This window comes from Marinibacterium sp. SX1, assembly GCF_050389775.1.
In the GTDB taxonomy this organism is placed as follows: Bacteria; Pseudomonadota; Alphaproteobacteria; order Rhodobacterales; family Rhodobacteraceae; genus Marinibacterium.
Map to the genome: position 1 here is coordinate 57672 of NZ_CP177146.1, position 57671 is coordinate 115342.

The window sequence follows — 57671 nt, forward strand, 5'->3', positions numbered from 1 at the left end:
CGGGCGGCGGGCTGGGCGCCTTGGGCGACCTGGGCTGCCACCTGGTCAGCCAGATGGTCGCGCTGATGGGCCCGGTGGCCGAGTTGACCGCCATGACCCAGATCGCCGTGGCGCAAAGGCCCTCGGCTGACGGGCCGAAAGCGGTGGAAAACGAAGACAGCGCCATGGCGCTGATCCGCTTCGAGAGCGGCGCGCAGGGGTCCTTTGCCACGTCGCGCGTGGCACGCGGGCGCAAGTGCCGGCTGCAATGGGAAGTGCATGGCTCGGACGGCACCATCGTATTCGACCAGGAAAACATGAACGAGCTTTGGGTGCATTGCACCGGCGAGCCGGGCTTTACGCGCCACCTGACCGGCCCCGACCAGCCCGATTTCGCGGCCTTCTGCCCGGCGCCGGGCCACAATTTCGGCTTCAACGAACAGAAGGTCATCGAGGCCCGCGATCTTTGCGCGGCCATCGCCGGCGGCCCCAACCCCGGCCCGGATTTCGCCGCCGGGCTGGCCATCGAACGCATCATCCACGCCATGGCGGCCTCGGACGGCCGCCCCGTGACATTGGGATCGCCATCCCGGGGAGCACAGACATGAAGGATCTCGACGTCATCACCATCGGCCGCGCGGGCGTGGACCTCTACGGCGCCCAGGTCGGCGGCCGGCTCGAAGACATGGGGTCTTTTGACAAGTATATCGGCGGCTCGCCCACCAATATCGCCTGCGGCACCGCCCGGCTGGGCCTGAAGACCGCGCTGATCAGCCGCGTGGGCGACGAACACATGGGCCGCTTCATCCTTGAACAGCTGGCCCGCGAAGGGGTCTGCACCGAAGGCGTCAAGACCGACCCCGACCGGCTGACCGCGCTGGTCATCCTGGGCATCCGCGACAGCGAGCAATTCCCGCTGATCTTCTACCGCGAAAACTGCGCCGACATGGCGCTGTGCGAAGACGATATCGACGAGGGTTTCATCACGCGCGCCCGGGCCGTTGTGGTCACCGGCACGCATCTGAGCCATCCCCGCACCGAAGCCGCCGTGCTCAAGGCGCTGACCATTGCGCGCAAGCACGGGATACGCACGGCGCTGGATATCGACTATCGCCCCAACCTGTGGGGCGTGGCCGGGCATGGCGACGGCGAAAGCCGGTTTGTCGAAAGCGCGGCGGTGACGGACAAGCTGTTGTCGACGCTGCACCTTTTCGACCTGATCGTGGGCACCGAAGAAGAATTCCACATCGCCGGAGGCGCGACCGACACCATCACCGCCCTGGCCCGCGTGCGCGATCATTCCGCCGCCACGCTGGTCTGCAAGCGCGGCGCATTGGGGGCCGTGGCCTTTACCGGCGAGGTGCCCGGAGACCTGGACCAGGGCCAGACCGGCCAGGGTTTCCCGATCGAGGTCTTCAACGTGCTGGGCGCGGGTGACGGGTTTTTCTCGGGCCTGCTGAAAGGCTGGATGGAAGATGCCGACTGGCCCACCGCCCTGAAATACGCCAATGCCTGCGGAGCCTTTGCCGTGTCGCGCCATGGCTGCACGCCGGCCTATCCCTCGCTGGCCGAGCTGGACTTCTTCCTGCGGCGCGGGGTCACCCGCCCCGATCTGCGCAACGATGCCGAGCTGGAACAGATCCATTGGTCGACCACCCGGCATACGCGGACAACGGGCGATTGGGCGGCGATGCGCGTCTTTGCCTTTGATCACCGGATGCAGCTCGAAGAGATGCCCGGCTATACCCCCGCCAAGGGCGGCGCGTTCAAGGAACTTTGCCTCGACGCGGCCCTGCGGGTGAAAGGCGACGGGGCGGGTTATGGCATCCTGTGCGACAACCGGATCGGGCGCAGCGCGCTCCACCGGGCCAGCGGCACCGGCCTGTGGATCGGCCGGCCGACGGAATGGCCCGGCTCGCGCCCGCTGACGCTGGAACCCGAGCTGGGCAGCGATTGCGGCGGGCTGGTGCAATGGGCGCGCGAGGACGTGATCAAGGTGCTCTGCTTCTGCCATCCCGATGACGCGCCCGATCTGCGCGCGGCGCAGGAGGCCACGGTCAAACGGCTCTTCGAGGCGGGGCGGCGCAACAACCTCGAAATGCTGCTCGAGGTCATCCCCTCCAAGGTCGGGCCGACCGACGATGACACCACCGCGACGCTGATCCGCCAGTTCTATGCCGCCGGCATCCATCCCGACTGGTGGAAGCTGGAACCGCTGAAGACCCATGACGCCTGGGCCAAGGCCGTGGCCGCCATCGAGGACAACGACCGCCATACCCGGGGCATTGTCGTGCTGGGCCTGGACGCGCCCGAGGCGCAGCTGGCCGAAAGCTTTGCCGTCGCCGCGCGGTTCGACCTTGTGCGGGGCTTTGCCGTCGGGCGGACGATCTTCGGCGATGCCGCCCGGGCCTGGATGAAGGACGAGATCGACGACGCGACCGCCGTGGCGCGGATGGCCGAACGCTATGACCGGCTCTGCCGGGTCTGGGACGCGGCGCGGGCCGGGGTGAACCGGCCGGTGATGGGAGAAGAGGCATGAGTGACACGATCCGGCTGACCGCTGCGCAGGCCATGGTGAAATGGCTGGCCGCCCAGATGACCGAAGAGGGCGAGCGGTACATCGAGGGCATCTGGGGCATCTTCGGCCATGGCAACGTGGCGGGCCTGGGCGAGGCGCTGGAAAAGGCGCGCCAGGATTTCCCGACCTGGCGCGGCCAGAACGAACAGACCATGGCCCATGCCGCCATCGCCTATGCCAAGGCGAAAAAGCGGACGCGGGCGATGGCCGTGACCTCGTCGATCGGGCCGGGGGCGACCAACATGGTGACCGCCGCGGCGCTGGCCCATGTGAACAGGCTGCCGATCCTGCTGATCCCGGGGGATGTCTTTGCCAACCGGCGGCCCGATCCGGTGCTGCAGCAGGTCGAGGATTTCGGGGATGGGACCGTGTCGGCCAACGATTGCTTCCGGCCCGTCTCGCGGTATTTCGATCGGATCACCCGGCCCGAACAGCTGCTGACCGCCTTGCCGCGCGCGCTGGCGACGATGACCGATCCGGCGACCTGCGGGCCGGTGACCCTGTCCTTCTGCCAGGATGTGCAGGCCGAGGCCTATGACTGGCCGGTGGAATTTTTCAAGGCGCGCACCTGGCGCATCCGTCGCCCGGCGCCGGACATGCGCGATGTCGAGGAAGTGGTCGAACTGATCCGCAAGGCCGAACGCCCGGTGATCGTGGCCGGCGGCGGGGTGATCTATGCGCAGGCCGAGGAAGAGCTGGCCGAGTTCGCCAGCCGCCACGGCATCCCCGTGATCGAGACGCAGGCGGGCAAGTCGGCGCTGGCGCAGGACCATCCGATGAATTTCGGCGCCGCGGGCGTCGACGGGTCGGCGGCGGCCAATGCGCTGGCGCAGGAGGCCGACCTGGTCATCGGCATCGGCACCCGGTTCCAGGATTTCACGACCGGCTCTTGGGCGCTCTTCGCGCACCCCTCGCGGCGGCTGGTGTCGATCAACGTCGCCACCTATGACGCCGTGAAACACGGCGCGATCCCGGTGACGGGCGATGCCCTGGTCGTGCTCAACGTGCTGACGCAGTACCTCGACGAGCACCGCGCCGATGCCTTCGACCCGCAGGCGCGCGAGGCCTGGCTGGCGGCGGTGACCGACCATTGCCGCGACCGGGGTCGTGCGCCGGGCGAGCGCGTGCTGGATGCCGAGGTGATCGGCGCCGTGCAACGCGCCGCGCCCGAGGCGATTGCCATGTGTGCCGCCGGGACCATGCCGGGCGCGCTGAAACTGCTGTGGCAGCCGAGCCAGGGCGGATATCACATGGAATACGGCTTTTCCTGCATGGGGTATGAAATCGCCGGGGCCATGGGGCTGAAACTGGCTGAACCGGCGCGCGAGGTCATCTGTTTCGTCGGTGACGGGTCCTACATGATGGCCAATTCGGAACTGGCCACCGCCGTCATGCGCCGGGTGCCCTTTACGATCGTTCTGACCGACAACCGGGGCTATGGCTGCATCAACCGGCTGCAACAGGGCACCGGCGGGGTGCCGTTCAACAACCTTTACGCCGATTGCAACGTCGAGGCGCAGCCACAGATCGACTACGTGGCCCATGCGGCCTCGATGGGCGCGCATGCCGTCAAGGCCGTCGGCATCGCGGACCTGGAGGCACAGATCGCGCAGGCCCGGGGCCGCGACATTCCCACGGTGATCGTCATCGACACCGACCCTTCCGAAGGGCCGGGCTTTGGCGAGGCCGGGCATTGGTGGGACGTGGCCGTGCCCGAAACCGGCGCCACGGCGAAACTGGCCGAGGCCTATGCCGCCTATCTCGACAACAAGACACGCCAGCGGCTCGTGAACTGAGCGCGGAAGGACCCGACATGATCCAATTCGGCACCAACCCGATTGCCTGGGCCAATGACGACGACCACAGCCTGGGCGCCGACATCCCCACCGCCCGCATCCTCGAAGAGGCCAGCCGGCTGATCGGCTTCGACGGCATCGAAAACGGCCACCGCTGGCCTGCCGATCCCGAGGACCTGCGCTTGTTGATGGAGGAATACGGGCTAAGCTTCATCTCGGGCTGGCATTCGCTGAACCTGCTGGCCCAGTCGGTCGAGGACGAAAAGCGCGCGATCCAGCCGCATCTGGACCGGCTGAAACACAACGGCTGCACCGTCTGCATCGCCTGCGAGACGTCGAATTCGGTGCAGGGGCTGGACCGGCCCCTGGCCGAACGTCCGGTGCTGGACGCCGCCGGCATGGCCGATTTCGGTGCCAGGGTCGAAGAGATCGCGGCCTATTGCGCGGGCCAGGGCATCACGCTGGTCTATCACCACCACATGGGCACCGTGGTCGAAAGCCCCGGGGATATTGATGCCTTCATGGCGGCGACGGGGCCTGAAACCATGCTGCTCTTTGATGCCGGCCATTGTTACTTCGGCGGCGGCGATCCCGAGGCGGTGCTGCGCAGGCACATCAGACGGGTCCGGCATTTCCATGCCAAGAATGTCCGCCCGGCCGTTCGCGACAGGGTCGCGGCCGAGGGCATGTCCTTCATGGACGGCGTGCGCGCCGGGGTCTTCACCGTGCCGGGCGACCAGGATGGCGCCGTCGATTTCGAACCGCTGCTGCGGGTGCTGGCCGATCACGGCTATGACGGCTGGATCGTGATCGAGGCCGAACAGGACCCCGACCAGCGCAACCCGCTGCTTTACCAGACGCTGGGGCTGCACACGCTCAAGCGCATTGCCCGCGATTGCGGCCTGACAGGCTGAGGATACCCCATGCCCGATCTTCTCAAACGTCCCTTCGGCACCCATGGCAAGGTGCATCAGATCACCCCCGAAAGTGCCGGCTGGCGCTATGTGGGCTTTGACCTGCACCGGTTGCGCGCGGGCGACAGCGTGGGCGAGGCCACGGGCGACACCGAGGTCATCCTCGTCATGGTCGAGGGCAAGGCCCGCCTGACCGGCGCGGGCCGGGATTGGGGCGACCTGGGCGAGCGCATGTGCGTCTTCGACAAGACCCCGCCCCATTGCCTCTACCTGCCGAACGGCAGCGAATGGACGGCGGAGGCCACGACCGATTGCACCATCGCGGTTTGCAAGGCACCGGGCAGATCCGGCCACGCGCCGCGCCTGATCGGGCCCGACGGCATCACGCTGACCCAGCGCGGCGAAGGCAGCAACACGCGGTTCATCAACAACATCGCCATGGAAAACGAGGATTACGCCGACAGCCTGCTGGTGACCGAGGTCTTCACCCCGGCGGGAAACTGGTCCTCCTATCCGTCTCATCGTCACGACGAGGATGATTACCCCCGCATCACCTATCTGGAGGAAACCTATTACCATCGCCTGAATCCCGCTGATGGTTTTGGCATCCAGCGGGTCTATACCGACGATCTTCAGCTGAACGAAACCATGGCCGTGCATGACCACGACGTGGTCTGCGTGCCGCGCGGCCATCACCCCTGCGGCGCGCCGCATGGGTTCGAGATGTATTACCTCAACGTGATGGCCGGCCCGCTGCGCAAATGGCGCTTTGTCGCCGCGCCGCCCGTCGAACACCTGATGTAGGGGACCAGGCCGTGACCCAACCTTTCCAACTGGCAGCCTGCGCCGAGATGCTCTGGCCCGACCGGCCGATCGACTGGCGCGCCGCGCGGCTGACCGAACGCGGGCTTGGCGTGGGGCTGTGGAACTGGCCCGACCACGATCTGGACCGGCTCGAAGCCGTGCGCGCCGATTACACGATCATGAACGGCTATCTCGAAGGCCGGCTGGCCGATGACGAGGGCGCGGCGATGCTGCTGGCCTCAGCCCGCGAGACCGCGCAGGTCGGCAAGCGGCTGGGGGTGCGGCGGCTGAACCTGCATGGCACCGGTCTGGGCGAGGGCGGCATCCCGATCCGGCAATGCGAGGTGGTGACGGGCGAGATGTGGCTGAAAGCCCGCGACACGCTGCACCGGATCTGCGACCTGGCCGAGGAGGAAGGTGTTGTTTTCACGTTGGAAAACCTCAACCTTATGGATCACCCGGGCTGCCCCTTCGGATCGACGGCCGATGTGCTGGCGCTGGTCTCGTCGGTCGACCGGCCCGGGCTGCGCATCAATCTCGATCTCTATCATACCCAGATCGGCGAAGGTGACCTGCTGCGCTGGTGCGAACGGTGCCTGCCCTGGATCGGCGAGATCCAGGTGGCCGACAATCCCGGCCGGTTCGAACCGGGCACGGGCGAGATCAACTATCCCGGCGTGGCGCAGGCGCTGGCCCGTATGGGCTATCGCGGGCCGGTCGGGATGGAGGCCTTTGCCCAGGGCGACAGCGACGCGGCGGTCGACGCCTTCGTGGCGGCCTTCACGCTCTGACCCCCCGCGCGGCCAGCGCCCGGGCCGCCCGTGCCTCAAAGGCGGTTGCGCCCTGGCGCCGGGCGATGGCCCGGGCGCGCATCAGGGCGCGGCGGGCGCTGTCGCGCCGGTCCAGGGTCTCGGCCATCTGGGCCCAGAGCCGGTGCAGCTCGGCATCGTACCAGGTCTCGCCGGTGGTGCGCGACAGCCGCAGGGCGCGGCGCAGCGTGGCCAGGCCCGCCCGTGCATCCCCTTGCCGCCATTGGGTTTCCGCCAGCAGGCCCAGCCCGTGCGGCAGGGTCGACCGCACCTCCATCCGGTCGAAACTGGCGATGCCCCGGTGCAGCTCGTCCAGCCCGCCGGCATCGCCCAGGGCGGCGCGGGCCCAGCCTGACAGCATCTGCCCGGCGGGATGCCAAAAGGCGATGTCGGCCGCCTCGCAGGTGGCGATCAACGCGCCGGCCCGCTCACGCATCAGCTCGACCTGTCCGTTTTCGCGGGCCACCAGCGCCCCGGCCCAAAGCACCTGGGCCAGCCCAAAGGGCTGATCCAGCGTGCCGGCCAGGTGCAGGCCGGTGGCGATATGGTCCTCGGCCCGGGCGCTGTCGCCCAGCACCTGATAGACGCAGGCCGCGACCTGGTGGCAGACGATCGCCGGGTTCTCGCCAAACAGCGCCGTGGCATCGGCATGGGCGGCCGGGTCCTCGACGGCCAGCACGGCATCGACCAGCGGCGGACAGGCCCGGGGCTCGCCGGTGAAGAACCGGGTCATCGCCACGGCATTGCGCGCGGCCATAGCCATGGCCACCGGCGCATTGCCGGCCCGGGCCGAGAGCTCGGCGGCCAGGGCGCGGGCCCGCCCCATCTCGGCCCGCGACACGTGATAATTCCACAGCCCGGCCAGCACCGGCACGGCCTGGCCCGGATCGTCCTCGGGGCGCAGCAGGTCATGGGCCCGGGCATAGACGTCGGGGAGTTCGGGCGCGGTGAACCCGTCGCTGAGGATCACCGCCGCGCCTAGCCCGACCAGCAGGGGCAGGGCGTCGCGCGGGGTATCGACCGCGCGGGGATCGCGCGCCTGGCAATCGAGCGCGGCGCGGAACTGGGCCGCGGCATCGGCCCCGGCGCCCCGGCCAAGCGCTTCCTGCGCGGCCATCCCGCGATAGCGCGCGGCCCGGGGCCAGTCGCCGGCGCGCTGGAAATGGTCGGCCAGTTGCGGGGCGATCTCATCGGTCCGACCGGCATGGCCGCGTTCCAGCCGGGCGCCGATGCGCTGGTGCAGCCCGCGCCGGCCGGCCACCGGCAGGGCCGCATAGAGCGCCTCGCGGTAGAGCGCATGGCGAAATGCATAGCCCGAGGCCAGCGTGCCGTCGGGCCAGCCGATCGGCCCGTCGGGCGCAATGAACCGGCGCTGGCGGGCCAGGTGTTCCAGCTGGCGTTCGACCTCTTCGATGCCGGTTCCGTTGCTGGTACGGCCATCCTCTTCGATATCGGCCAGGGCGGCGGCGGAAAAGCGCGGTCCGGCCACGCTGGCCCGGTCGAGCAGGGCGCGTTCGGCCGGGTCCAGGCGGGCGATCTGATTGGCGATGAACCCCCGTGCACCGGGTTCGGCCCGGGCGATCAGCTCGGCCACCGGCTGATCCAGCCGCCATTGGCCGGGATTGCCGCCGTGATCCGCCGTGATCCCCCCGGTCCGGACCCAGTGATCGGCCAGCGCATCGACAAGGATGGCATGGCCCTCGGTCCGCGCGGCCAGCGCCCCGGCCAGGTCGTCGGGGAAGGCATGGCCGGGGAACCGCTGGGCCAGGTAATCGCCCACCGCCGCCCGGTCGAGCCCGGCCAGTTGCAGCGCACGGAACCCGTCCAGCCGGTCGAGATGGCCGATCGTCCCGGTCAGCGCGCCCAGCCCGGCCTCGTCGGGCCGGTACGTGCCCAGAACCATCAGCCGCGCCGGCCCGCGATGCAGCGACCAGGCCGCCAGCCAGGCCAGGGTCGAGGGATCGGCCCAATGCAGGTCCTCGATCACCAGGATACCCGGCCGTTGGGCCGTCAGCGCCTCCATCAGGGCATGAAATTCGCGCAGCATCGGGTCCGGGCCGTCGGACCGGGGTGCCGTGGCTCCGTGCCTGTCGGCCCCGGGCAGGTGCGGGCGCCAGCTGGGCCCGGCCTCGGCCAGGGCGCGCCGGGCGGTTGCGGCCATCTCGCCGGTCAGCAGGCGTTGCAGGGCTTCGATCAGCGGACCGTAGGGCTCGCGCGCGCCTTCATGGGGGATGCACTGGCCCCGGGCGACCCAGACCGGGGCGTCGTCGTCCAGCCCGGCCAGGAAGGTGTCACACAGCCGGGTCTTGCCCGCGCCCGGCTCGCCGGACACCAGCGCCACGGACCGCCGGCCCTGCCGGGCCTCGGCGGCGGCGCGGGCCAGGGCTGTGATCTCGGCGGCGCGGCCGACGCAGATCTCGGCCCGGAGCGGGGCGGTGGCGGCCGCGCCCAGCAGGGGGATCGGGCGGCGCAGCCGATAGCCCCGCCGCCCGACGGTTTCGACATGGACGGGATCGGCGGCGCTGTCGCCCAGCAGCTGGCGCAATTCGCGGATGCATTGCTTGGGCCCGGCCTCGTTGCCATGGCGCCGGCCCCAGACCCGCTGGCGCAGCTCTTCCTGGCTGACCACCCGGCCGGGCTGGTCCATCAGGGCCTGCAGGACGGCCAGCGTCTTGGGCCGCAGATCAAGCGCCCGGCCGTCGCGCCAGAGCTGGCCGCTGGTCACATCCAGCGCCAGGCCTGTTGCAGGCGCCTGCGCGGGGTGTCGGGCGGGTGGGTCATCCGGCGCCCGGGGAGGGGCGGTTGCCACGGATGGGATCGTAGGCGGGGCATCGGGCAATGCGATGGTCGGGACAGCTGTCGAGGTGTCGGACGACGCGGCGGACGGGACAACCGACGGGGCTTCAGACGTCTCCACGGACGGCACACCAGAGGGGGTACCGGAAGACGCAGCCGATGTGACAACCGACGGGGCTTCAGGCGCGCCGGACTGCCAGACACCAGATGGGCCGACAGTGGGGCCAGGAGTCGGGGCACCAGTCGGGGCATCGCCCATGTCGTTGCCATCTGCCCGCAGGGGGGCCGCGCGTCCCGTCGTGTCGTTCATGGCCGAGATTATACCCAGGTTGAACCATTTTTAGACTGTGATTTGTGTTTTGTTTCAAGTCTGTCGGTGTCCTGCACATCGGCAAGGGCGCATCGCGTGGCAATGCGTGACAACAAGGCCGCAACCGCCTAAGCCGCATCAGGGGCGATGGGCCGGACAAAGAAAAGGGCAAGGGGCATGACGACACGCGCAACGGGCAGGGCATCGCGCCCGCGCCATCCTGTCCGGCGGGCCGGCCTGCTGGTCGCCGCCCTTCCCTTGGCGGCCGGTCTGAGTGCCGGTCTGGGCGGCACCGCCCGGGCGCAAAGCGCCGGAGGTGTCGAACAGGCCGTCGCCGGCCAGACCACCATCCTGCAGCGCTTCACCCCGCCGCCCAAGGTCGGCACCGTCGACCTGGCTGTCCAGGACCAGCGCAAGCGCGTGCCCGAGGACCGCGCCGAACAGATCCGCTTCACCCTGCGCTCGGTGCGGCTGGATGGCGGTGGCACCGTGCCCCTGGCCAATATCGAGCCGATCTGGCAGGACCGCATCGGCCAGCAGATCAGCCTGGCCGATCTCTACCGCATGGCCGAGGCCGTCGACGCGGCTTATGTCCGGGCCGGGTATTTCTCGCTGACCGTCGTGCCGGTACAGGATTATGCCACCGGCCATGTCTCGCTGCGGGTCTATGAAGGCTATGTCGAGACGGTCGAGATCGTCAGCGACATTCCCGGCATCGAACAGCGCCTGGAGCCCTATATCCGCCGGATCACCGCCATGCGCCCGATCCGCATCGCCGAGGCCGAACGGGTGCTGCTGTTGATGGCCGACCTGGGCGGGCTGGCCATCGACGGGCTGTTCATCCCGCCCGACCGGCCCAGCGGCGGCGGCAAGCTGCGGCTTGAGGTGGGGTTCACCCGCCAGACCGGGGCCGTGGTCTTTGACAACCTGGGCACCAGCGATGTCGGGCCGCTGGAACTGTCGGCCAGCTATGCCGTCAACGACCTGCTGGGGCTTTACGAAACAACCTCGCTGGTGGCCGTCACGGTGCCCAATTCGCCGGACGAGCTGGCGCTCTTGCAGATCGGCCAGGATTTTCCCATCGGCCATGACGGGCTGAGCGCGGGGTATACCTTTACCCATGTCACCACCCGGCCCAGCGGCGAATACCGCCATGACGACATCAAGATCGAGACGGTGATCGGCACGGCCTACCTGCGCTATCCCCTGCTGCGCAGCCAGGAACAGAGCCTTTTCGCCTCGTTCGAGGTCAACCTGCGCAACGACGACATCGATGCCATGGGCACCCGGGTCGACCGCAGCCGGGCCCGCTGGGCCACGGCCGAGCTGAGCTATGACCGCCAGCTGGACAAGGGCGCGATCGAGGTCAGCGGCAGCCTGAACCAGGGCCTGGGCGTCGATGTCTCGCGCCCCGGAGTGCCGTCGGATTTCCGCTTTGGCCGGGTCGACCTGGATTACGGCCGTCCGCTGGGCGCGGATTTCGGCCTGCGCATTCGGGCGGTGGGCCAATATGCCCCCGGGCCCCTGCCGGCCGCGACCCAGGTCTCGCTGGGCGGCGATCCCTATGGCTGGGCCTTTGACGGCGGCGCGCTGGCCGGCGACAGCGGGGCGGCCACGGCAATCGAGCTCAGCCGCGATTTCGAGACCGGTCTGGACGCCCTGCCGATGCTCACCCTGACCGGCTTTGCCGATTACGGCGTGGTCTGGAACAACGATGTCACGCCCGACCAGGAACGCGGCACGCTGGGCTCGGTCGGGCTGGGGGTCAGCTTCATGCTGGCAGAGCGCGCGCATGTCCAGCTGGTCGCCGCCACGCCCTGGGATGTCGAGGCGGGGATGGACGATCCCGGCACGCGGGTGTTCTTTCAGGTGGCCGTGCCGTTCTGAGGCCACCGCCTGCGCGGGCCGTCATCCGGCCCGCGCGATCGGCCGGCCGGTCAGTCGATGTCAAAGACCACGCCCTGGGCCAGGGGCAGTTCGCGGGAATAGTTGATCGTGTTGGTCGCCCGGCGCATGTAGGCCCGCCAGGCATCCGAACCGCTTTCGCGCCCGCCGCCGGTTTCCTTCTCGCCGCCGAAGGCCCCGCCGATCTCGGCGCCCGAGGTGCCGATGTTGACATTGGCAATGCCGCAATCCGACCCCCGGGCCGACAGGAAGGTTTCCATCTCGCGCAGGTCGGTCGTGAAGATCGACGAGGACAGCCCGCCACCCACGGCATTGTGCTGGTCGAGCACGGTGTCGAAATCGCTGTAGCGCATCACGTAGAGGATCGGCGCGAAGGTCTCGCGCAGGACCGGGCCGTCGTGAACGGGCATCTCGACCAGGGCGGGCTTGACGTAATAGGCCGCCTCGCCGGCCACGTCCTGGCGTTCACCCCCGGTCACGGCCCCGCCCAGCCCGGCCGCCTCGGCCAGGGCGGATTGCATGGCCTCGTAGGCCGCCCCGTCGATCAGCGGCCCGACCAGGGCCTGGCTGTCCAGCGGGTTGCCCACGGTGACCGACCCATAGGCCTTTTTCAGCGCCGGCACGATCTGGTCGAAGATGCTGTCATGGACAAAGAGCCGGCGCATCGTGGTGCAGCGCTGGCCGGCCGTGCCCATGGCACCAAAGGCAATGGCCCGCAGCGCCATGTCCAGGTCGGCCGACGGGCAGACGATGCCCGCGTTGTTGCCACCCAGCTCCAGGATGCACTTGCCGAAGCGCGCCGCCACCCGGGGACCGACGATGCGCCCCATCCGGGTCGAGCCGGTGGCCGAGATCAGCGCCACGGATGGGCTGTCGACCAGCGCCTCGCCCAGGGCCGGGCCGCCGACCAGCACCTGGCTCAGCCCCTCGGGCGCGTCATCGCCGAACCGGGCCAGCGCCCGGTCCAGCACGGCCTGGCAGGCCAGCGCGGTCAGCGGGGTTTTCTCAGACGGTTTCCAGATCACCGGATCGCCGCAGACCAAGGCCAGCGCGGCGTTCCAGCACCAGGGCGCGCAGGGGAAGTTGAACGCCGTGATGATGCCCACGACCCCCAGCGGATGCCAGGTTTCCATCATCCGGTGGCCGGGCCGCTCGGTGGCAATGGTCAGCCCGTAGAGCTGGCGCGACAGGCCGACGGCAAAGTCGCAGATGTCGATCATCTCCTGCACTTCGCCCAGCCCTTCGGACGGGCTCTTGCCGGCCTCGATCGACACCATCCGGCCCAAGTCGTCCTTGGCCTTGCGCAATTCCTCGGCATAAAGCCGCACCAGCTCGCCCCGGCGCGGGGCGGGCACCATGCGCCAGGCGCGAAAGGCCCGGGACGCGCGCTCGATCGCCGCCGCGGCATCGGCGGGGCCGTGTTCGGCCAGGCTGGCCACCGGCGTGCCCGTCACGGGCGAGACAACGGCCAGGCCGCCGGCCACGTCCAGGTCCTGCGGCGCGCCGCAGGCCGTCATCGTGTCGCGGGTGATCTGGCGCAGGTCGGTGCTCTGGGTCATGTCATGTCCTTTCCCGGATGGGCCGGCCGACGGGCCGGGCCGCGTTCGGCCCAAGGCTACGCCCCGGCGCCGGGCTTGCAAAATGCCCATTGCGGATACCCCCATGCCCGATGCGCATCCTGCCCCTTGCCGCCCCGGCCTCGCGCTGCCAGATTGCGGCGATCCGGGCCGGCCCCGCATGGCCCGCCCTGTCGCCGCCCCACGCCCCTGGCCGAAAGCACCCGCCGCCCGTGACCCTGCAACGCCGATACCTGCCCGACATGAAGGTCCTTCAGACCTTCGAATCCGCGGCCCGGCACGGGAATTTCACCCGCGCCGCTCAGGAGCTGGCCCTGACCCAAAGCGCCGTCAGCCGCCAGATCCGCGAGCTGGAAGACCAGCTGGGCCATGCCCTGTTCGAACGGCTGGGCGGGCGGGTGGCCATGACCCGCGCCGGGGCCCGGTTCCTGCCCGAGGTCCAGCGCCTGCTGGGCCTGGCAGACAGCACCATGCGCCGGGCCACGGCCATTGCCGCCCAGGACAGCATCCTGTCGATCAACGCCCTGCCCACCTTTGCCGAACGCTGGCTGATGCCCCGGCTGGCCCGCTATGTCGCCCGCCATCCCGGCCTGCATGTCGATGTCACCACCCGCCGGGGGATCTTTGACCTCGAGGCCCAGAATTGCGACCTGGCCATCCATTACGGCCACCCGGCCTGGCCCGAGGCCACCTGCACCTATCTCTGCAGCGAAATCCTGGTGCCTGTCGCCGGTGGCGCCCTGATCGACCGGCCGGTCGACGCGCCCGGTGACCTGGTCGACGCGCCCCGGGTCCACCTGTCGGAACGGCCGGCGCTCTGGGCCGATTGGTTCGCCCGCCAGGACCTGGCTCCCGAGGATGCCGGGCGCGGCCATTGGGTCGACGAATTTGCCCTCGCCGTCGAGGCGGTGCGCGCGGGCATGGGTTATGCCCTGCTGCCGCTCTACCTGATCGAAACCGAATTGCAGCGCGGCGAGCTGCGCCAGGTGCTCGACCGGCCGCATTCCACCGACATGGGCTATTACATCGTCATCCCCGAAGGCCGCGCCGCGCCCGTGGCCGGGTTTCGCGACTGGCTGATCGACCAGGTCAGCTTTCGCCCGCTGGCCGGCCCACCCGGCGCGACCTAGCCGAAGGGCGCCGGGCGGATGGCATGTTCCACCGTCGCGCCGAACTCGTAATAGGCCGTCTTGGCGCCGGTCAGGGCCTCGTCGTGGCGGTCCTGCACCGGGATCGGCAGGGCGTCGGGCGCATCGGCCAGCAGGGCCCGGGCCGCGGCCTCGCCAAAGACCGTGCCGGGCGCGATGCCCCGGCCGGAATAGCCAAAGATCGAATAGCCGCGCGGACCGATGGACACGACCTTGGGCACGTGATCGGCCGTCATGGCAATGCGGCCCTGCCAGCTGGTCTCGATCGCGGTGCCGGCCAGGTCGGGATAGAGCCGCGCCAGCTTGCGCCGGGCCCAGCTGGCATGGATCGCCCGGCCGGGCCCGTCGATGTTGCCCATGCTGCCGACGATCAGCCGCCCGGCCCGGTCGACGCGCACCGAGGTCATGACCAGCGCGGTATCCCAGCAGCCCTCGCCACCGGGCAGCACCCGGGCGCGGGCGGTCTCGGGCAAGGGGGCCGTGGCGAACTGGCTGTAATGCACCGTCGCATGACGCGGCGCGGGTACGCCGCGCAGCCCGGCGTGATAACCGTTGGTCGCCACCAGAACCGCCCCGGCCCGCAGCCGGTGGCCATTGGCCGTCAGAGTCCAGGCCCCGTTGGCATGGGTGATCGTGTCGACGGGCGTGGATTCGTGCACCATGGCCCCGGCCCGTTGGGCGGCCAGGGCCAGGCCCATGCAATAGGCCAGCGGCTGGACCGTGCCGGCCCGGGGGTCGAGAAGCGCGCCGTGAAAGGCCGGCGAGCCCGTGCGCCGGGCGGTCTCCGCCTCGTCCAGCAGCGCCAGCGGCGCGCCAAGCGCGTTGCCCTGGCGAAACCGTTCGCGCAGATCGGCCAGCCCGGCGGGGGCATGGGCCAGGTGCAGCGTGCCGTTGCGCGTGGCTTCGCAGGGGATGCCCTCGGCCTCGATCAGGTCGAACACCCGGGCCGGCCCGGCGGCCAGCGCGTCTAGCAGGCGCCGGCCCGAGGCCTCGCCCATCTGGGCCATGATCGTTTCGGGCGGCAGCCACAGCCCGGCATTGGCCAGGCCCACGTTGCGCCCCGATCCGCCATGGGCGATGGTCCGCGCCTCGACCAGGGCCACCCGCGCGCCATCGGCCGCCGCCGCCCGGGCCGCTGAACAGCCGGTAAAGCCACCGCCCACCACGGCCAAGTCGACCTCGATATCCCGGTCCAGCGGGGTTGTTGCGATCCGGGCGTCACAGGTCCGGGTCCACAGGCTGGTGTTCTCGTCGGGCATCATGGCCGGGGCCTCCGTGCGTGCGGCAACAGGTCGGGCGGGGGCCACCGGAGCGCCGAATCCGCCGCGTCCCGATCGATGCTACATTTCGCGGGTGAACACACGGACAATCGAACAGGCAGGCGGCCTGGCAGGTCGCACAGTCACTCTGGCAGGCAATCGGACAGGCGGGCCAGAATGCCTGCGCCGGACCACACCGCCCGGGACGGGCGCCTAGCTGTCGTAATCGGCGTCGGTCACCTTTTCCATCCAGGTCACAGTCGTGCCGTCGATCGCTTCCTGGATCGCCATGTGGCTCATCGCGGTGTCGGGCGCCGCGCCGTGCCAGTGCTTTTCGCCGGCCGGGAACCAGACGATATCGCCCTGGCGGATCTCTTCCACCGGCCCGCCCTCGCGCTGGACCCGCCCGCGCCCGAAGGTCACGACCAGCGTCTGTCCGGCGGGGTGGGTATGCCAGGCCGTGCGGGCGCCCGGCTCAAAGGTCACATGTGCCCCGGCCACCCGGCCCGGCGCCTCGGCGGCAAACAGCGGGTCGACCCGCACGGTGCCGGTGAACCAATCCTCGGGGCCCTTGTTCGACGGGGCGCTGCCCGCGCGCGTGATCTTCATGGGAACTCTCCTGTGCTTCGGTCCTGTCCCACAGGTAACCCCCGGCCGACCACCGCACCAGCCCGGGGCCGGGCATTGCCCTGATACCCCTCGCTCATGGATCACCCACCGGCCGGTCCACCATGCGCCCCGGAATTGCCAGGCTGCGGTTATTGAAATACGAATCCCATATCATCATACGATTCGTAAAACGTATGGCATAAATGGGAGGACCAGAATGACCACACGCAGAACCCTGATGGCCAGCCTTGCCGGCGCGGCCCTGGCGCTTGGCGCGGCGCTGCCTGCGCTGGGGCAGGACGTGCCCGAATACACCTTCTCGGCCGTGTTCTCGCAGCAGGACATCCGCGCCGGCATGATGGACCAGTTCAAGGCCGACATCGCCGATATCGCCGACCTGCAGCTCTATTTCGGCGGCAACCTGTTCAAGCAGGGCACTGAGATCACGGCGATCCAGCGCGGCAACCTGACCATGGGCAATGTCGCGCCGCAGGATATCGCCAAGCAGATCCCGGCCTTTTCGATCCTGACCTCGGCCTACCTGTTCCGCGACGCCGCGCACCTGGCGGCCTTTTTCGACAGCGAGGCCGGGGCCGAGATGAAGGCCATGGCCGAGGAGCAACTGGGCATCCACATCCTGGGGCCAACCTATTTCGGCACCCGGCAGGTCGGGCTGAAAGGCGATCGCAGCGTGACCACGCCCGCCGACATGGCCGGCGTCAAGCTGCGCATGCCCGGGGGCGATGCCTGGCAATTCCTGGGCCAGGCCCTGGGCGCCAACCCCACGCCGATGGCCTATGCCGAGGTCTATACCGGCCTGCAATCCGGCGCGATCGACGGCCAGGACAACCCCTATCCCAACGTGGAAAACATGAAGTTCTACGAGGTGATGGATCAGATCGTGCGCACGTCGCACCTGGTGGCCTATGACCTGCTGGTGATCTCGCGGGATGCCTGGACGGCCCTGTCGCCCGACCAGCAGACCGCGCTTCAGGCCGCCGCCGATGCGGCCATCGCCTGGAGCACAGAGCAGCACCTGGCGCAGGAAGCCGAGCTGGGCGCGTTCTTTGAATCCGAGGGGCTGACCATTTCCACCCCCGATGTCGATGCCTTCCGCGCCCATGCGCAGGAGATGTATCTCGGGTCGGACCTGTCCAAGGACTGGCCCGAGGGCATGCTGGATCGGATCAACGGCCTCTGAACGGGGCTGGCCGGGTCGGCGACAGGATCGCCGGCCCGCATCGGCCGCATGACGGCCAGGAAGGACGGAATATGCTGAAGCCGGTCTACGTGCTGAACGGCCCGAACCTCAACAGGCTGGGCCAGCGGGAGCCCGCGATCTATGGCACCACGACGCTGGACGAGATCGAGGCCCTGTGTCGCCAGGCCGCCGGGCCCGAGGGGCTGGTGTTTCGCCAGACCAATTCGGAAAGCTGCCTGATCGACTGGATCCACGAGGCGACCGACCAGTCCTGCGGCCTGGTGATCAATCCGGCGGCTTTCACATTCTATTCCATGGCGGTGATGGACGCTCTTAAAATGTACCCGCACCCGCTGATCGAGTATCACATTTCGAACATTCACCGGCGCGAGCCAATGTATCACAACTCGCTGGTGTCGGCCCATGCCACGATGGTCATGGCCGGCGGTGGCGCGGCCGGATACCCCCATGCGCTGCGCCTGCTGCGCGAGATGATTTCCGGCCAGGCCTCGGCCGAGCGGTTGTCCGGGACCGGCTGAGCCACCCCGCGCGGATCAGGTGAAGCGGCCCGTGGCCAGGATGTGTTCCATCCCGGCGCGCACATGCGAGGTCAGCAGGGCAACGGCCTGGTCAGCGTCGCGAGCGATGACCAGGTCGCGCAGCTTGCGGTGTTCGTCGGCTGCGGGTTTTCCCCGAAAATCAAGGGCTTGCAGGTGATACCGCAAGTATCGGTCGAAGACGTTGGAATGGGTGGCCATCAACGCGGGCATGTCGCAGGCCGAGACGGTGGCATGGTGAAAATCCCAGTCGAACTGCACCCATTGCTCGACCGATGACGGCGCGCCGCCGATCAGCTTGGCTTCGACCGATTGCAGCTTGTGATGGGCCGATACCACGTGGGCTTCCCAGTCCAGCGTGCCAAGTTGCACGGCCCGCCGCAGCGCGTGGCATTCGAGCAGCAGGCGCAATTCGCAGATGTCGCGCAGGTCGGCTTCGCTGACCGGGGCGACCTCGAACCCGCGCTGGCCCTCGGCCACGACAAAGCCTTCGACAACCAGACGGTTGAGGATTTCGCGCAGGGTGGTGACGCTGACGCCGTAGGCCGTGCGCAGGCCGTCGAGTTTGAGCCGTTCATTCGGTCGAAGCTGGCCCCGTATGATGTCCGACCGGATGCGGCGCAGGGCGGTGTCACCGACGGATTCTCCGTCGAGATCGGCAAAGAAGGTCTTGGGCGTCATGGGCGGCTCCGGCAGGTCATGGTCGTAAGCTATCCTATATTCTCGTCGAATGCCGAAAGTGTTGCCGAATGTCGGATGATTTCATTTGTGCGCCGTCATTGCCGTCCCGCGCGACGGGTAGGATGGGTGCTTGCACCCATCCTACGATGTCGGACCACCGGCCACGAAAAAGCCGCGCCCCCGGAAAGAGGCGCGGCTGTTGATGTTGCGGGACCGGGCGATGGCCCGGCCGGACCCCGTCAGAAATGGGCCGAACGGGTGTTCGCCGGCTTGTCCAGCGGCGGGGCGAACTTGGTCAGGTCGATGCCTTCGACGGCCGACTTGTATTCGTCCGAGCTGGGCGTGCGGCCCAGGATGGCCGACAGCACGACAACCGGGGTCGACGCCAGCAGCGATTCACCCTTCTTGTCGGCGGCATCCTCGACCACGCGGCCCTGGAACAGGCGGGTCGAAGTGGCCAGGACGGTGTCGCCCTTGGCGGCCTTTTCCTGGTTGCCCATGCACAGGTTGCAGCCGGGGCGTTCGAGATAGAGGATGTTCTCGTACTCGGTCCGGTTCTGGGTCTTGGGGAACATGTCGTCGAATTCAAAACCCGAATAGCGCTGCAGGATCTCCCAGTCGCCTTCTTCCTTGAGCTCGTCGATGATGTTGTAGGTCGGCGCAGCCACGACCAGCGGTGCCTTGAACTCGACCTTGCCGTTGGTTTTCTCAAGGTTCTTGAGCATTTGCGCGACGATCTTCATGTCGCCCTTGTGCACCATGCACGAGCCCACGAAGCCCAGGTCGACCTTCTTCTCGCCACCGTAATAGGACACGGGACGGATGGTGTCGTGAGTATAGCGGCGCGATGGATCGGCGTTGTTGACATCCGGGTCGGCAATCATCGGTTCGTCGATCAGGTCCAGGTCGACGACAACCTCGGCAAAGTACTTGGCATTGGCATCGGGGGCCAGGGCGGGCTTTTCGCCCGACCGGATCTGGGCGATGCGCGTGTCAGCCTTGTCGATCAGCCCCTGCAGGGTGCCGGCCGCATTTTCCATGCCCTTGTCGATCATGACCTGGATGCGGTGCTTGGCCAGCTCGAGCGAGCCGATCAGGGTCTCGTCATCCGAGATGCAGATCGAGGCCTTGGCCTTCATCTCGGCCGTCCAGTCGGTGAAGGTGAAGGCCTGGTCGGCCAGCAGCGTGCCGATATGCACTTCGATGATGCGACCCTGGAAGACATTGTCACCATGCTGCTTGAGCATCTGGGCCTGGGTGGCATGGACGACATCGCGGAAGTCCATGTGATCGGCCATCTTGCCCTTGAAGGTCACCTTGACCGATTCCGGGATCGGCATGGTTGCCTCGCCGGTGGCCAGGGCCAGGGCCACGGTGCCGGAATCGGCGCCAAAGGCCACGCCCTTGGACATGCGCGTGTGGCTGTCGCCGCCGATGATGACATCCCAGTCATCGACGGTGATGTCGTTGAGCACCTTGTGGATCACGTCGGTCATCGCGTGGTACGAGCCCTTGGGATCGCGCGCGGTGATCAGGCCGAAATTGTTCATGAAGCTCATGAGTTTCGGGATGTTGGCCTGGGCCTTCTTGTCCCAGACCGACGCGGTGTGACAGCCCGACTGGTAGGCGCCGTCGACGGTCGGCGAGATCACGGTCGCGGCCATGGCTTCCAGCTCCTGGCTGGTCATCAGGCCGGTGGTGTCCTGCGAGCCCACGATGTTGACCTTGACCCGCACGTCCGACCCGGCATGCAGCGGCTTGCCCTTGGTCACGCCAAGCGCGTTGGCGTTGAAGATCTTCTCGACGGCCGTCATGCCCTGGCCTTCGTTCGACACTTCCTTGGACGGTGCAAAGACCGGCGTGGGCTCGACGCCCAGGGTTTCGGCGGCAAATGTCTGCAGCTTCTTGCCGAAGACCACGGCGTAGGAGCTGCCGGCCTTCATGAATTCGACCTTCTGCGGCGTGAAGGCCGAGGACACGTCGACCAGCTCTTCGTCGCCGGCCTCGTTCTTGAGGGTCTTGGACTTGGTGTCGATGGTCAGCACGGTGCCTGTCTCGACCGAATATTTCTGGTCGAGGATCGGGTTGCCTTCGTTGTTCAGCAGCGGCTTGCCGTCTTCACCCAGCTTCTTGACCCAGTTCTTCAGGTCCAGCCCGATGCCGCCGGTCACGCCGACGGTGGTCAGGAAGATCGGCGAGATGCCGTTGGTGCCGGCCACGACGGGGGCGATGTTGACGAAGGGCACGTAGGGCGAGGCCTGCTTGCCGGTCCACAGCGCCACGTTGTTGACGCCCGACATCCGCGACGAGCCCACGCCCATGGTGCCTTTTTCGGCGATCAGCATGACGCGCTTGTCGGGGTGCTGCAGCTTCAGCGCCTCGATTTCCTTCTGGGCCTTTTCCGAGATCATGCACTTGCCGTGCAGTTCCCGGTCCGACCGCGAATGGGCCTGGTTGCCCGGCGACAGGAGGTCGGTCGAAATATCGCCTTCGGCGGCGATGTAGGTGACAACCTTGATCTCTTCGTCGACGTCGGGAAGCTTGGTGAAGAACTCGGCCTTGGCATAGCTTTCCAGCACGTCCCGGGCCACGGCATTGTCCGCGTCCAGCGCCGATTTCAGCCGGGCCATGTCGGCCTCGTAGAGGAAGACCTGGGTTTTCAGGACGTCACCGGCCTTGGCGGCGATATCGGCATCATCCCCAAGCGCCAGGTCGAGCAGGACCTCGACCGAGGGGCCGCCCTTCATGTGCGACAGCAGTTCAAAGGCGAAATCGGGGGTGATTTCGGCAACAACGGATTCGCCCAGGATGATCTTCTTGAGGAAGGCCGCCTTGACGCCTGCGGCGCTCGTGGTGCCGGGCAGGGTGTTGTAGATGAAGAAGTTCAGCGAGTCCTTGCGGTGCGCGTTCCCGGTGTCCTCGATCTGGGCGATCAGCTCTGCCACCAGCGCGCCATCGTCGATGGGCTTGGGATGCAGACCTTCGCCTTTGCGCGTCTCGATCTCGGTTAGGTAGTCTGTGTACAAGCTCATGACGTTCCCTACGGTTGGTGTGGGCAGATTGGACCTGGCTGACGCGCCGGGCCGGCCGAGCAGATTCGGGCGGCGTGCGGCACGTTGTATGCAAGCGTATACAATTGGCGGTCCACTATCATGGCCCCGTGGCTTTCACAATACTGCAAGTGCAACAAAGTCTAGCAGTACCTAAGGCCGATCGCGCATCATGTCTTGGCCGAAAGCGGCGTCGTTTCGGGGGATACGGCGAAATTTCATTCGTTTTTGCCCTTTGCGGCCAGTCGCACAGCGCCGGGCAGGATAGGGCACGGCCGTTAATGCCGGGTTGCGCCGCGCCGGGCAACAGGCGGCAGGGCCATTGGCGTCGGATTGCGCATGACGGGGAAGGGCAGGGCCCGGGACGCGTGGCGGCCCAAGATGAACAGGACAAGGCCCTGACACTGCGGTGCGCTGGGTGGGGCCGTCGACGCCGCCATGCAGACCCCGGCGCCGACAGGACGGCGGCGGGCGGCATCTTGCCTCAGGGGGCGACGGATGTTTGCAAAAAACGCCGCGCCCGGGGCATGGGCGCGGCGATCGGTTCGGGAACAGGCGGCGGCGATCAGGACGCGGGGGCCAGGCCGTAGACGGTTTCGGCAGTGCCCCGGAACAGCGCCTGGCGCGCGGCCTCGGGCAGATCGGCGGTGGCCGCGTCAAAGCCCGAAAAGATCGTGTCGAACGACCCGCACAGCCCGTCGACGGGGAAGTTCGACGCAAACATCGCCCGCTCGGGGCCGAAGGTGTCGACACAGAACCGGATGATCTCGCGGTTGTCCTCCAGCGACCACGGCCGGCCCGGCAGGCCGATGCCCGAGATCTTGACCCGCACCTGCGGCAGGGCGGCGAAATCGCGCATGGCCTGGCGCCAGCCGGCCAGCCCTTCGGCCGACCGGTCGGACGGCAGCCCGGCATGGTTCAGCACGATGGGCATCTCGGGGGCCAGGGCGGCCATGTCGGCGGCCTCGTGCAGGTGCCACCAGGGCGTCTGCAGGTCAAAGATCAGCCCGGCATCGGCCAGCCGGCGAAAGCCGTCGCGATAGGCCGGGTCCATCATGCCGCCCGCCGGACCGCCGGGCGCGGCATTGGCCCGGGGCTTGTGGCGGACCGAGCGCACGATGGGCAGCGCGGCATAGGCCGCCAGCACCTCGGGCAGGTCGTCGCGATCCAGCCAGGCCTGGGCGACATGGGCCGCCGGGCGGCCGGTCTCGTCGCGCAGGCGCTGCATCCATTCGGCCTCGCCGGTGGGATCGGCCGGATCCCATTCGCCTTCCATGGTCACCGTGGCCACCACGTCCCAGCCTGCCGTGGCGGCATCGTATTCCGGGGCCATGAAGCGGACGCGGATCGACGTGTAATCGCCGTAGCGGAAGGGGATCATCGGCTCGTCCCGCAGCCAGGGGTGATAATTGGCCGCCGGATCCCAGTAATGGTGATGCGCGTCGATGATCTTCATGCCCGGGTCTCCGTCGGTTTGCGCAGGTGCCGCAACAGGGGCACCACCCAGATGGCCAGCACGATCAGGCCCAGCACGGCAGCCACCGGCCGCGAGAAGAAGATCGACAGATCGCCTTCGGACTTGAGCATGGAGGTCACGAAGTTGAATTCCAGCATGCCGCCCAGCACGATGCCCAGGATCGCCGGGGCCAAGGGGATGCCGTTTTCCTCGAAGAGCCAGCCGATCACGCCGAAGGCCAGCATGGTCAGCACGCCGAAGGCCGAATTGTTGATGGCAAAGCTGCCGACGATGCAGCAGGCCAGCACGACCGGGGCGAAATAGCAGGGCTGCAGGCGCAGCAGGTTGCGCGACAACTTGATGATCGCCCAGCCGAAGGGGATCAGCAGCAAGTTGGCCAGCAGGAAGGCGATGAAGATGGCATAGACCAGCTCGGGCGTCTTGACGAAGATGATCGGCCCGGGCTCCAGGCCCTTGAGGTAGAGCACGCCGATGACGATGGCCGTGATGCTGTCGCCGGGAATGCCGAAGACCAGCGTGGGCACCCAGGCGCCCGACAGCCCGCCGTTGTTGGCCGCGCCGGCCTCGATCAGGCCTTCGTCATGGCCCTTGCCAAAGGCTTCGGGCGTCTTCGACTGGCGCTTGGCCATGGCATAGGCGACCCAGGCGGCAATGTCGGCCCCAGCGCCGGGCAGGGCGCCGATGACCGAGCCGGTGACGCTGCCCCGGACCAGGTTGCGCCAGCGGCGGCGCATGACCCCGCCCAGGCCCGGAAAGATCGGACCCATGGCCGGCGGTTCCTGGCGGGTCGAGCGGGCGGTGATGTTCTTGAGAACCTCGGGCAGGGCGAACATGCCGATCATCGCGGGGATGAAGCTGACCCCGCCCATCAGTTCGATCGACCCGAAGGTAAAACGAGGCTGGCCGGCCACGGCATCGATGCCGATGGTGGCGACCCACAGGCCGAACATCAGCGACAGGATGCCCTTGAGCGCCGAGCCGGCCGAGATGATCGCGGCGCAGGTCAGGCCCAGCAGGGCCAGCCAGAAATATTCGACAGACGAGAAATTGGTGGCAAAGCGCGCCAGCATTGGCGCGACGGTCATCAGCAGGATGACCCCCACGACGCCCCCGAAACAGGCCGAGACCATCGACAGGCCAAGCGCGCGTTCGGGCCGGCCGGCCTTGGACATGGCATAGCCGTCCTCGACATAGGCGGCCGAGGCCGGGGTGCCGGGGATGCGCAGCAGGGTGCCGGGAATGTCGCCGGCAAAGATGGCCATGGCGGCCAGCGCGGCGATGGCGGAAATGGCCGGCACCGGGTCCATGAAATAGGTGATCGGGATCAGCAGGGCCACGCCCATCACGGCGGTCAGCCCGGGAATGGCGCCCAGGACGATGCCCAGCAGGCTGGCCACGACGATGGTGCCCAGCACATCGGGCTGGGCGACAAGTTCGACGGCCGAGAGAAGCACGCTCATGGCAGGATCCTTTCGATCAGGCCCAGGGGCAGGGGCACGCGCAGCAATTCGCCGAAGATCAGGTAGAGCACGACAGCCATGCCCAGCCCCGTCGCGGCCGAGGGCCACAGCCGGCCGCCGGCCATCACGGCCAGGCCGGCGATCAGCAGGGCGGTGGTCAGGATGAAGCCCAGCAGCGGCGAGATCAGCACCCAGCCGATCACGGCGGCCAGGATCGCGGCGACTTTCATCCCCGAGCTGCCGCGCAGCATGTCGCCCACGCGGACCAGCTGGCCCCGGGCGCCGGTCACGGCAAAAGCGATGCCGCACAGGATGAGCGCGCCGCCCAAGAGGCGCGGAAAGAAGGCCGAGCCGAATTGCTGGCCCGGGATCTCGCGGAAGCCCAGCGTGCCGATGATGACGGCAATGCCGCCAAGAATGGCCAGCAGGCCGATGATGCGATCGTTGATTTGCATGGCGTACCAGCGGGTTGCCGGCGCCCGCTGATACGGACGCCGGTCTGCCGCCCTTTCGTTACTTTGCGAGACCCAGCTCGGTCAGCAGGGCCTTGGCCTCCTGGGAGAAGCCGGTGGCATAGGCCGAGAATGCCTCGGACCCGTCGAAGGTCGGCGTGATGCCGCGTTGGGCCAGGGCCTCTTGCACGGCGGCCGAACCATGGGCGGTGCGGGCGGCCTCTTCGATCTTGGCCTTGACGTCATCGGGCAGGCCGGCCGGCGCGCAGAGCGAGAACCAGTTGCTCATCGACCAGTCGGTGCCGCTTTCCTTCAGCGTCGGCACGTCGGGGAAGGCCGGCGAACGGTCGTCGGCCATGACCGCCAGGATCTTGACCTCGCCGGCATCGGCCAGGGCGCGGGCCTCGATCGGCGAGCCGGTAAAGACCGAGATGCCGCCGGCCAGCAGGTCCTGCAGCGCCGGGGCGCCGCCCTGCGAGGGGATGAAGCGCAGGCTGTCGACCTCGCCGCCCGCGGCCTGCATCATGCCGGCGGCGGCCATGTGCCAGGGGCCGCCGATGCCCGAGCCGGATGCGCTGAGATCGCCCTCCTTGGCCGCCGTCAGCACGTCTTCGACGCTGTCATAGGGGCTGTTGGCCGCAACGGTCACGCCGCCCGGGATCTCGGCCAGGCGCGAGATCAGGGTAAAGGTCTCGGGCGTCAGCGGGGCCAGGCCCACGGTGTCGAAATAGGTGATTTCCGAGGTGCAGGCGCCCAGCGTGTAGCCGTCGGCCCGGGAATTGGCGATGGTCGCATGACCCACGACGCCCGACCCGCCGGTGCGGTTGACGACGTTGATGGGCTGGCCGAGCGCCTCTTCGAAGCCCACGGCAAAGATGCGGATGATGGTGTCGGTGCCACCGCCGGCACCCCAGGGCACGATGATCGTGACCGGGCGTTCGGGGTAATCGGCCAGCGCGGGCGCGGCGGCCAGCGCGGCCAGGGCAGCGGCGCCGATGGTCCGGCCGAAGGTCTTGGCGAATGTCATGGGTGGTATCCTCCCGTCAGGGTGTTGGGTGCGCCCGCGCCCTCCCGGCGCGGGCACGGGTCGTCAGTGATCGGCGGGCATCAGCGCATCGGGGATGTTCTGGTAGCTCACCGGGCGCAGGAAGCGCCGGATCGACAGCGTGCCGACCGACGTCGCGCCGAAATTGGTCGAGGCCGGATAGGGCCCGCCATGGACCATGGCATCACAGACCTCAACCCCGGTCGGGAACCCGTTGGCCAGCACGCGGCCGGCCTTGCGTTCCAGAACGGGCATCAGCCGCGCGGCCAGGGCGGTGTCGCCCTCGTCCATCTGCAGGGTGCAGGTCAGCTGGCCTTCAAAGCCTTTTGCCAGCGTTTCCATCTCGTCGGGGTCCGAAACCCGCACGACCAGGCCGAGGGGCCCGAAGACCTCTTCGCCAAGCGCATGGTCCTGCAGGTAGCTGGCCGCATCGGTCTCGTAGAGGTTGGGCGAGGCATTGCGGCCTTCGTCGGCATTGGTCAGCAGCGGTTGCACGGCGTTGCGGCCGTCGAACCGGGACTTGCCGTCCTTGTAGGCTGCGGCGATGCCGTCGGTCAGCATGACCTGCGGGCCGACGGCCTTCAGTGCCTCGGCCGCCGCTGCCACAAGGGCATCGCCCTCGGGTCCGGCCATGACCACGGCGATGCCGGGGTTGGTGCAGAACTGGCCCGCGCCCATGGTCAGCGATCCGGCCCAGCCTTCGCCGATGGCCGCGCCACGGGCGGCGGTGGCCTCGGGCAGGACGAACATCGGGTTGACGCTGCCCAGCTCGCCGAAGAAGGGGATCGGCTCGGGCCGCTGCGCGCAGAGGTCAAAGAGCGCGCGCCCGCCGCCGAGCGAGCCGGTGAAGCCCACGGCCTTGATCAGCGGGTGCTGGACCAGCGCCGTGCCCACGTCGCGGCGCCCGCCCTGGATGTTCGAGAACACGCCCGGATGCATGCCGGTCTTGGCGATGGCCGCATGGATGGCCTCGCTGATGATCTCGCCGGTGCCGGGATGGGCCGAATGGCCCTTGACCACGACGGGGCAGCCGGCGGCCAGCGCGGCGGCGGTGTCACCGCCGGCGGTGGAAAAGGCCAGCGGGAAGTTCGACGCGCCGAAGACCGCGACCGGGCCGATGGGCCGCTGCACCATCTTGAGGTCGGGCCGGGGCAGGGGCGCACGATCGGGCAGGGCCGGGTCGTGGCGCTTGTCGAGGTAATCGCCCTTGAGGATATGCTCGGCAAAGAGCCGCAGCTGGCCGGTGGTCCGGCCTCGTTCGCCCTGCAGGCGGCCCTCGGGCAGGCCGCTTTCCTGGCTGCCGATCTCGGTGATCGCCTCGGCGCGGGCCTCGATCTCGTCGGCGATGGCGTTCAGAAAGGCCGCCCGTTCGGCCGCCGTGGTATAGCCATAGGACCAGAAGGCCTCTTCGGCCGCCTGGCAGGCCCGGTCGACCAGGTCGACCGTACCCACGGAAAAGTCACGCGCCGGCCCGTGGGCGGGCTGCGAGGCGAAGGTCTGGCTGCCGCCGACCCATTCGCCGGCGATCAGGTGTTTGCCATGTGTCTCGTATGTCATCACATCGGTCCTTCTGTTCGTTCACTTGCCCCAGCGGAGCACGACCGGATCCAGCGGCCGGATCAGGCGCATCAGCAGGTCGCGGATCTGCGGGTGCAGGGGCGGGATCGGGTGGCGGCAGAAGTCCGAGGCGATGACCCCGCCTTCGACCATGGCCGCCTTGGCCGAGCGGAACCCGCATTGCCGGTTCTCGTGGTTGATCGCCATGGCCACCCGTTCATAGGCCGCCAGCATCCCGTCGCGGTCGCCCCTTGCATGGGCATCGAGCACCGGGCGGATCTGGTCGGGGATCATGGCCGAGGTCATCGTGCCCGTCGCCCCGGCTTCGAGATCGGCGGGCAGGGTGATGGCCTCTTCGCCGTCGAACGGCGCCTCGATGGCCGGGCCGCCCTCGGCGATCAGCGCCCGCAGCTTGCCGGCGGCCTGGGGGCATTCGATCTTGAAGAGCTTCACCATCTCGATCTCCTGCGCCATCCGCACCAGCAGCGGCACCGGAAGCTCGACCCCCGACAGCGGCGCGTCCTGCACCATGATCGGGATGCCGACCTCGCCGACCCGGGCGAATTGCTCGAACGTCTGGTCGGGCGTGCCCTTCATCAGGGCCCCGTGGTAGGGCGGCATCATCATCACGCTGTCGGCCCCGTGGGCCTTGGCATGACGTGCCCGCTCGACGGCAATGTCGGTGGCATAATGGCTGATCGTCACGATCACCGGCAGGCGGCCGGCCATGTGGGCCAGCGACACTTCGGTCAGCTTGCGGCGCTCTTCATCCGAGATCAGGAACTGCTCGGAGAAATTGGCCAGGATGCAGATGCCGTCGTTGCCCTGGTCGACCATGCAGTCGACGACACGTTTCATGCCCTCGTAATCGACGGTGCCATCGGGGTTGAAGGGCGTCGGCGCGACGGGCCAGATACCGGACCAGCTCATTCCACGATCTCGAAGTTGTGCAGGTGCTTGTCGGAAATGGTGATGCCCAGGCCGGGCTTGTCGTCATCCAGCTGCAGGAAGCCGTCGACCGCCTCGGGATCGCCTTCGAAGATGTAGTAGAACAGCTCGTTGCCGACCTCGACGTCGAAGACCGGGAAGTATTCGCTGATCGGGCAATTCGCATTGGCCATGGTCAGGTGGTAATTGTGCACCTGGCCGGCATGCGGGATGACCGGGATCTGCGCCGCCTCGGCGATGGCGTTGATCTTTTGCGCCGCGGTGATGCCGCCCACGCGGTTGGTGTCGTATTGCAGGACGCTGACGGCCTTTTTCTGGATCAGGTCGTTGCAGCCCATGATCGAGAATTCATGCTCGCCGCCCGAGATCGGCACGATGTTCATGGCGTTCAGCTCGGCATAGCCTTCGACGTCATCGGCAATGACCGGTTCTTCCAGCCAGCGCGGTTCGTACTTGGCCAGCTTGGGCAGCATGCGCTTGGCGTAATCCAGGTTCCAGCCCATGTAACATTCGAGCATCAGGTCGTTGTCGTAGCCGATGACCTCGCGCAGGGCCTCGACCCGCTTGAGGTTCTCGCGCATGCCCGGCATGCCGTCCTTGGGGCCATAGCCGAAACGCGACTTGTAGGCCGTGTAGCCGTTCTTCATGGCCTCTTCGGCCTCGGCCTGCATGGATTCGACCGGCCCGGCGTAAAGCTTGGAGTAATAGACCGGGATCTTTTCCTTGGTCCGCCCGCCGAGCAGCTTGAAGACCGGCTTGCCGACCAGCTTGCCCATCAGGTCCCAGATGGCGATGTCGATGGCCGAAATGGCCGTCATGCCGATGCCCTTGCGGCCCCAGGCATGGGTGCGGCGGTACATCTTTTCCCAGATATAGGCATAGTCGAACGGATCCTCGCCGATGACCAGCGGGGCATACCAATCGTCGATGGCCTTCTTGACGACGCCGGGCGCCAGGGCGGCGTTGCCGATGCCGATGGTGCCGTCTTCGGTCTCGATCTCGCAGGTCAGCCACTGGTGGAACCGGAACGAGGCCATGGCATCGCCCTTCATCCACAGCGCGTCCGAGGCATTGGTGCAGAAATTGCCGGTCGGCGGAACGGTCGGGCCGGTCCAGTTCCAGACGCGGGTGCGAACGGATTTGATCTTGGTCATCTCACTCTTCCTTGTCAGGCGGGGCGGCCGGGGCCTGCGCGGGCGCAGGCGGGGCCGAACGTGATCTTGCGGGTCAGGCCGCCGCGCGGGCGGCGCGGTGGTTGCGGGCCATGCGGACCAGCAGGTTGAAGGCCTGCAGCGTGGCGCCGACATTGGCCTGTTGCTGGCCGGCGATGTCGAAGGCCGTGCCATGGGCCGGGGTGGCCACCGGGATCGGCAGGCCGCCGGCCACGGTCACGCCGCGTTCAAAGCCCATCAGCTTGATCGCGATCTGGCCCTGGTCGTGGTACATCGTGACCACGGCATCGACCTCGCCGCGCTTGGCTTTCAGGAACACAGTGTCCGAAGGCCAGGGGCCGGTGACGTTCTTTTGCTTGGCCTGGGCGGCCTCGACCACCGGCTGCAGGATGTCGATTTCCTCGCGGCCGAACTTGCCGTTGTCGCCGGCATGGGGGTTCAGCGCGGCCACGGCGATGTGGGGGCGGTCCTTGCCGGCGCGTTTCAGCGTGTCCTCGGCCAGGCCGATGGCCTTTTCGACGGCCTCGGCCGAGATCCGTTCGGCCACTTCGCGCAGGCCGATATGGCTGGTCACGCGGGTGGTCATCAGGTCGTCGAGCACGTTGATTTCGCTGTGATAGCCGGTGAAGCCCAGGTAGCGCGCCATGTAGCGGTGCTCGTCCTCGGCATTCAGCCCGGCGCTGGTCAGCGCGGCCTTGTTGAAGGGCCCGAAGAGCACACCGTCGACCTTGCCGGCCTGGGCCAGGTCCAGGGCCTTGTCGAGGCAGCGCAGGCTGCAGGTGCCGCCTTCGACGGTGACCTCGGCGACCTTGACGTCGTCGGGCGCGATGGTCTCCATCGGCAGCCAGTTGACGCCTTCGGCCGTGCCGGCCGCGTCTTCGCCGATCTCGGCCAGGGCGACGGGCAGGCCCGACTGGGCCGCCCCCTGTTCCCAGACGTGGCCGTCTCCGACCAGGACGATGTCGGCGGCGTCGGTCACGCCGTCTTCGTTGAGCAGCCGGGCGATCAGTTCCGGGCCGATCCCCGACGGGTCGCCGGGAATGATCGCGATGCGTGGTTTCGTATCTGTCATTGGATGTACCCCGTAAGAGCGAGAGACACCTGCGGCACGTAAGTGACCAGCAAGAGGATGAATGCGAGAACGCCGATGAACGGCAGGTTGGTGCGGGAGGTTTCCCAGATCCCGGCCTTGGCGATCGAGCAGGAGGTGATCAGCACCGAGGCGACCGGGGGGGTCTGCTGGCCGATGGCCAGGTTGAGGGTGACCATGATGCCGAAATGCACCGGGTCGATGCCCACGGCATTGACCAGCGGCATGACGACGGGGACCACCAGGATGATCGCCGCGGCGCCGTGCAGGAACATGCCCAGCACCAGCAGCAGCAGGTTGAGAAGGGCCAGCACGATCAGCGGGTTGGTTGTCAGGTCGGTGATCTGCTGGGCCAGGGTCTGGGGCACCTGGGCCTGGGTCAGGAACAGGCCGAGGGCGGCCGAGGTGGCGACCAGCAGCATGACCACACCGGTCTGGCTGACGCCTTCCAGCATGACCTTGCGCAGCCGCGACACGTCGAGATCGCGATAGACGAAGATGCCGATGACCAGCGCGGCCAGCACCGCCAGCCCGGCGCCTTCGGTGGCCGTGACCACGCCCGAAAAGATGCCGCCCAGGATGATCACGGGCATCAGCAGCGCCCAGATGGCCTCCTTGAACGACCGCCAGACATGGCACAGGTCAAAGCCTTCGGCGCGCGGCAGGTCATAGCGCACGGCCAGGCCATAGGTCACGGCCATCAGCAGCGCCCCGCCCATCACGCCGGGCACGATGCCCGCGACGAAAAGCTTGAGCACCGAGACCTCGGCAATGGCGCCATAGAGGATCATCGGGATCGACGGCGGAATGATGATGGCCAGCGACGCCGAGGACGAGGTGATCGCCGCGGCCAGCGTGCGCGAATAGCCGCGTTTCTTCATCTCGGGGATCAGCACGGTGCCGGTGGCGGCCACGTCGGCCACGGCCGAGCCGGAAATCTCGGCAAAGACCATGGACACGCCGATATTGACCATGCCCAGCCCGCCGCGGACGAACCCGATCAGGGCGGTGACGAAGTTGATCAGCCGGACCGAGATGCCCGAGGTATTCATCAGGTTGCCGGCCAGGATGAACAGCGGGATGGCGATCAGCGGAAAGGACGTGGCCCCGGAATAGAGCGCGATGGCCATGTCATAAAGCGTGGCCCCGCCCGGGGTCAGCAGCAGGCCGCCCAGCGAGACGATGCCGATGGCCACGGCGATGGGCACGTTGATCAGGATCAGCCCGATCAGGGCCACGGTGGTGCACAGCAGGATCATTTGCCGTCCTCCTTCTGGGCGGCGTTTTCACGTTCGGCTTCGGCGATGGCCTGTTCGATCTCGGCATGGTCGGTGTCGATGCCCTGTGCGGCCATGGCGATGGCCCGGGGCATGGTCAGAACGGTGCCGATGATCATCAGCACGGCCGAAACGGGGATGATCGACTGGACGATGTCCAGGGTCATCCAGCGGATGCTGAGCAGCGAGTCCCACTTGGCCACGGCCAGCACGGCATTGCCGTACCAGGCGACGACGGCAAAGAAACCGATGACCAGGATCTCGGAAAAGATGGCCAGGGCCACGGCGGCGTTGCGGGGCAGGGCGGTGACGATGCCGCCAAAGCTCATGTGCTGGCGCAGGAAGACCGCGTAGGTCGCGCCGAAATAGGTCAGCCAGGCCAGCAGGACGCTGGCAATCTCGTCATACCAGGACGGCGAGGCGCCGAGATAGCGCATGGTCGTCGAATAGACCACGGCCAGGGCCAGGGTCACGAGCAGCGCAAGGCAAATGGTCTCGATCGCCCAGAGGAGCGTTTTTTCGATCTTCGCGATCATCAGGGAATTCCCGTGTGACTGGGGACAGGGGGATACCGGGCGGGGGAGGCTCCGCCCGGCATCCCGTCCGGGTGTCAGTCTGCGGCCAGCGCCTGGGCGCGGCTGACCAGCGCGTCACCGCCATCGACCTGGGCGGCAAAGGCGGCATAGACCGGGGCCGAGGCGGCGATGAAGGCCGCCTTGTCGGCTTCGTTGACTTCCATACCCGCGGCTTCGACCTTGGCCACCAGCTCGGTGTCGGCGGCTTCGCCCTGGGCCAGCGACCAGTCCTGGACGCCGGCGGCCACGGTGGTCACGGCTTCTTTCACGTCGTCGGGCAGCTTCTGCCAGGTGCCCATGCCCGAGGTCAGGTAGGTCGGCGAATAGACATGGCCGGTCATGCTCAGGTAGCCCTGGACTTCCTGGAAATTCGCCCCGGTGATGTTGGTCAGCGGGTTTTCCTGGCCGTCCATCGTGCCCGTCTGAAGGGCGACGAAGACCTCGGAAAAGGCCATGGGCGTCGGGTTGGCGCCCCATTCCTTGAACATGGCAATGCGCCATTCCGACGAAGGCGTGCGGATCTTCAGGCCCTTGAGATCCTCGGGCGTGTTGATCGGCCGCGCGTTGTTGGTGATCTGGCGAAAGCCGTTTTCCCAGGTCGACAGGACCTTCAGCCCGGCCTTCTCTGCCTTGGGCGCCAGCTCGGCCTGGACGATCTCGGTGTCGATGGCCTTCAGGTGGTCGCGGTCCTGGACCAGGAAGGGCATGTCGAACAGGGCGAATTCCGGGGCCACGTTGGTCATGATCGACGAGATCAGCGTGAACTGGACGGTGCCGAGCCGCAGTTTCTGCATCAGCTCCTTTTCGTCGCCCAGCTGGCCGTCGGCATAGAACTCGACGGTGTGGGCGTCGCCCAGCTCGGTCTGCAGGTCCTCGGCGAATTTCGCCGCGCTGCGCCCTTGCAGGCTGTTCGATGCCGCCCCCACGGCCACGATGTAGGTCTCTGCAAGGACCGGCGCCGCCGCAAGCGACAGGGCGCAGGTCATCAGGCCGGCGGTCAGGCCGGTACGAAGGGTTTTCATTGGCTGGTCTCCTCTCCCAGGTGTGAATGAATCCCGCATATCTGCTGAATGTATTTTGTATACATGTGGAAAGTATGGACGGGCAAGAAGAATGTGGATATTGTGGTGCCGCGCTTTCGCGTCAGGCAAACTTTCGGAAAAACAGAGGCTTAGCTATGGGATCGTCCATTGCCATAACCAACCGCTCTCTCCACGACCAGGTGGCCAGCCGTGTGCGGGACCTGATCATCGAGGGCCGGCTGGAACCTGGCAGTCGAATCGACGAGGCAGCCCTGATCGAGGAACTGGGGGTGTCGCGCACGCCGTTCCGCGAGGCGCTGCGCACCCTGGCGGCCGAAGGGCTGGTCATCGTGCGGCCGTCCAAGGGCAGCATCGTGCGCAAGCTGACGCCCAAGGACGTGTTCTCGGCCTTGCAGGTGCTGGGCCATCTTGAAAAGCTGGGCGGGGAACTGGCCTGCGAGCAGGCCAGCGACGACGAGATCGCGGCGCTGATCGCCCTGCATGAGCAGATGATGGGCCATTACCGCGATCGCGACCGGATGCCCTATTACAAGCTGAACCAGGAATTCCATTCGCGCCTGGCCGCGCTGTCGAAGAACGAGACGCTGCAGGAGATGCAGGCCAACATCCAGGCCCGGCTCAAGCGCATCCGCTACATCGGCAATGAAAAGCCCGAATACTGGGCCGGGGCCGTGGCTGATCACGAGGAAATGGTACGCGCCCTGGCCGACCGCGACGGCACGCGCCTGGGCGAGGCCATGGCCAGCCACCTGGCCAAGACCTGGGACCGGGTGCGGGACAGTATCTGACTGTAGGTGCGGTGTATGAAGGTGCTGTGTATATTGTGCGCGTGCTTTGCATAAATTGCGTGATGCAGTGCACATGGTGCGACCAAACTAATTCCCGAGTGGTGTGATCTGCGCCAACCGACGTCTGGCGCAGCCCCGTCCGCGATGCAGTTCACGGCGGCTAGCCGGGGCATAAGGCGGGGCATGGGGTATCCCGCCGCCCATCATGAAGCCTCCCCCCCCGGCGCCATACGGCGGTCGAAAGGCGATTTCTTGGATCACATGTCTCTATGAATGCGACCGTCGCCAAGGCCGTCTCCCGCGCCCGGCGTGACGCCCACGCTCTGCCGGCGCAGCCGGCCCCCACCGAAACAGCCACAACGACATGGTGCGTGGGCCAGTGCCAGTCCCGGGCAAGTCCCCCGCAACCGGCACGCCCCAAATAGCACCCACGCCATGACCAATCCCGGCCGGACCGGACCGAGACAGCCGCGCAGCGTGATACACTCGCCAAGTCCGATTCCAGCCCCCCGCAACCGGCCCACCCCAAATGGCGCCCACGGCCTCAACCCCAGACGGACCCCGCCGCAACCGCCGCGCCCGACACGGCGCCCACGCCGAAACCGACCCATGCGAACCACCCAAAGCCGCCGGACAAACCCTGTCGGCATTTCTGCCGATTACCCCCGTGTCACGCCCGGCCTAGACTGGCGGGATCTTTCCCCGCCGGAGGCCGCGCCCATGATCGACACCCCGCTGACCCAGATGTTCGGCCTCGACACGCCGATCGTGCAGGCCGGCATGGCCTTTGCCGGCATGACCCCCGACCTGGCCATTGCCGTGTCCAATGCCGGGGCCCTGGGCTCGGTGGCCATCGGGCCGATGCCCGTGCCGGTCATGCAGGCCTTGATCGACGGGGTGCGGGCCGGCACAGACCGGCCCTTCCATGTCAATTTCATCACGATCTACACCGACGAGGCCCATATCGACGCGCTCTGCGTCGATCCCGCGCCCGTCGCCGCGGCCAGCTTTCACTGGGGCCATCCGCCCCGCGCCTGGATCGACCGGCTGCAGGCCGCCGGCATCCGGGTGATCGAACAGCTCGGCTCGGTTGAAGCCGCCCGGCTGGCCGCCCGCGACGGGGTCGACGTGATCGTCGCCCAGGGCACCGAGGCCGGGGGCCACAATTTCGCGACCCTGCCGACCTTTGCCCTGCTGCCCCGGGTGGTCGATGCCGTGGGCGACGTGCCGGTCCTGGCCTCGGGCGGGGTGGCCGACGGGCGCGGGCTGGCGGCCGCGCTCTGCCTCGGTGCGGCCGGCGCCTGGGTCGGTTCGCGCTTGGTGGCCAGCGCCGAATCCAGCGCTCATGCCGAGTACAAGGCGCGGATCTGCGCCGCCGAGGGCAGCGACACCGTGCTCAGCCCGCTCTTCGGGCGCCAGGACCCGGCATTCAACCCGATGCGCGTGCTGCGCAACCGGGTGGTGGCCGAATTCGAAGGCCGCGAGGACGACGTTCCGGCCGACAACAGCGGCGAGCCGGTCGTCGGCCGCATGAGCCTGGGCGGGATGGACACCGAGCTGCGCCGGTTCGGCAATCTCGTGCCGATGACGGATGCCACCGGAGATTTCGACGAGCTGCCCCTGCTGGGCGGCCAGGGCATCGGCCTGGTCACCCGGGTCGAGCCCGCAGCGCAGATCATCGCCGAGATGACGGCCGGGGCCCGGGCCCTTCTGGGCCGTCCCGCCGTGTCATGATGTCCGCCGCCGTGCGCTGCGCGCCACGACCCGCCCTGGTGCCCGGCGCCGTTCGACGCCCAACCCGACGCGCCTCAAAGCCCACCGCTCTTTGGTATCCATCTCGACGCGACTGCAAGCCCGCCGTCGCTCGGTGTCCATCCCAACGCGCCATCACGCCCACCGCCGCCCGGACCTCATTTCGACCCGCCCTGATGTCCGCCGGCGCCCGACGCCCACATCGACCCGCCCTCACGCCCGCCGGTGACCAACCACCTCGATGCGCCATGGCGCCCGACGCCACCCACCCCGACGCATCTCGATACCCGCTGTCACCCAGTGCCACCCGCGACACGGGGTCGTCGCCACCACCGCCCACGTCCCCCGTTGCTCCCCGACGCCTAACGCCTCACCCTGAACCGGAAAACCCCTGGCGCCCGACCGCCCCGACGGCACCCTGCCAACCCTGACACCCGCCCCAAGGCCAACCACGAAGACCCCATGACAATGCCCGACACCCCCCGTTACGCGCCCATGCCCATCGCCGCCTTCCGCGCCCTGGCCGAAGACGGCGGTCCCGCCGCCGTGGCCCGCCACATGACCGACCGGCTGGGCCAGGTGGCCGGCTACAACGCCACAACCCAGGCCGACCCGGCCGGGTTCGAAACGATGCTGGCCGGCGCCGCGCCCGGCCCGCTGTCGGGCCTGCCCGTCGGGATCAAGGACAACATCGACGCCACGCCCTTTGCCACCACCGGCGGCAGCCCCGCCCTGCAGGGCCATCATCCCGACGCCGACGCGCCGCCCGTAGCCCGGCTGCGTGCAGCCGGGGCCCTGCCGATCCTCAAGCTCAACCTCCACGAGTTCGCCTTTGGCGTGACCTCGAACAACGCCGCTTATGGCCCGGTCCGAAACCCCGTCGACCCGGCCCGCATGGCCGGCGGGTCCTCGGGCGGCAGTGCGGCGGCCGTGGCCATGGGCCTGGTGCCCGCCGCTCTGGGCACGGATACCGGCGGCTCGGTGCGCATCCCGGCGGCCTTCTGCGGCATCTGCGGCTTCCGCCCCTCGACCGGCCGCTACCCCGACGGCGGCGTGCTGACCATCTCGACCACCCGCGACACGATCGGCCCGATGGCCGCCACTGTCGCCGATTGCGCCCTGCTCGACGCCGTGATCACCGGCCAGCATGACCTGCCCGATCTGCCGGCCCGGCCACTGCGCCTGGGCGTTTCCAGCGATGCCCGTTCGGGGCTGAACGCCGCCACCGATGCGGCCATGGACCGGGCGCTGAACAGCCTGGCCGCCGCCGGGATCGAGCTGGTGCCCCTGGACACCGCCGCCATCGACGCCGGCACGATCATCGCCGGCGATCCCGTGGCCTTCTGCGAGGGGCACCGATCCTTCACCGAGATCGCCCGCACCCGGGCCGGCCAGGATTTCGCCCGCTTCGCCGCGGCCATCGCCAGCCCGGATGTCGCCGGGATCTTCGCCGCCCTGCCCGGGCTGGCCCGCGATACCCATGACGCCTGGCAGGAGATCCTGTCCACCACCCTGCCGGAGCTGCGCGCGGCCTATGCCCGGCTGCTGGATTCGGCCCGGGTCGATGCCGTGCTCTCGGCCACCGTGCCCGTGCCGCCGCCGCTCTACGGCGAGGATGATACGCTGGCCGGCGATGGTGCCGACCTGCCGACCTTTCCGACGATCATCCGCAACACCACCCGGGCCTCGATGCTGGGCACGCCGTCGATCTCGCTACCCGCCGGGCGCGATGCCGGCGGGCTGCCCTTCGGGCTGATGGCCGAAACCGGCGCCGGCGACGACCGCCGCCTGCTGGCCGTGGCCCTGGCCATTGAAAGCGCGCTGGCCCCGCTGAACGCCCCGCACAAGGACACCCGCCCATGAATGGCCAGATCACCGCGCTCTACCACTACCCGATCAAGGGCCTGTCGCCCCAGCCCCTGCAACAGGTCGCGCTGCAGCCGGGCCAGGGCTTTCCCGCCGACCGCAGCTGGGGCTTTGCCCGCCACAACAGCGGGCTGGACCCCGAGAATTACCGCCCGCTGCCCAAGAACCGCTTCCTCGTGCTGATGACCGATGCCGCCCTGGCCGGGCTGCGCACGCATTATGATCCGCAGGCCGATGTGCTGACCGTGCACCAGGGTGACGCGCTGCGCCTCGAAACCGATCTGAACACCGCCGAAGGGGCCGCCCGGGCCGAGGATTTCATGGCCAGCTATCTCGACCTGGGCCCGGAGGAACGGCCGGTGCTGGCCCGGGGCGGCGACAACCGGTTCACCGACATTTCCGTCGTCTCGCCGCAGATGATGAACGCCGTGTCGCTGGTCAACCTGGCCTCGGTCCGCGATTTCGAAGCCCGGACCGGGCGGGCCGCCGATCCGCTGCGGTTCCGGGCCAACATCTATTTCGACGGCTGGCCGCCCCTGTCCGAGCTGGAGCTGGTCGACCGCGAAATCACCCTGGGCGACGTGCGCCTGCGGCTGTGCCTGCGCACCCGGCGCTGCCCGGCGACCGAGGTCAACCCGGCCACGGCCGAGCGCGACCTACCGGTGCCCCGGCTGCTGCAAGACCATTACGATCACGCCGACATGGGCATCTATGGCGAGGTCATCGCCGGCGGGACGCTGCGCGCGGGCACGACCATCACGTTGTGACCACGAAACCCCCGGACCAAGACCCCGACCAAACCCCCGGTCGGGAGCGCAAATTTCGCGCAAGGCCCGGGGCCGGGCGGGGGCGCGGGGGGCCTGACCACCGGAAGGGCTTTGGCCCGCGACCAAGTGGCGTAGACTGCCCCGATCGCGACATGCCGGCAGGGGGGCAACTTGGACAGGATCACGACATCGGCGGCCGGCGGGCCGGACATCACCGGGCTGTCGCTGCCCGACATGCAGCTGTTCGGGGCCATCGTCGCCCGGCTGACCCGGGCCGCGCCCTGGGACGATGTGCGCGCGCCTGTTCTGGCAGACCTCGCCCGGCTGCTGCGGGCCGATTACGGGGCGTCCTATGTCTGGTCGGAACGCTCGGGCCGGTTCGGCAATGCCACGATCCTGAACATGGATCCCGACAACATCGCCCGCTACGACACCTGGTTCCAGTACCGCGACCCGATCACCCACCGCATGCGCGCCCTGGCCCGGCCGGCCCTGGTCGACGAGATCATGCCCCGGCGCGACCTGCACCGCACCGAGTTCTACACCGATTTCCTGGCCCGCGACGGGTTGAGCCACGGGATCAACATGTTCCTCAAGGACGGCGCCCGCGACCTGGGCGATTTCCGCCTGTGGCGCGGCCATCGCGCGCCGGATTTCTCGCAGCGCGAACTGGCCTTGCTGCGCGCGCTCGAGCCCTTTCTGAAGGCCGCTCTGATGCGCCAGCAGGGCGGCGACACGCCGCTCAGCCCGCGCGAGCTGGAGGTCGTGAGGCTGGTGGCCCGGGGCTGCACCGACCGCGACATCTCGCGCATCCTGGGCATCAGCCACGGCACCGTGCGCACCCATCTCGGTCGGGCCATGGCCAAGGAGGATTGTGCCAATCGCTCCGAGCTGGCCGCGCTCTATTCCGCGCGGGTCGGGGTGAACTGACCGGCAGGGCAGGGCGGGTCGCACTGGCCGGGCGCACAGGGCAGGGCGATCGGTCGCCCCAATCGAATGACCGAACGGACGGACCGCCCAGAACCCGTCAAACCGGCCACGCGGTCCCGCCAAACGATCGCCCGAACCAACCGTCCGGGTACCGCCAAACCGGACGCCCGACCCGTGCAAACGACGGATCGGGCCCACCGCCGGTGTCCCACCATACCGGCCGCCCAACACAAATGCCCGACCGGGCCGACCACCGGTCTCTCACCAAACCGGCCGCCTGACAGAACCAACCGACGGGCCCAGCCAAAGCGAACGACCGGTCCCACCGAACGACCAGAACGACCGCCCGACCAAACCGACCGCACGCCCGGAACCCGCGCGGTTGCCGTGCGCCCGCCGGGCTGCCATACCGCTGGGCATTGCCGCCGCGTCCGAGGAGCCCGCGCCATGACCCTTTCGCTTCCCCCCCTCGACCAGGCCACGCCCTGGCTGGACGATCCCGCCCACCGGGCATGGGCGCTGGCGGATGCCCGCCGCCAGCTGGCCTTCTTCGACGCCAGCCTGCGCCCCGATGGCGGTTTCGACGTGCTCGACCTCGCCGGCGCGCCGCTGCCCCGCGCGGGGCAGGAGCTGCACACGACCACGCGGATGGTCCATTCCTACGTGCTGGGCCGGGCCATCGGCCATCCCGGGGCCGAGGATTTGATCGACGCCGGCATGCGCTTTCTGCGCGACCATCACCGCGACACGACCCATGGCGGCTATCTCTGGGCGGTGGACGAAACCGGCGTGACCGATCCGCTGAAACTGGCCTATGGCCATGTCTTCGTCCTGCTCGCAGCGGCCAGCGCCCTGCAGGCCGGCCACCCCGAGGCCCGGGCGCTGATGGACGATGTGGCCGAGGTGCTGGACCAGAGGTTCTGGGACGACGCAGCCGGGCTCTACCGCGACGAGTTTACCCGCGACTGGCAGAGCTTTTCGACCTATCGCGGCATGAATGCCAACATGCATTCGGTCGAGGCCATGCTCGCCGCCTTCGAGGTCACGGGCGAGGCATCCTGGCTGGACAAGGCCGGGCGGGTGCTGGATTTCTTCACCGCCCGCATGGCGCCCGCCCATGACTGGCGGCTGCCCGAACATTACACCGAAGACTGGCAGGTCGATCCCGATTATGCCGGCAACCCGATGTTCCGCCCGGCCGGCACGACGCCGGGACATTCGCTCGAACTGGGCCGGCTGCTGTTGCAGCATTGGGACCTGGCCGGACGGCCGGCGGGTGACGCGCCGGACCGGGCCCGCCGGATGATCGAACGGGCGCTGGCCGATGCCTGGCTGCCCGATGGCGGCCTGGCCTACACGCTGCGGCCCGGCGGGGCGGTGGACATTGCCGACCGCTACTGGTGGCCGGTGACCGAGGGCATCGGCGCCATGGCCAGCCTGATCAAGCTGGGCGAGGGCCGCGCCGGGGACGAGGCCTGGTACCGGCGGCTCTGGGCCTTTGCCGACAGCCATCACATCGACCATGCGCGCGGCGGCTGGTTCCCCGAGCTGGATGCCGCCGGCCGGCCGGTGGCCCGGCAGTTCGACGGCAAGCCCGACATCTACCACGCGCTCCAGGCCGATCTCTTTCCGCTGGTTCCCGGCCTGTCGCGCCAGGTGGCCCAGGCCGGAACGCTGGCCGGCTAGGCCCGGATCAGGGCGCGGCGATCACCCCGACCACGGCCCGGCCGATGCGCTGAAGCGCGGCGTTGCGGGTGGCAAAATCGCCCTCGGCCTCGGCGATGTAGATCGCCGCGATCCAGGGCGCCCGGCCCGGCGGGGTGATCATGGCCACCAGGTTGCGCGACCGTGCTCCGGCCCCGGACTTGTCGACGATCTGCCAGCCTTCGGGCGCGTCCCGGCGCAGCAGCGCGGCCGTCACCCCGCCGTGGCTCATCCAGTCGGCCAGTCGGGCCCGCCCGGTCGCCCCCAGCGCGGGGCCCAGCAACAGGGCCTGCCAGGTGTCGGCCATGGCCCGGGGCGTTGTCGTGTCGCGCGGGTCGCCCGGCGCGGTGTCGTTCAGCGCCGGTTCCATCCGGTCGACGCGGCTGACCGGATCGCCGATCCGCCGCAGGAACCCGGTGACCGCCTGTGGCCCGCCCAGCCGGGTGATCAGCAGGTTGGCCGCCGTGTTGTCGCTTTGGTCCAGCGTGGCCAGGCACAGCGCGGCCAGCGTCATCGTCCCGCCCACATGGGCCGACGTGACCGGCGCATAGGCCAGGATATCCGCCGCCGTGACCGGCAGGGCTTCGTCCAGCTGCAGGCTGCCGTTTTCCGCGCCCGACAGCACCGCGCCGCAGATCGCCGTCTTGACGGTGCTGTTCATCGGCATGCGCTCGTCGGCGCGGTGGGTCAGCCGGCGCCCGCTGCCGGTGTCGTGCAGCACAAGGCCGACCCGCGCGCCCAGCTCGCCTTCGACCGCGGCAATGGTGCGGGCCAGGGTGCGTTCGGGCCCCTCGGCCGGGATCGGAGTGTCGGCCGGTGCGGCGCCGGCCAGGGCCAGGCCAAGGCAGAGCCCGGCCGCAAGCGGCCGGGGCAGAAAGGTCGTCAGATGCATTCGGGTGTCCTTGTCTATACGGGGCGACCAACGGCCCACAGGGTCGGTTCGGGGCCTTGAACGGCCCCTCCCGGTTTGCCCTGTGGACATCAGCTGGTGTCATGGGCCTGTCCTAGATCGACTTGCATCTGCCGCTCAAACGACAAATCCTGTGGCCGGGCATTAGGTGAGCTTATGACATGGACCGTCCCGACATTCCCCTCAACGCCCTGCGCGTCTTCGAAGTGGCCATGCGCCAGGGATCCTTCACCAAGGCCGCGATCGAGCTGCGCGTGACCCAGGCCGCCGTCAGCCACCAGATCGCCCGGCTCGAAGACCTGCTGGGCGCCGCGCTGTTCCTGCGCACCTCGCAGGGGCTGGTGCCGACCGACGAGGGCCGGCTGCTGTTCCCGGTGCTGGAACACGGGTTCGATGCCATGGCCCGGACGCTCGACCGGCTGAACGGGCGACGCGATGTCGAGGTGCTGAAGGTCGGGGTCAACACGACCTTTGCGCTCGGCTGGCTGGTGCCCCGGCTGCCGGCCTTTCGCCTGGCCCATCCCGAGATCGACCTGCGCATCTCGACCAACAACAACCGGGTCGAGATCCTGCGCGAAGGGCTCGACATGGCGATCCGCTTCGGCACCGGCGGCTGGACCGGCCATGACGCCATCCCGCTGCTGGATGCCCCGCTGTCACCGCTTTGCGCGCCCGACCTTGCCGCACGGTTGACCGGGCCGGCCGACCTGGCGGGGATGGACCTGCTGCGCAGCTATCGCAGCGGTGAATGGCCCGGCTGGTTCGCCAGCCTGGGCCTGCCCTGTCCGCCCCTGACCGGCCCGGTCTTCGACAGCTCGGTCGCCCTGGCCGAGCTGGCGGCGGGCGGGGCCGGGGTGGCGCTGTTGCCGGTGGCGATGTTCGACGCGCAGATTGCCGAGGGCCGGCTGGTCCGCCCCTTCGGGGCCAGCGTGACGGCCGGGCGGTATTTCCTGGCCTGGCCGTCGGACCGGCCGCAAGGTCCGGCCATGACCGCCTTTGCTCGCTGGATCACCGCCCAGGCCACGGCACCCCAGGACGATTGAGCCGGGCGTCAACAGGCCTTGTCCCAAGTGACGCAGCGGCACGAAATCCCGTTGGCCCTACCCATATATCCCTAAGGATAGGGCGGCCCGGACAGGGGTCATCCGTCTTGGGGAATTGAGCGGATTCCGGTTAACGCGTAGACCGTTAACACAACGGAACACTGGCGGCGGACCTCACCCGCTGTCCCATCCAAGAGAAAATCTTCTCGGCTGCGGAACTATTCGAACCGCCCAGCCGTGAATCGACGACACCGGCGCGCCGCGGCGCGACCGGACATGTTTCCGGCGGCCTGACGTCGCCGGGGCAAGAGACTTGCGCCGCCTCGCCGGGATTGCCGGGGCCGGTGCCGATAGGCCCTGCATCCCGCCGCATCACCGGGCCCCTGCCGGCCCGCATTACCCTGCCGCCCCTGGTGGCACCCGTTTGATTGGACACGTGAAAGGAAGGCCGGAATGGCGGATCTGACCTATACCAGCGCAACGGCCCTGACCTATGCCCAGACCATCTTCGGGCCCGATGTCACGATCACCGGCGCCACCTTGATCGGCAACTCGGGCCAGACCCGCATCTATGACAACGGCGACGCCATCGCCCCCGAGGTCACCCCGGCCGACAGCGGCGTGATCTTTTCGACCGGCCAGGCCACCAATTTCAACGCCGGCTCGGGCGACAACGTCAACAACCTGCTGAATTCGGACATGAACCAGGGCCAGGCCGGCGACAGCGACATCGAGGCCACCGTGCCGGGCAGCACGCTGTCCTATGACGCGGCCGGCATCGAGGTGACCTTTACCGCCAATGTCTCGGGCACCTATGAAATCCCGCTGACCTTCCTGACCGAAGAATACCCCGAGTATTACAATTCCAACTTCTCGGATTCGGCCGCCGTCTACATCGATGACGGGTCAGGCCAGCAACAGGTGCCCGTCAGCGGCCAGCAGGGCGGCTATTTCAACATCAACTCGATGGAAGACGGGCCGTTCCTGAACAACGGCAACACCGGCAACACCAACCAGTACGGCACCGATTTCAACGCGGCCAAGACCGGCACGGTGTCGATCTCGGTGGTCGAGGGCCAGACCTACACGCTGAAGATCGTGGTCGCCGATTTCGGCGATGCCAGCTACGATTCCGCGCTGATGATCGGCGAGGGGGCGTTTTTCTCGGATCCGATCCCCTGTTTCTGCCGGGGCACGCGCATCCTGACGCTCGATGGCGAGCGGCCGGTCGAGGAGCTGCGCGAGGGTGACAAGGTGTTCACCCGCGACAACGGATTCCAGCACATCCGCTGGATCGGCTCGCGCCGGCTGAGCGCGCGGCACCTCGTCCAGAACCCCAAGCTGGCGCCGATCCTGATCCGGGCCGGGGCGCTGGGGCCGAACCAGCCGATGCGCGACCTGCGGGTGTCGCCCCAGCACCGGGTGCTGGTGCGTTCCAAGATCGCCCGGCGCATGTTCGGCACCGACGAGATCCTGGTCACGGCCCGGCAATTGCTGGACCTGGACGGGATCGAGCAGCTGGGCACCGACGAGGGGGTTGAATACTTCCACTTCCTGCTCAGCCAGCATGAGGTGGTGCTGTCGGACGGGGCGGCCACCGAAAGCCTTTATGCCGGGACACAGACGTTCCGGATGATCCCGGCCGAGGCCCGGGCCGAACTGCTGCATCTCTTCCCCGAGCTGGAACGGGCCGAGGATCGCGACATCGGGGCCACGTCGGCCCGACCGCTGGTCAATGGCAAGCGCGCCCGGCTGTTGGCCACGCGCCACGTCAAGAACCGCAAGCCGCTCTACGACCGCGCGGCCTGACCACGCGGGCGGTTGGCACGGCCTCCGGCAAATCCACCGGTAACGCGAATTATGTAAATATCGGGTCCGCCGTGACCCGGCGTTTCCCCCGGTTTCACGCGAAAATCGGCCGTATGCCGCCCGACGCGCTGCAATTGCAAAGAAGCCCCCAAAATGGCCTGCGCCCGAAAAGACAACGGGCAGGCCGACACATGCTGGTCGGCCTGCCCGGATGGTCATGGCCCCGCGGCGACGCCGCGGGCGCGGATCACTGTGCGGCGATCGCGTCGTTCATGATCCCGGTGGCTTGTTCGACCCATTCGGCACCGCCGATGTCATCGGCGAACTCGGGCCACAGCGCCTTGGCCGCTTCCTGCCACTTGGCCTCGTCCTCGGGCGCACCGGTCAGTGTCATGCCCAGCTCGACCAGCTTTTCCTTGGCCGCCGCGGTTTCCTCGGCCGACACCTCGCGCTCGTATTGCGCCGCCTCTTCGCCGGCCCGGTCAAGCGCGGCCTGAAGATCCTCGGGCAGGCCCTGGTAGAACCGTTCCGACACGATGATCGGCCCCGACCAGATCAGGTAGTGGATTTCGGTGATGTACTTCTGCACCTCGTAGAATTTCGACGAGATGGCCGTGGTATAGGGGTTTTCCTGCCCGTCGATCACACCCTGCTGCAACGCCGGAAAGACCTCGGCCCAGGCCATCGGGATCGGGTCCAGGCCCCAGGACTTGAAGGTTTCGATCGCGATGTTGTTCTTCGACACGCGGATCTTCAGCCCCTGCAGGTCGTCCAGCGTCTTGACCTCGCGCTCGCCGTTGGTCAGCACGCGGAAGCCCTTTTCGAAATACCCCAGCACGCGCACGCCGGCCTCGCGGGGCAGACGTTCGTTCAGCGGGCCTTTCAGCGCGTCCATCGCCGCATGTGCCTCCTCGTTCGAGGTGAAGGCATAGGGCAGCATCATGACGCCGACCGACGGTGCCAGGGGCACGAGGTTGCCGGTGTAGAGGATCTCGGATTCGATCGAGCCCATGCGCAGGGCCTGGGCCACTTCCTGTTCCGACCCCAGTTGGTTGGACGGGAAGATCTGCACGTCGATCCGGCCGTCCGAGTATTTCTCGACCAGCTCCTCGAATTTCAGCGCGCCCTTGTGGGTCGGGTTGTTCTCGTTGTCCCCGTGGCTGAGCCGCATGGTATACTCGGCCGCGGCCGCCGGCAGGGCAACCGAAAGGGCCAGCGCGGCCGTGGCGAGTGTCTTGACGAACAGTTTCAATGTAGTCTCCTCCTAATGAAACCTAGTTTATGAAGCCCAGAAGACTGGGCAGCCAAAGGGTCAGCTGGGGCACGAAGGCCACCAGGACCATCACGGCGATCTCGGCGCACAGGAACGGGATCGAGGCTTTGGACACCTTTTCCACCGTGGTCTCGCCGATCTCGGATGCGACAAAGAGGTTCACCCCCAGCGGCGGCGTCGAATAGCCGATCTCGCAGGCGATGACGAAGATGATGCCGAACTGGATCGGGTCGATCCCGACATTGGCCACCACCGGCAGCAGCAGCGGCGTCAGGATGATGATCTGGGTCAGGGTTTCCATCCACATGCCGATGAACACCAGCATCAGCAGGACCAGCAGGATCAGCACCGTCGGGTCGGACACCGTGTCGATCAGGAAGCCCGACACCAGCTGGGGCACCTGGAACATCGACAGCATGCGCCCGATGATCCGCCCGGTGACCAGCACCAGCATGACCGTGCCGGTGATGCGCACGGCATAGACCACGGCATCGACGAAGAGCGGCACGCGGATCTCGCGGTAGACGAAGATGCCGACGAGCAGCGCGTAGAGCACGGCCACGACCGAGGCTTCGGTCACCGTGAAGATGCCGGTATAGATGCCGCCCAGGATGATGATCGGGGCGGCCAGCGCCCATTTGGCTTCCCAGGCCGCGCGGCCGATGTTGCCCAGGCTGCGGGCCTCGACATCGCCGGAGCTGTAGCCGCGCTTGACCGAGATGAACCGGCTGGTCGCCCAGAGCGCGACGGCCAGCAGCAGGCCGGGAATGACCCCCGCGACAAAGAGCGCGCTGATCGAGGTTTCCGAGGTGATGCCGTAGATGATCATCGGGATCGACGGCGGGATGACAACGCCGATGCCACCGGCCGACGAGGTGATCGCCGCGCCAAAGCCCTTGTCGTAGCCGTCCTTGATCATCGCCGGGATCATGATCGAGCCGATGGCCGCGGTGGTGGCCGGGCCCGAACCCGAGATCGCGGCAAAGAAGGTGCAGGCCACGATGGTCACGGTGGCCAGCCCGCCGGGCGAGGGCCCGACGATGGCCCGCGAAAAGCCGATCAGCCGCTGGGTCAGCCCGCCTTTCTCCATCAGCGTGCCGGCCAGGATGAACATGGGCACGGCGATGATGGTGAATTCGTCGACCGCGGAATAGGCGGTCTGGACGAGGTAGGACATGGGCATGTTGGCCGAGGTCATGGCCAGCACGGCGGCCAGGCCGATCGAAATGCCCACCGGCACGCCGATCAACAGCAACACGACGAAGGACAGGGCCATCAGAAGGGTCGGATCCATGACGTTACTCCCCGATCCGGGCGTCGGCCGGGCCTTCGCCGGTCTGCCAGCGGCGGACCATGACCTGGACGATGCGGACGGACATGAAGGCAAAGCCGAGCGGCACGATCATCTGCACCCAGACCAGGTTGATGCCCGTGGTCTGCGAGATGTAGGGGAATTCGAACATCGAGACGGTAAACCAGTAGCCGTGCCAGATGACGACGGCGTTGAAGACCAGCCACAGCAGGTCGGCCAGGGTCAGCATGACCAGCCGCGCGGTCTGCGGCAGGAATTCGAGATGCAGCGAGACGCGGATGTGGCGATCGCCTTCGGCCGCGATGACAAAGCCGAAATACACGGCCCAGACAAAGGCAAAGCGGCTGACTTCCTCGAGCCAGCTGTACGACCGGCCCATGCCGAAGCGGGCGATGACCTGAAAGCCCAGCAGGCCAACGACCATCGTCATCAGGATCGCGCCCAGCCATTCTTCCGGCGTGCGCCCTCCCAGGTACTTACGCATTCATCCTCTCCCTTGCGAAGTCGTCGATCCGCGCGCGCCGCCGGTCGGCATCCGGCTCGGCGAAGGCGCGCAGCCATCGGGTCGTGTCGGCGGCAAAGCCGCTGTCCCGGCGCAGGCGGTCGGGCCAGATCGGCAGCCCCAGCACCGCCCCGGCCAGGTCCTCGGCGCCGGTGGCCGCGGCGCGCAGCCGGGCCATTTCGGCGCCCATCGGATCGGTGGTGACCACCCCGCCGGCGTCGGGCGTGTCATCCCCGGCCTGCAGCGCCCAACCGGCCAGCACCATGGCCTGAACCTCGGCCGATTGGCCGCGCTCCAGCCGCTCGGCCGCCGGAGCGGCGATGCGCTGGGGCAGCTTGAAACTGGCATCGCTGGCGATCTGGTTGAGCGGGTGGTGGATCGTCGGGTTCTGCAGGCGGCGCAGGCTGGTGCGTCCGTAGGCCTGCAGGTCCTCGCCCTCGGGGCAATCCAGCGTCTCGGCCTGGGCTGCAAGGAACACCTTTGCCCAGGCCGCCAGCACCGGGTCGGTCGACGCCCCGTGCGATCCCGCGTGCCCGCACAGGCGGCCAAGTTCGGCATAGGCCGATTGCAAGCCGTTCAGCAGGCGGTGTTTCATGTGCTCGTGGGGGGCCAGGTCATCGACGACCTGCACCCCGGCCGTTTCCAGCGCCGGGCGCGCAGCGGCAAAGCGGTCCTCGATGACCCATTGGCGGAACGGTTCGGCCACGACGCCAAGCGCATCCGCCGCGCCGCGGGCGGCTTCCAGCCGCGCCCGGCCGGCCGGCGCCATGGCCGGCACGATGCGGTCGACCATCGAGGTCGGGAAGGCCACGTTGGCCTCGATCCAGGGCAGCAATCCGGCAAAGGCCCGGTCGGCGTAATCGCCCAGCACCGCCGCCAGCAGCCGGCCGTTGTCGGCGACATTGTCGCAACTCGCCAGGGTGATCGGCCCGCCGCCGTCGCGCCGGCGCCGTTCCAGCATCCAGGCCAGGTAGCCGATGGCCGTGGCCGGCGTTTCCGGCGCGGCCAGGTCGGCGGCCACCCTCGCCGGGTCCAGCGCGCGGCTGCCCGACCGGTGGCAATAGCCCTTCTCGGTGATCGTCAGCGTGGCAAAGGTGATGTCGGTCCAGTCCACAAGGGCCGCCGCCCCGGCATCATGCAGCTGTACCAGCGTGCCGATGTCACGGCAGGTGCTGGTCGTGCCGTCTTCGGTCAGGACGGAATAGACACCACCCTGCGCCGCATGGGCCGCCGACAGGTCGGGCGGCGTCAGGTTGATGCCGACCACGCCCCAATCCCCGCCCGCCCGGGCGAGATCGTCGTAATAGCCCTGCTGGTGGGCGCGGTGAAACGCCCCGACGCCCAGATGCGCCGCATGCGGGCGCAGCCTCGCGCGGTCATAGGTCAGCGCACGGCCCATCAGAAATGCACCATGACCTTCAGCGTCTCGGTCTTGTCGAGCGCCCGGGCAAAGACCGCTGCCGGGTCGTCCAACGCCATGTCGGCCGAGATCATCGGGCGCAGGTCGACCTCTTCGGCCACGATCTGGCGCACGGCCTCGGCGAATTCGTCGATGAAGCGGTAGGTGCCGACCAGGCTGATCTCGCGGGTCAGCAGCTTGGCCAGGTCGACAGGTGCGCGGGGCGGCAGGAACCCGACCTGCACGACCGTGCCCCGGGGCCGACAGGCCGCGATGGCCGTGTTCAGCGCCGGCGCCGCGCCGGAGGCCTCGAAGACGGCATCACATGCGGGGGTATCGGTCAGGGCGGCCATGGCCCCGGCATCGCCCGCGTCGAACACGGCGTCGACACCAAGCGCCCGGGCCCGGGCCAGCGCACCGGGGGCAATGTCGCTCATCAGGATGCGCGCCGCCCCGGCCGCACGCGCGGCGGTGGCGCACATCTGGCCGATGACACCGGCCCCGGTCACCAGCACCGTGGCCCCGGCCAGGTCGCCGGCCATCGACACCGCGTGCAGGGCCACGGCATAGGGTTCGGCCATGGCCACGTGGCGCAGGTCGGCCGTCTCGGGCAGGCGGATGCATTGCCCCGCCTCGACGACCAGCTCGCTGGCAAATCCGCCGTCGCAATGCGGGAACCGCGCGGCGCTGCCCATGAAGGACATGTCGGTGCACAGGTTGGCCAGCCCGCGGTTGCAGTATTCGCAACGCCCGCAGGGCAGCGCCGGCGTCACCGCGACCTTGTCACCGGGCGCCAGCCCGTCGACGCCCGCGCCGGGCAGGTCCACCACGGCCGAGAATTCATGGCCCAGGATCATCGGACCGCGCAGCACGGAATCGCCAACCCGCCCGTGCTGGAAGTAATGGATATCCGAGCCGCAGACGCCGCCGAAGGCAAAGCGCAGCCGTACCTGTCCGGCGCCCGGCTCGGGCCTCGGGGCATCCTCGATTCGCACCTCTTCGGCGCGATGAATCACACATGCTTTCACGGGTCCCCCTCCCTCCAGCGCCAGAAGTTTGCGCTTGATGCGAGGCTTTTTAGAACATAAGGTTCATATGACAGTCAAGATAGAATAAGAATTCCAAAAATGGACGCGATCCGGCAGGGAGAGCCGACGCGTACCAGGAAGATCGACGGGGATGGATGGGAGCCGGCACCTTGAACACAGACGCCGAAGGACACGAGCCGACACGCGATTTCGACCGGCTGCGCGAAGACATAGCCGGCGCCCATGACGGGCTGAGCAAGCGATTGAAACTGATCGCCGATTTCGCCCTTCGCGATCCGTCATCCGTGGCCCTGCGCACGGCCGCGACCCTGGCCGAGGACATCGGCGTGGCGCCCTCGGCGATCATCCGGTTCGCCCAGCATTTCGGCTATTCCGGTTTCTCCGAGATGCAGGCCGTGTTCCGCGCCCAGCTCCAGGCCAGTTCGATCCCCTACCAGGACCGCATCCGCGACCTGGAGAAGAGCGGCGCGGCCCGCGACACGGCCGAAATGACCGACCGCTTCGTCGAGGCGGGAATCGCCTCGCTGCGCGAATTGCAGCATGCAGCGCCCGCCGACCGCATCGAAAGCGCGGCGCGGCTGATGGCCGAGGCACGTATCGTGCATGTCCTGGCCCACAAGCGCACGTTCACTGCCGCGACCTACCTGGCCTACAACCTGGCGCGGCTCGAAGTGCCGGCCCACCTGCTCGACGGCATCGGCGGCACGCTGGATCAGCAGATGGCCATGGTCGCGCCGGAGGATACCGTCGTGGCCTTTTCGTTCAATCCCAGCGCCGAGGAAACCGTGCAGGCCTTTGACCGGGCGCGCGAGATCGGCGCCCGGACCGTGGCCATCACCGACCTGGCCCGCGCGCCCTTCATCCACGCCGACAGCTGGTTCCAGATCTCGGAAGCCAGCGTCGACGGCTTCCGCTCGCTCAATGCGACGATTTCACTGGCGCTGATCCTGGCCATTCGGGCCGGGACGCTCTGTGCCGAACTGCGATCCGACAACGAAGACTGAGGAACCCCAATGTCCAGTCAGCCCACCCCGCAATATGACATCATCACCATCGGTCGGACCTGCGCGGACCTCTACGCGGACCAGATCGGCTGCCGCATGGAAGACGCCCGGAGCTTTTCCAAGTATGTCGGCGGATGCCCGACCAACATCGCCGTCGGCGGCGCGCGGCTCGGCCTGAAGACAGCCCTGCTCAGCCGGGTCGGCAACGACCAGATCGGCCGTTTCGTGCGCGAGACACTGGAGGCCGAGGGCGTCGAGACCAGCGGCCTGGCCGTCGATCCCGAGCGGCTGACCGCCATGGCCTTCCTGGGCATCGAGGACGACCGCAACTTTCCCCTGCTCTTCGTGCGCACCGATTGCGCCGATGCCGCGCTCAGCGAAGACGACATCGACCCGGCCTTCATCCGCTCGGCCGCGGCGGTGGTTGTCACCGGCACCCATTTCTCCAAGCCCCATCTCGAAGCGGCGTCGTTCAAGGCCATGCGCATCGCCCGCGAGGCCGGCCGCAAGGTGGTCTTCGACATCGATTACCGGCCCAATCTCTGGGGCCTGCTGGGCGCCGGCGAAGGCGATGTGCGCTTTGTGGCCGATGATGCCGTGACGGCCCGGGTCCAGCGCATCCTGCCCGGCTGCGACGTGGTCGTGGGCACCGACGAAGAGGTCCATATCGCCGGCGGTTCGACCGACACCCGCGAGGCGCTGGTCAATATCCGCAAGGTCTCGGACGCGATGATCGTGCTCAAGACCGGGCCCAAGGGCTGCCTGGTCTTCCCCGGGCAGATCCCCGACGACCTGGAAGACGGCATTTCCTCGCAGGGCTTCCCGGTCGAGGTGTTCAACGTGCTCGGCGCGGGCGACGGGTTCATGGCCGGCTTCCTGCGCGGCTACGTGCGCGGCCTGCCGCTCGAGGAATGCTGCCGCATCGCCAATGCCTGTGGCGCCTTTGCCGTGTCGCGCCATGGCTGCGCCCCGGCCTATCCCAGCTGGGACGAGCTGCAGTTCTTCCTCGAGCGCGGGGTGGTCAACCCCCGGCTGCGCGAGGATGCCGACCTGGAACACGTGCATTGGGCCACCACCCGGCGGGGCACATGGGACAACATCTGCGCCTTTGCCATCGACCACCGCTCGCAGCTCGAGGACATGGCCGCCCAATGCGGGGCCGACCCCGCCCGGATCGCGGCCTTCAAGGACCTGGCGCTCGAAGCCATGCTGGCGTCGCGCCGGCCCGGCATGATGCTGGGCACGCTGCTCGACAGCACCCATGGCCGCCAGGCCCTGTTCCGGGCCGAGAAGGAAGGCATGTGGATCGGCCGGCCGGTCGAACTGCCCGGTTCGCGCCCGTTGCGCTTCGAAGGGGCGGCCTCGCTCGGGGCCGAGGTGGCGGCCTGGCCCGACGACCATGTCATCAAGTGCCTGGTGTTCTACAACCCCGACGATCCCGAGGACATGCGCCGCACCCAGCTCGACCAGCTGCACCGCCTGGCCTCGGCCGCGCGGCTCAGCCGCCACGAATACCTGATCGAGGTGATCGGCACGGCCGAGGGCAAGCGCGGCGAGCTGGCCACGGCCGAGGCGATGCAGCAGATCTACGACGAGGGCATCCGCCCCGACTGGTGGAAGCTGGGCGACCAGACCGACGCCGGCTGGGCAGCCGTCAGCGCGGTGATCGACGCCAATGACCGCTGGTGCCGGGGCGTGCTGCTGCTGGGCCTCGACGCGCCGGCCGACGCGCTGGCCGAAAGCATCGCGCGGGCGGGGACCTGTGCACATGTGCGCGGTTTCGCGGTCGGCCGGACGATCTTTGGCGAGGCCGCGCGGGCCTGGCTGGCCGGCGAGATCGACGATGCCGAGGCCCGGACCCGGATGCAGGCGCGCTTTGGCCAGCTGATCGATTGCTGGCAGGACACCCGGCAGGCCCGGGCCGCCTGACCGGCCCAGGCGGCCCAATAGGTCACGCCGCAGACCATGTGCCGGCGGTCACGCCGCCGATCATGTGCCAGCGGCCACGCCGCCGATCATGCGCCTGCGACCACGCCGCCGATCAAATGCCGGTGGCCACGCCGGCGATGCAACACCGGCGGCCCGTCACCCGGGCCGTCGCCCCGGGGCCTCACGCCCCCCTTGTAAATCTTCCCTCCCCAACTGGGCCCGCGCCTCTCGCAGCGGGCCTTTTTCTTGCCACCGGGCGTTGACCCTGCCATTGGCCTCGCCCCTGCGCGACGGAAAGCGGCGGCCCCGCCGTGGAAGAACGGGAAACCCCGGGCATCCCGCCGGGGTAAGGCAGACGGGCCCGTTCATCTTGATCCACCAATTCAACGCCATCCGCCCGGCGCGCGGCACCTGCCCGAGCCGGCATCCGGCGACCGCTACGGCCGGTGCCCAGCCCGCCATGACCGCCGATGACAAACCCTCTGCCTTTGGCGCCGCGCCCACCGCCACGGCCCCTGCCGGCACCGCCCAGGAGGCGCTGCGCGCGTGAGACACCCCTGCCCGAACGCTGCCGACCCTGTGCTTCGCCCGTCCGGCCTTCCCGCTGCCGCCGGTCGGCCGGCAAGCTGAGGCCGGCCCGATGTCCTGGTCCCGCCTGCCGCTCTCGGGCAAGCTTTTTGTTGCCATCGTCTTGCCGGTGCTGTTCGCGATCCTGCTGATGGCCGGCGCGGTGGGCTATTCGATGCGCGCGGGCTTTTCGAATTACCTGCTGGATGCCGAGCTGGCCCAGCTGTCGGCCCTGGCCGAGACGCTGGAACAGCACCCGACCGCCGCGCAGGGCTGGCCCGGGCTGGACGATCCGGCGGCCTGGCATGCCATGGTCATGGGCCACCTGCCCGGCCCGCCGCCGCTGATCGGCCCCGGGCCCACACACGATCAGGCACCACCGCAGAGGGCGAGCCAGCCCCCGGTGCAGCCCCCTGAACAGGCAACAGGTCAGGCGGTGGATCAGGCAACCGACCAGGCCCCGGACCTTCCTGATGGCCAGCCACGCCGCCAAACACCCGATGCGCGCCGTCCCGATAGCCAGCCACCCCACCAACCATCCAATACGCACCACCCCGACAGCCAGCCGCCCCGCCAACCGCCCGATCTCCGCCCCGCCGGGCCCGGCCAGCCCGGCCTGCCCCGGCCCGGCCCCCTGCCCGACCGGCTGGCCCTGATCACCGGGGATGGCCGGGTCGTGGCCGGCGGGGCCATGGGTGATACCCATGCCGAACGGATCCTGCGCGATGCCCATGGCCGGGTGCTGGGCCGGCTGCGCCTGTCGCAGCCGGGCATCCGCCCCGAGCCGGCTGACAGCGCCTTTCTCGCCGCCCAGTTCCGCGCCATCGGCCTGACCGCCGCCATTGCCCTGCTCTGCGCCTCGGCCGTCGCCTGGTTCATGGCCCGCCAGTTCCTTGCCCCGATCCGCCGCATCGGCCTGCATGTCGCCCGGCTGACCGAAGGCGACCTGTCCAGCCGCCTGCACGCCACCCGGGGCGACGAGCTGGGCCGGATGATGCAGGACCACGACACCCTGGCCGAACGGTTGGACGCCGTGCGCCGGCGCGAGAAGCAATGGATCTCGGACACGTCCCACGAGCTGAAGACCCCGCTGTCGGTGCTGCGCGCCCAGATCGAAGCCCTGCAGGATGGCATCCGCCCGGCCTCGGGCGAGGCGCTGGACCGGATGCACCATGCCGTGATGCGCCTGTCGCGGCTGACCGATGACCTTTCGCTGCTCAGCCGCAGCGACGAAGGCCGGCTGCCCCTGTCGCTGATCCCGCTCGACCTCTGCGCCCTGGCCCGCGAGGCGGCCGACGACCTGCGCCCGCGCTGCCGGTCGGCCGGGCTGCGCCTGCTGGCCCATCGCGGGCCGGCCCTGGTGGTGCGCGCCGATCCGGTGCGCCTGCGCCAGGTCATCGACAACCTGCTCGACAATGCCTGCCGTTATACCGACCGGCCCGGGCGGATCGACATCCGCTGCCGCCACGCCGGGACAATGGCCGAACTCACCGTCAGCGACACCGCGCCCTGTCCCGCGCCCGCCGCCCTGCCCGGGCTCTTTGACCGGTTCCGGCGCGGCGAGACCTCGCGGGCGCGCAGCCATGGCGGATCGGGGCTGGGCCTGTCGATCTGCCGCGCCCTGCTGACCGCCCAGGGCGGCACGATCACCGCCGCCCCGTCGGACAGCGGCGGGCTGGCCGTCACGATACAGATCCCGCTCATCCCCGCCGAGATGCCCGCCCCAAGACCCGAGGAGCCCACATGGCCGCCAAAGACCCCCACATCCTGATCGTCGAGGACGAAACCGCCCTGGCCGCCGTCCTGCAGGATTACGTCACCGCCGCCGGGATGCAGGCCACTCATCTCGACCGGGGCACCGGGGCGGCCGAACGGGCGCTGGCCGGGGATGTCGACCTCGTCGTGCTCGACCTGATGCTGCCCGGGGTCGACGGGCTGAGCCTGTGCCGCGAGATCCGCGCGGTGTCGGATGTGCCCATCGTCATGACCACCGCCCGGGTCGAAGAGATCGACCGCCTGCTGGGCCTGGAAATGGGCGCCGACGATTACCTCTGCAAACCCTATTCGCCGCGTGAACTGGTCGCCCGGATCAAGGCCGTGCTGCGCCGCCGGCCGGTGCTGGACCCCGGCGCGCGCCCGGCGCCGGCGCCATCTGCCGCCCGGCTGCAACTCGACCGCGAAGCCTGGCGGGCGAGCTATGACGGCATGCGGCTGGACCTGACGCGCCGTGAATACCAGCTGCTGGATGCCATGGCCGCCCGGCCCGGCCGGGTGTTTTCCCGCGACCAGCTGCTGGACCTGGCCTTTCCCGACGATGCCGAGGTCTTTGACCGGACGATCGACAGCCACGTGCGCAACATCCGGCGCAAGATCGCGGCGATCAGCCCGTCGGACCCGATCCGCTCGGTCTATGGCGTCGGCTATGCCTTTGACCCCGATGCCGCGAAATAGCCACGCGGCGGGAAAAATTTTGCCCTGCACACTGGCTTCACAATTCCTGCAACTCCCGTCCCCTCTTGGCCCCTAGACCGGGGCCAGACGCCGCAGCGAAGCGGCGCGATACAGGAGTGATCCAAGATGAGAAACCTGCGGAAACGGCTGGCCATCGGGGCAACGCTGATCGGATGCAGCATGGTGTCGCTGGGCCTGGCCATGGCCCCCGACCTGCTGTTCGGCGCCCCGTCGACCCCCGCGCCCTATGACCTGGCCCAGGCCGGCGGCAAGGGCGGGCCGGGCGGCCAGCGCCCCCCGCGCGAGGCGCTGGACGCCTGCGAGGGCAAGAGCACGGGCGCGGCCTGCAGCTTTGACACCCGCGACGGGGCCATGAGCGGCACCTGCCAATCGCCCGACGCGCAGGCCCCGGCGGCCTGCATGCCCAAGGGCGGAGCGCCGAAGGGCTAGGCAAGGGACGCGCGACATGCGGATGAAACTGCTGCCCCTGACCCTGGCGCTGCAGATGGTGCTGCTGCCGCCGGGCGCCCTGGCCCTCGGGCCGGGG

46 protein-coding genes (1 of these 46 only partly in view) are annotated in these 57671 nt (G+C 68.4%); 23 read left to right on the top strand and 23 right to left on the bottom strand.

Annotated features, from left to right (window positions below; all coding sequences use genetic code 11):
- The 6 genes in view from ACK3BB_RS22875 to ACK3BB_RS22900 are tightly spaced (at most 47 nt apart) and all read left to right on the top strand, a layout consistent with a single transcriptional unit that may run on beyond the window.
- A protein-coding gene (locus tag ACK3BB_RS22875) for a Gfo/Idh/MocA family oxidoreductase (RefSeq protein ID WP_428929197.1) crosses the window boundary here: on the top strand, positions 1 to 587 show its 3' portion. Its footprint begins 550 nt before the window's first position; 587 of the gene's 1137 nt are visible here — the last part of the coding sequence; its start codon lies off the left edge, out of view; it ends in the stop codon at positions 585 to 587.
- Complete coding sequence (locus tag ACK3BB_RS22880; protein WP_428929198.1) at positions 584 to 2518, top strand: bifunctional 5-dehydro-2-deoxygluconokinase/5-dehydro-2-deoxyphosphogluconate aldolase; 1935 nt, start codon at positions 584 to 586, stop codon at positions 2516 to 2518. The genes ACK3BB_RS22875 and ACK3BB_RS22880 overlap by 4 nt, the downstream gene beginning before the upstream one ends.
- Positions 2515 to 4353: a 3D-(3,5/4)-trihydroxycyclohexane-1,2-dione acylhydrolase (decyclizing) gene (gene iolD / locus ACK3BB_RS22885; RefSeq protein ID WP_428929199.1), complete on the top strand. Its 1839-nt coding sequence runs from the start codon at positions 2515 to 2517 to the stop codon at positions 4351 to 4353. Before ACK3BB_RS22880 ends, iolD begins: the two co-directional genes overlap by 4 nt.
- A gap of 17 nt (positions 4354 to 4370) precedes the next feature.
- Positions 4371 to 5267 (top strand): myo-inosose-2 dehydratase, encoded by an 897-nt coding sequence (iolE, locus tag ACK3BB_RS22890; RefSeq protein ID WP_428929200.1) that lies wholly within the window; start codon positions 4371 to 4373, stop codon positions 5265 to 5267.
- A 9-nt stretch (positions 5268 to 5276) separates the two neighbouring features.
- Positions 5277 to 6071, top strand: a complete 795-nt coding sequence (iolB, locus tag ACK3BB_RS22895; RefSeq protein ID WP_428929201.1) for a 5-deoxy-glucuronate isomerase — start codon at positions 5277 to 5279, stop codon at positions 6069 to 6071.
- 47 nt (positions 6072 to 6118) lie between these two features.
- Positions 6119 to 6862 carry a TIM barrel protein gene (locus ACK3BB_RS22900; RefSeq protein ID WP_428929256.1) on the top strand — a complete coding sequence of 248 codons (744 nt, stop codon included), beginning with the start codon at positions 6119 to 6121 and terminating at the stop codon, positions 6860 to 6862.
- Here the strand turns inward: ACK3BB_RS22900 and ACK3BB_RS22905 are convergent.
- Positions 6852 to 9605, bottom strand: coding sequence for an AAA family ATPase (locus ACK3BB_RS22905; protein ID WP_428929202.1), 2754 nt, complete (start codon positions 9603 to 9605; stop codon positions 6852 to 6854). The genes ACK3BB_RS22900 and ACK3BB_RS22905 overlap by 11 nt on opposite strands.
- 558 nt (positions 9606 to 10163) lie before the next feature.
- Here ACK3BB_RS22905 and ACK3BB_RS22910 point away from each other — a divergent pair.
- Complete coding sequence (locus tag ACK3BB_RS22910) at positions 10164 to 11873, top strand: ShlB/FhaC/HecB family hemolysin secretion/activation protein (RefSeq protein WP_428929203.1); 1710 nt, start codon at positions 10164 to 10166, stop codon at positions 11871 to 11873.
- 50 nt (positions 11874 to 11923) lie between these two features.
- On the opposite strand, the gene amaB is transcribed toward ACK3BB_RS22910, so the two are convergent.
- Positions 11924 to 13408 (bottom strand): L-piperidine-6-carboxylate dehydrogenase, encoded by a 1485-nt coding sequence (gene amaB / locus ACK3BB_RS22915; protein WP_428929257.1) that lies wholly within the window; start codon positions 13406 to 13408, stop codon positions 11924 to 11926.
- Positions 13409 to 13680: 272 nt separating this feature from the next.
- Between amaB and ACK3BB_RS22920 the strand changes: the two genes are divergently transcribed.
- Positions 13681 to 14598, top strand: a complete 918-nt coding sequence (locus ACK3BB_RS22920; RefSeq protein WP_428929204.1) for a LysR family transcriptional regulator — start codon at positions 13681 to 13683, stop codon at positions 14596 to 14598.
- Here ACK3BB_RS22920 and ACK3BB_RS22925 read toward each other — a convergent pair.
- The gene (locus tag ACK3BB_RS22925; RefSeq protein WP_428929205.1) at positions 14595 to 15878 is read right to left on the bottom strand and encodes an NAD(P)/FAD-dependent oxidoreductase; all 1284 of its coding nucleotides are present in this window, start codon (positions 15876 to 15878) and stop codon (positions 14595 to 14597) included. The two genes, ACK3BB_RS22920 and ACK3BB_RS22925, sit on opposite strands and share 4 nt — an antisense overlap.
- A 210-nt stretch (positions 15879 to 16088) precedes the next feature.
- Positions 16089 to 16484 carry a (R)-mandelonitrile lyase gene (locus ACK3BB_RS22930; protein WP_428929206.1) on the bottom strand — a complete coding sequence of 132 codons (396 nt, stop codon included), beginning with the start codon at positions 16482 to 16484 and terminating at the stop codon, positions 16089 to 16091.
- Between the two features lie 217 nt (positions 16485 to 16701).
- Here ACK3BB_RS22930 and dctP point away from each other — a divergent pair, with 217 nt between their 5' ends.
- On the top strand, positions 16702 to 17685 hold the full coding sequence (gene dctP, locus ACK3BB_RS22935; protein WP_428929207.1) for a TRAP transporter substrate-binding protein DctP: 984 nt from the start codon (positions 16702 to 16704) through the stop codon (positions 17683 to 17685).
- 71 nt (positions 17686 to 17756) lie between these two features.
- Entirely contained in the window at positions 17757 to 18224 is a 468-nt protein-coding gene (locus ACK3BB_RS22940; RefSeq protein ID WP_428929208.1) for a type II 3-dehydroquinate dehydratase, read from the top strand.
- A 15-nt stretch (positions 18225 to 18239) separates the two neighbouring features.
- On the opposite strand, the gene ACK3BB_RS22945 is transcribed toward ACK3BB_RS22940, so the two are convergent.
- The 13 genes from ACK3BB_RS22945 to ACK3BB_RS23005 all read right to left on the bottom strand — a co-directional run bounded on the left by ACK3BB_RS22945 (position 18240) and on the right by ACK3BB_RS23005 (position 34048).
- Positions 18240 to 18923, bottom strand: a complete 684-nt coding sequence (locus ACK3BB_RS22945; RefSeq protein WP_428929209.1) for a GntR family transcriptional regulator — start codon at positions 18921 to 18923, stop codon at positions 18240 to 18242.
- A gap of 239 nt (positions 18924 to 19162) precedes the next feature.
- Complete coding sequence (locus tag ACK3BB_RS22950; protein ID WP_428929210.1) at positions 19163 to 21955, bottom strand: bifunctional aconitate hydratase 2/2-methylisocitrate dehydratase; 2793 nt, start codon at positions 21953 to 21955, stop codon at positions 19163 to 19165.
- Positions 21956 to 22538: 583 nt separating this feature from the next.
- Positions 22539 to 23429, bottom strand: a complete 891-nt coding sequence (locus ACK3BB_RS22955; protein WP_428929211.1) for an amidohydrolase family protein — start codon at positions 23427 to 23429, stop codon at positions 22539 to 22541.
- Positions 23426 to 24910, bottom strand: a complete 1485-nt coding sequence (locus tag ACK3BB_RS22960) for a tripartite tricarboxylate transporter permease (RefSeq protein WP_428929212.1) — start codon at positions 24908 to 24910, stop codon at positions 23426 to 23428. The genes ACK3BB_RS22955 and ACK3BB_RS22960 overlap by 4 nt, the downstream gene beginning before the upstream one ends.
- Complete coding sequence (locus ACK3BB_RS22965; RefSeq protein WP_428929213.1) at positions 24907 to 25365, bottom strand: tripartite tricarboxylate transporter TctB family protein; 459 nt, start codon at positions 25363 to 25365, stop codon at positions 24907 to 24909. The genes ACK3BB_RS22960 and ACK3BB_RS22965 overlap by 4 nt, the downstream gene beginning before the upstream one ends.
- 58 nt (positions 25366 to 25423) lie before the next feature.
- Positions 25424 to 26389: a tripartite tricarboxylate transporter substrate binding protein gene (locus tag ACK3BB_RS22970; protein ID WP_428929214.1), complete on the bottom strand. Its 966-nt coding sequence runs from the start codon at positions 26387 to 26389 to the stop codon at positions 25424 to 25426.
- 63 nt (positions 26390 to 26452) lie between these two features.
- Complete coding sequence (locus ACK3BB_RS22975) at positions 26453 to 27964, bottom strand: aldehyde dehydrogenase (NADP(+)) (protein ID WP_428929215.1); 1512 nt, start codon at positions 27962 to 27964, stop codon at positions 26453 to 26455.
- A gap of 21 nt (positions 27965 to 27985) precedes the next feature.
- A complete protein-coding gene (locus ACK3BB_RS22980) occupies positions 27986 to 28894 on the bottom strand; it encodes a dihydrodipicolinate synthase family protein (RefSeq protein WP_428929216.1) in 909 nt (302 codons plus the stop codon).
- Positions 28891 to 30066 (bottom strand): L-rhamnonate dehydratase, encoded by a 1176-nt coding sequence (locus ACK3BB_RS22985; protein WP_428929217.1) that lies wholly within the window; start codon positions 30064 to 30066, stop codon positions 28891 to 28893. The genes ACK3BB_RS22980 and ACK3BB_RS22985 overlap by 4 nt, the downstream gene beginning before the upstream one ends.
- Before the next feature lie 73 nt (positions 30067 to 30139).
- A complete protein-coding gene (locus ACK3BB_RS22990; RefSeq protein WP_428929218.1) occupies positions 30140 to 31156 on the bottom strand; it encodes a 4-hydroxythreonine-4-phosphate dehydrogenase PdxA in 1017 nt (338 codons plus the stop codon).
- Positions 31153 to 32433: a TRAP transporter large permease gene (locus ACK3BB_RS22995; RefSeq protein ID WP_428929219.1), complete on the bottom strand. Its 1281-nt coding sequence runs from the start codon at positions 32431 to 32433 to the stop codon at positions 31153 to 31155. The genes ACK3BB_RS22990 and ACK3BB_RS22995 overlap by 4 nt, the downstream gene beginning before the upstream one ends.
- On the bottom strand, positions 32430 to 32987 hold the full coding sequence (locus tag ACK3BB_RS23000) for a TRAP transporter small permease (protein WP_428929220.1): 558 nt from the start codon (positions 32985 to 32987) through the stop codon (positions 32430 to 32432). Before ACK3BB_RS23000 ends, ACK3BB_RS22995 begins: the two co-directional genes overlap by 4 nt.
- A gap of 74 nt (positions 32988 to 33061) precedes the next feature.
- A complete protein-coding gene (locus ACK3BB_RS23005; RefSeq protein WP_428929221.1) occupies positions 33062 to 34048 on the bottom strand; it encodes a TRAP transporter substrate-binding protein in 987 nt (328 codons plus the stop codon).
- A gap of 155 nt (positions 34049 to 34203) precedes the next feature.
- Between ACK3BB_RS23005 and ACK3BB_RS23010 the strand changes: the two genes are divergently transcribed.
- The 6 genes from ACK3BB_RS23010 to ACK3BB_RS23035 all read left to right on the top strand — a co-directional run bounded on the left by ACK3BB_RS23010 (position 34204) and on the right by ACK3BB_RS23035 (position 41858).
- Positions 34204 to 34857 carry a GntR family transcriptional regulator gene (locus ACK3BB_RS23010; protein ID WP_428929222.1) on the top strand — a complete coding sequence of 218 codons (654 nt, stop codon included), beginning with the start codon at positions 34204 to 34206 and terminating at the stop codon, positions 34855 to 34857.
- Positions 34858 to 35577: 720 nt separating this feature from the next.
- Complete coding sequence (locus ACK3BB_RS23015) at positions 35578 to 36591, top strand: NAD(P)H-dependent flavin oxidoreductase (protein WP_428929223.1); 1014 nt, start codon at positions 35578 to 35580, stop codon at positions 36589 to 36591.
- 486 nt (positions 36592 to 37077) lie between these two features.
- Positions 37078 to 38472: an amidase family protein gene (locus tag ACK3BB_RS23020; RefSeq protein WP_428929224.1), complete on the top strand. Its 1395-nt coding sequence runs from the start codon at positions 37078 to 37080 to the stop codon at positions 38470 to 38472.
- A complete protein-coding gene (locus ACK3BB_RS23025; protein WP_428929225.1) occupies positions 38469 to 39242 on the top strand; it encodes an MOSC domain-containing protein in 774 nt (257 codons plus the stop codon). The genes ACK3BB_RS23020 and ACK3BB_RS23025 overlap by 4 nt, the downstream gene beginning before the upstream one ends.
- A 171-nt stretch (positions 39243 to 39413) precedes the next feature.
- Entirely contained in the window at positions 39414 to 40172 is a 759-nt protein-coding gene (locus tag ACK3BB_RS23030) for a helix-turn-helix transcriptional regulator (protein WP_428929226.1), read from the top strand.
- Positions 40173 to 40619: 447 nt separating this feature from the next.
- Positions 40620 to 41858, top strand: a complete 1239-nt coding sequence (locus ACK3BB_RS23035) for an AGE family epimerase/isomerase (protein ID WP_428929227.1) — start codon at positions 40620 to 40622, stop codon at positions 41856 to 41858.
- A 7-nt stretch (positions 41859 to 41865) separates the two neighbouring features.
- On the opposite strand, the gene bla is transcribed toward ACK3BB_RS23035, so the two are convergent.
- Positions 41866 to 42768, bottom strand: coding sequence for a class A beta-lactamase (gene bla, locus ACK3BB_RS23040; RefSeq protein WP_428929228.1), 903 nt, complete (start codon positions 42766 to 42768; stop codon positions 41866 to 41868).
- A 179-nt stretch (positions 42769 to 42947) separates the two neighbouring features.
- On the opposite strand from bla, the gene ACK3BB_RS23045 reads away from it, so the two are divergent.
- Both ACK3BB_RS23045 and ACK3BB_RS23050 read left to right on the top strand, forming a co-directional pair.
- Positions 42948 to 43829 carry a LysR family transcriptional regulator gene (locus ACK3BB_RS23045; protein WP_428929229.1) on the top strand — a complete coding sequence of 294 codons (882 nt, stop codon included), beginning with the start codon at positions 42948 to 42950 and terminating at the stop codon, positions 43827 to 43829.
- A 453-nt stretch (positions 43830 to 44282) separates the two neighbouring features.
- The gene (locus ACK3BB_RS23050) at positions 44283 to 45638 is read left to right on the top strand and encodes a Hint domain-containing protein (RefSeq protein ID WP_428929230.1); all 1356 of its coding nucleotides are present in this window, start codon (positions 44283 to 44285) and stop codon (positions 45636 to 45638) included.
- 247 nt (positions 45639 to 45885) lie between these two features.
- Here ACK3BB_RS23050 and ACK3BB_RS23055 read toward each other — a convergent pair whose 3' ends face one another.
- Genes ACK3BB_RS23055 through ACK3BB_RS23075 form a run of 5 tightly spaced genes read right to left on the bottom strand, consistent with a single transcriptional unit; the run spans position 45886 to position 51152 of the window.
- On the bottom strand, positions 45886 to 46890 hold the full coding sequence (locus ACK3BB_RS23055) for a TRAP transporter substrate-binding protein (RefSeq protein ID WP_428929231.1): 1005 nt from the start codon (positions 46888 to 46890) through the stop codon (positions 45886 to 45888).
- Between the two features lie 22 nt (positions 46891 to 46912).
- Positions 46913 to 48205, bottom strand: a complete 1293-nt coding sequence (locus ACK3BB_RS23060; RefSeq protein ID WP_428929232.1) for a TRAP transporter large permease — start codon at positions 48203 to 48205, stop codon at positions 46913 to 46915.
- Between the two features lie 4 nt (positions 48206 to 48209).
- On the bottom strand, positions 48210 to 48707 hold the full coding sequence (locus ACK3BB_RS23065) for a TRAP transporter small permease (protein ID WP_428929233.1): 498 nt from the start codon (positions 48705 to 48707) through the stop codon (positions 48210 to 48212).
- Complete coding sequence (locus ACK3BB_RS23070; RefSeq protein WP_428929234.1) at positions 48700 to 50124, bottom strand: mannitol dehydrogenase family protein; 1425 nt, start codon at positions 50122 to 50124, stop codon at positions 48700 to 48702. Before ACK3BB_RS23070 ends, ACK3BB_RS23065 begins: the two co-directional genes overlap by 8 nt.
- A complete protein-coding gene (locus tag ACK3BB_RS23075; RefSeq protein ID WP_428929235.1) occupies positions 50124 to 51152 on the bottom strand; it encodes an L-idonate 5-dehydrogenase in 1029 nt (342 codons plus the stop codon). Before ACK3BB_RS23075 ends, ACK3BB_RS23070 begins: the two co-directional genes overlap by 1 nt.
- 170 nt (positions 51153 to 51322) lie before the next feature.
- On the opposite strand from ACK3BB_RS23075, the gene ACK3BB_RS23080 reads away from it, so the two are divergent.
- The 5 genes from ACK3BB_RS23080 to ACK3BB_RS23100 all read left to right on the top strand — a co-directional run bounded on the left by ACK3BB_RS23080 (position 51323) and on the right by ACK3BB_RS23100 (position 57574).
- Entirely contained in the window at positions 51323 to 52177 is an 855-nt protein-coding gene (locus ACK3BB_RS23080) for a MurR/RpiR family transcriptional regulator (protein WP_428929236.1), read from the top strand.
- A gap of 9 nt (positions 52178 to 52186) precedes the next feature.
- On the top strand, positions 52187 to 54106 hold the full coding sequence (locus tag ACK3BB_RS23085; RefSeq protein WP_428929237.1) for a bifunctional 5-dehydro-2-deoxygluconokinase/5-dehydro-2-deoxyphosphogluconate aldolase: 1920 nt from the start codon (positions 52187 to 52189) through the stop codon (positions 54104 to 54106).
- A gap of 640 nt (positions 54107 to 54746) precedes the next feature.
- Entirely contained in the window at positions 54747 to 56444 is a 1698-nt protein-coding gene (locus ACK3BB_RS23090; protein WP_428929238.1) for an ATP-binding protein, read from the top strand.
- Positions 56417 to 57124: a response regulator gene (locus ACK3BB_RS23095; protein WP_428929239.1), complete on the top strand. Its 708-nt coding sequence runs from the start codon at positions 56417 to 56419 to the stop codon at positions 57122 to 57124. The genes ACK3BB_RS23090 and ACK3BB_RS23095 overlap by 28 nt, the downstream gene beginning before the upstream one ends.
- A gap of 126 nt (positions 57125 to 57250) precedes the next feature.
- Positions 57251 to 57574, top strand: a complete 324-nt coding sequence (locus tag ACK3BB_RS23100) for a hypothetical protein (RefSeq protein ID WP_428929240.1) — start codon at positions 57251 to 57253, stop codon at positions 57572 to 57574.
- Positions 57575 to 57671: the final 97 nt, after the last annotated feature.

Coding starts and splice junctions, on each gene's coding strand:
- ACK3BB_RS22880 (WP_428929198.1), top strand. CDS start 584: ATGAAGGATCTCGACGTCATCACCATCGGCCGCGCGGGCGTGGACCTC.
- iolD (WP_428929199.1), top strand. CDS start 2,515: ATGAGTGACACGATCCGGCTGACCGCTGCGCAGGCCATGGTGAAATGG.
- iolE (WP_428929200.1), top strand. CDS start 4,371: ATGATCCAATTCGGCACCAACCCGATTGCCTGGGCCAATGACGACGAC.
- iolB (WP_428929201.1), top strand. CDS start 5,277: ATGCCCGATCTTCTCAAACGTCCCTTCGGCACCCATGGCAAGGTGCAT.
- ACK3BB_RS22900 (WP_428929256.1), top strand. CDS start 6,119: ATGCTCTGGCCCGACCGGCCGATCGACTGGCGCGCCGCGCGGCTGACC.
- ACK3BB_RS22910 (WP_428929203.1), top strand. CDS start 10,164: ATGACGACACGCGCAACGGGCAGGGCATCGCGCCCGCGCCATCCTGTC.
- amaB (WP_428929257.1), bottom strand. CDS start 13,408: ATGACGGCCTGCGGCGCGCCGCAGGACCTGGACGTGGCCGGCGGCCTG.
- ACK3BB_RS22925 (WP_428929205.1), bottom strand. CDS start 15,878: ATGATGCCCGACGAGAACACCAGCCTGTGGACCCGGACCTGTGACGCC.
- ACK3BB_RS22930 (WP_428929206.1), bottom strand. CDS start 16,484: ATGAAGATCACGCGCGCGGGCAGCGCCCCGTCGAACAAGGGCCCCGAG.
- dctP (WP_428929207.1), top strand. CDS start 16,702: ATGACCACACGCAGAACCCTGATGGCCAGCCTTGCCGGCGCGGCCCTG.
- ACK3BB_RS22940 (WP_428929208.1), top strand. CDS start 17,757: ATGCTGAAGCCGGTCTACGTGCTGAACGGCCCGAACCTCAACAGGCTG.
- ACK3BB_RS22945 (WP_428929209.1), bottom strand. CDS start 18,923: ATGACGCCCAAGACCTTCTTTGCCGATCTCGACGGAGAATCCGTCGGT.
- ACK3BB_RS22950 (WP_428929210.1), bottom strand. CDS start 21,955: ATGAGCTTGTACACAGACTACCTAACCGAGATCGAGACGCGCAAAGGC.
- ACK3BB_RS22955 (WP_428929211.1), bottom strand. CDS start 23,429: ATGAAGATCATCGACGCGCATCACCATTACTGGGATCCGGCGGCCAAT.
- ACK3BB_RS22960 (WP_428929212.1), bottom strand. CDS start 24,910: ATGAGCGTGCTTCTCTCGGCCGTCGAACTTGTCGCCCAGCCCGATGTG.
- ACK3BB_RS22965 (WP_428929213.1), bottom strand. CDS start 25,365: ATGCAAATCAACGATCGCATCATCGGCCTGCTGGCCATTCTTGGCGGC.
- ACK3BB_RS22970 (WP_428929214.1), bottom strand. CDS start 26,389: ATGACATTCGCCAAGACCTTCGGCCGGACCATCGGCGCCGCTGCCCTG.
- ACK3BB_RS22975 (WP_428929215.1), bottom strand. CDS start 27,964: ATGACATACGAGACACATGGCAAACACCTGATCGCCGGCGAATGGGTC.
- ACK3BB_RS22980 (WP_428929216.1), bottom strand. CDS start 28,894: ATGAGCTGGTCCGGTATCTGGCCCGTCGCGCCGACGCCCTTCAACCCC.
- ACK3BB_RS22985 (WP_428929217.1), bottom strand. CDS start 30,066: ATGACCAAGATCAAATCCGTTCGCACCCGCGTCTGGAACTGGACCGGC.
- ACK3BB_RS22990 (WP_428929218.1), bottom strand. CDS start 31,156: ATGACAGATACGAAACCACGCATCGCGATCATTCCCGGCGACCCGTCG.
- ACK3BB_RS22995 (WP_428929219.1), bottom strand. CDS start 32,433: ATGATCCTGCTGTGCACCACCGTGGCCCTGATCGGGCTGATCCTGATC.
- ACK3BB_RS23000 (WP_428929220.1), bottom strand. CDS start 32,987: ATGATCGCGAAGATCGAAAAAACGCTCCTCTGGGCGATCGAGACCATT.
- ACK3BB_RS23005 (WP_428929221.1), bottom strand. CDS start 34,048: ATGAAAACCCTTCGTACCGGCCTGACCGCCGGCCTGATGACCTGCGCC.
- ACK3BB_RS23010 (WP_428929222.1), top strand. CDS start 34,204: ATGGGATCGTCCATTGCCATAACCAACCGCTCTCTCCACGACCAGGTG.
- ACK3BB_RS23015 (WP_428929223.1), top strand. CDS start 35,578: ATGATCGACACCCCGCTGACCCAGATGTTCGGCCTCGACACGCCGATC.
- ACK3BB_RS23020 (WP_428929224.1), top strand. CDS start 37,078: ATGCCCGACACCCCCCGTTACGCGCCCATGCCCATCGCCGCCTTCCGC.
- ACK3BB_RS23025 (WP_428929225.1), top strand. CDS start 38,469: ATGAATGGCCAGATCACCGCGCTCTACCACTACCCGATCAAGGGCCTG.
- ACK3BB_RS23035 (WP_428929227.1), top strand. CDS start 40,620: ATGACCCTTTCGCTTCCCCCCCTCGACCAGGCCACGCCCTGGCTGGAC.
- bla (WP_428929228.1), bottom strand. CDS start 42,768: ATGCATCTGACGACCTTTCTGCCCCGGCCGCTTGCGGCCGGGCTCTGC.
- ACK3BB_RS23045 (WP_428929229.1), top strand. CDS start 42,948: ATGGACCGTCCCGACATTCCCCTCAACGCCCTGCGCGTCTTCGAAGTG.
- ACK3BB_RS23050 (WP_428929230.1), top strand. CDS start 44,283: ATGGCGGATCTGACCTATACCAGCGCAACGGCCCTGACCTATGCCCAG.
- ACK3BB_RS23060 (WP_428929232.1), bottom strand. CDS start 48,205: ATGGATCCGACCCTTCTGATGGCCCTGTCCTTCGTCGTGTTGCTGTTG.
- ACK3BB_RS23065 (WP_428929233.1), bottom strand. CDS start 48,707: ATGCGTAAGTACCTGGGAGGGCGCACGCCGGAAGAATGGCTGGGCGCG.
- ACK3BB_RS23070 (WP_428929234.1), bottom strand. CDS start 50,124: ATGGGCCGTGCGCTGACCTATGACCGCGCGAGGCTGCGCCCGCATGCG.
- ACK3BB_RS23085 (WP_428929237.1), top strand. CDS start 52,187: ATGTCCAGTCAGCCCACCCCGCAATATGACATCATCACCATCGGTCGG.
- ACK3BB_RS23090 (WP_428929238.1), top strand. CDS start 54,747: ATGTCCTGGTCCCGCCTGCCGCTCTCGGGCAAGCTTTTTGTTGCCATC.
- ACK3BB_RS23095 (WP_428929239.1), top strand. CDS start 56,417: ATGGCCGCCAAAGACCCCCACATCCTGATCGTCGAGGACGAAACCGCC.
- ACK3BB_RS23100 (WP_428929240.1), top strand. CDS start 57,251: ATGAGAAACCTGCGGAAACGGCTGGCCATCGGGGCAACGCTGATCGGA.